40 protein-coding genes and 5 tRNA genes (2 of these 45 only partly in view) are annotated in these 57,671 nt (G+C 68.2%); 19 read left to right on the top strand and 26 right to left on the bottom strand.

Annotation, left to right across the window (positions count from 1 at the left end):
- From JI746_RS12795 to JI746_RS12785, 3 genes are all read right to left on the bottom strand, one after another.
- Positions 1-1,052 carry the 5' portion of a malonyl-CoA decarboxylase gene (locus tag JI746_RS12795; RefSeq protein ID WP_201689928.1) on the bottom strand. The gene continues 352 nt to the left of window position 1, outside the view, so only the first 1,052 of its 1,404 coding nucleotides appear in the window; it begins with the start codon at positions 1,050-1,052; the stop codon falls past the left edge of the window.
- Positions 1,053-1,277: 225 nt separating this feature from the next.
- A complete protein-coding gene (gene lgt, locus JI746_RS12790; protein ID WP_201689926.1) occupies positions 1,278-2,129 on the bottom strand; it encodes a prolipoprotein diacylglyceryl transferase in 852 nt (283 codons plus the stop codon).
- 183 nt (positions 2,130-2,312) lie between these two features.
- Positions 2,313-3,212, bottom strand: a complete 900-nt coding sequence (locus tag JI746_RS12785; RefSeq protein ID WP_201689925.1) for a LysR family transcriptional regulator — start codon at positions 3,210-3,212, stop codon at positions 2,313-2,315.
- Positions 3,213-3,310: 98 nt separating this feature from the next.
- Between JI746_RS12785 and ilvD the strand changes: the two genes are divergently transcribed.
- Positions 3,311-5,005 (top strand): dihydroxy-acid dehydratase, encoded by a 1,695-nt coding sequence (gene ilvD / locus JI746_RS12780; RefSeq protein ID WP_201689924.1) that lies wholly within the window; start codon positions 3,311-3,313, stop codon positions 5,003-5,005.
- Positions 5,006-5,131: 126 nt separating this feature from the next.
- On the opposite strand, the gene JI746_RS12775 is transcribed toward ilvD, so the two are convergent.
- Entirely contained in the window at positions 5,132-5,614 is a 483-nt protein-coding gene (locus JI746_RS12775) for a RidA family protein (protein ID WP_201689923.1), read from the bottom strand.
- Between the two features lie 115 nt (positions 5,615-5,729).
- Between JI746_RS12775 and JI746_RS12770 the strand changes: the two genes are divergently transcribed.
- On the top strand, positions 5,730-7,259 hold the full coding sequence (locus JI746_RS12770) for an FAD-dependent oxidoreductase (protein WP_201689922.1): 1,530 nt from the start codon (positions 5,730-5,732) through the stop codon (positions 7,257-7,259).
- Here the strand turns inward: JI746_RS12770 and JI746_RS12765 are convergent, their stop codons facing one another.
- A complete protein-coding gene (locus JI746_RS12765) occupies positions 7,260-7,508 on the bottom strand; it encodes a TIGR04438 family Trp-rich protein (protein WP_201689921.1) in 249 nt (82 codons plus the stop codon).
- Positions 7,509-7,608: 100 nt separating this feature from the next.
- Between JI746_RS12765 and JI746_RS12760 the strand changes: the two genes are divergently transcribed.
- Positions 7,609-7,914: a c-type cytochrome gene (locus JI746_RS12760; protein ID WP_201689920.1), complete on the top strand. Its 306-nt coding sequence runs from the start codon at positions 7,609-7,611 to the stop codon at positions 7,912-7,914.
- 154 nt (positions 7,915-8,068) lie between these two features.
- Here the strand turns inward: JI746_RS12760 and acs are convergent, their stop codons facing one another.
- A complete protein-coding gene (acs, locus tag JI746_RS12755; protein WP_201689918.1) occupies positions 8,069-10,054 on the bottom strand; it encodes an acetate--CoA ligase in 1,986 nt (661 codons plus the stop codon).
- A gap of 152 nt (positions 10,055-10,206) precedes the next feature.
- On the opposite strand from acs, the gene JI746_RS12750 reads away from it, so the two are divergent.
- Positions 10,207-10,821: a YqhA family protein gene (locus tag JI746_RS12750; RefSeq protein ID WP_201689916.1), complete on the top strand. Its 615-nt coding sequence runs from the start codon at positions 10,207-10,209 to the stop codon at positions 10,819-10,821.
- Positions 10,822-10,924: 103 nt separating this feature from the next.
- A complete protein-coding gene (locus tag JI746_RS12745) occupies positions 10,925-11,584 on the top strand; it encodes a GntR family transcriptional regulator (protein WP_201689915.1) in 660 nt (219 codons plus the stop codon).
- A 68-nt stretch (positions 11,585-11,652) separates the two neighbouring features.
- Here JI746_RS12745 and JI746_RS12740 read toward each other — a convergent pair whose 3' ends face one another.
- The 6 genes from JI746_RS12740 to fumC form a co-directional block, all read right to left on the bottom strand.
- A complete protein-coding gene (locus JI746_RS12740) occupies positions 11,653-12,660 on the bottom strand; it encodes a PdxA family dehydrogenase (protein ID WP_236599782.1) in 1,008 nt (335 codons plus the stop codon).
- Positions 12,661-12,683: 23 nt separating this feature from the next.
- Entirely contained in the window at positions 12,684-14,096 is a 1,413-nt protein-coding gene (locus JI746_RS12735) for an MmgE/PrpD family protein (protein WP_201689913.1), read from the bottom strand.
- 30 nt (positions 14,097-14,126) lie between these two features.
- Positions 14,127-15,191: an ABC transporter ATP-binding protein gene (locus JI746_RS12730; protein WP_201689912.1), complete on the bottom strand. Its 1,065-nt coding sequence runs from the start codon at positions 15,189-15,191 to the stop codon at positions 14,127-14,129.
- 9 nt (positions 15,192-15,200) lie between these two features.
- Positions 15,201-16,916, bottom strand: coding sequence for an ABC transporter permease (locus tag JI746_RS12725; RefSeq protein WP_201689911.1), 1,716 nt, complete (start codon positions 16,914-16,916; stop codon positions 15,201-15,203).
- A gap of 4 nt (positions 16,917-16,920) precedes the next feature.
- Positions 16,921-17,964 carry an ABC transporter substrate-binding protein gene (locus JI746_RS12720; RefSeq protein WP_201689909.1) on the bottom strand — a complete coding sequence of 348 codons (1,044 nt, stop codon included), beginning with the start codon at positions 17,962-17,964 and terminating at the stop codon, positions 16,921-16,923.
- A 259-nt stretch (positions 17,965-18,223) separates the two neighbouring features.
- The gene (gene fumC / locus JI746_RS12715) at positions 18,224-19,612 is read right to left on the bottom strand and encodes a class II fumarate hydratase (protein ID WP_201689907.1); all 1,389 of its coding nucleotides are present in this window, start codon (positions 19,610-19,612) and stop codon (positions 18,224-18,226) included.
- 167 nt (positions 19,613-19,779) lie between these two features.
- Here fumC and JI746_RS12710 point away from each other — a divergent pair, with 167 nt between their 5' ends.
- From JI746_RS12710 to JI746_RS12665, 10 genes are all read left to right on the top strand, one after another.
- A complete protein-coding gene (locus JI746_RS12710; RefSeq protein ID WP_201689905.1) occupies positions 19,780-20,160 on the top strand; it encodes a hypothetical protein in 381 nt (126 codons plus the stop codon).
- A gap of 242 nt (positions 20,161-20,402) precedes the next feature.
- The gene (locus JI746_RS28200) at positions 20,403-25,145 is read left to right on the top strand and encodes a cytochrome c peroxidase (protein WP_330892994.1); all 4,743 of its coding nucleotides are present in this window, start codon (positions 20,403-20,405) and stop codon (positions 25,143-25,145) included.
- 109 nt (positions 25,146-25,254) lie between these two features.
- Positions 25,255-25,899 carry a DM9 repeat-containing protein gene (locus tag JI746_RS12700; protein WP_201689903.1) on the top strand — a complete coding sequence of 215 codons (645 nt, stop codon included), beginning with the start codon at positions 25,255-25,257 and terminating at the stop codon, positions 25,897-25,899.
- A gap of 335 nt (positions 25,900-26,234) precedes the next feature.
- Positions 26,235-31,010, top strand: coding sequence for a cytochrome c peroxidase (locus JI746_RS12695; protein WP_201689902.1), 4,776 nt, complete (start codon positions 26,235-26,237; stop codon positions 31,008-31,010).
- Between the two features lie 93 nt (positions 31,011-31,103).
- The gene (locus tag JI746_RS12690) at positions 31,104-31,757 is read left to right on the top strand and encodes a DM9 repeat-containing protein (RefSeq protein ID WP_236599781.1); all 654 of its coding nucleotides are present in this window, start codon (positions 31,104-31,106) and stop codon (positions 31,755-31,757) included.
- 249 nt (positions 31,758-32,006) lie between these two features.
- The gene (locus JI746_RS12685; RefSeq protein WP_201689900.1) at positions 32,007-32,477 is read left to right on the top strand and encodes a DoxX family protein; all 471 of its coding nucleotides are present in this window, start codon (positions 32,007-32,009) and stop codon (positions 32,475-32,477) included.
- A gap of 177 nt (positions 32,478-32,654) precedes the next feature.
- Entirely contained in the window at positions 32,655-33,986 is a 1,332-nt protein-coding gene (locus tag JI746_RS12680; protein ID WP_201689899.1) for an exo-alpha-sialidase, read from the top strand.
- 109 nt (positions 33,987-34,095) lie between these two features.
- Complete coding sequence (locus JI746_RS12675) at positions 34,096-35,646, top strand: fumarate hydratase (RefSeq protein ID WP_201689898.1); 1,551 nt, start codon at positions 34,096-34,098, stop codon at positions 35,644-35,646.
- A gap of 47 nt (positions 35,647-35,693) precedes the next feature.
- Positions 35,694-36,521, top strand: coding sequence for a glutamate racemase (murI, locus tag JI746_RS12670; RefSeq protein WP_201689896.1), 828 nt, complete (start codon positions 35,694-35,696; stop codon positions 36,519-36,521).
- Between the two features lie 255 nt (positions 36,522-36,776).
- Positions 36,777-39,422, top strand: coding sequence for an Ig-like domain-containing protein (locus JI746_RS12665; protein ID WP_201689895.1), 2,646 nt, complete (start codon positions 36,777-36,779; stop codon positions 39,420-39,422).
- 104 nt (positions 39,423-39,526) lie between these two features.
- Here JI746_RS12665 and JI746_RS12660 read toward each other — a convergent pair whose 3' ends face one another.
- The 13 genes from JI746_RS12660 to JI746_RS12600 form a co-directional block, all read right to left on the bottom strand.
- The gene (locus tag JI746_RS12660; protein ID WP_201689894.1) at positions 39,527-40,828 is read right to left on the bottom strand and encodes an MFS transporter; all 1,302 of its coding nucleotides are present in this window, start codon (positions 40,826-40,828) and stop codon (positions 39,527-39,529) included.
- A gap of 139 nt (positions 40,829-40,967) precedes the next feature.
- Positions 40,968-41,594, bottom strand: coding sequence for a DUF6806 family protein (locus JI746_RS12655; RefSeq protein WP_201689893.1), 627 nt, complete (start codon positions 41,592-41,594; stop codon positions 40,968-40,970).
- Positions 41,595-41,668: 74 nt separating this feature from the next.
- A tRNA-Leu gene (locus JI746_RS12650) sits at positions 41,669-41,758 on the bottom strand.
- A gap of 55 nt (positions 41,759-41,813) precedes the next feature.
- Positions 41,814-41,889: transfer RNA gene (locus JI746_RS12645), tRNA-Gly, on the bottom strand.
- A gap of 11 nt (positions 41,890-41,900) precedes the next feature.
- Positions 41,901-41,974 (bottom strand) — tRNA-Cys (locus JI746_RS12640).
- A 58-nt stretch (positions 41,975-42,032) separates the two neighbouring features.
- Positions 42,033-42,108 (bottom strand) — tRNA-Gly (locus JI746_RS12635).
- A 178-nt stretch (positions 42,109-42,286) separates the two neighbouring features.
- Positions 42,287-44,701, bottom strand: coding sequence for an endopeptidase La (lon, locus tag JI746_RS12630; RefSeq protein ID WP_201690021.1), 2,415 nt, complete (start codon positions 44,699-44,701; stop codon positions 42,287-42,289).
- 231 nt (positions 44,702-44,932) lie between these two features.
- The gene (gene clpX, locus JI746_RS12625) at positions 44,933-46,198 is read right to left on the bottom strand and encodes an ATP-dependent Clp protease ATP-binding subunit ClpX (protein WP_201689892.1); all 1,266 of its coding nucleotides are present in this window, start codon (positions 46,196-46,198) and stop codon (positions 44,933-44,935) included.
- A 173-nt stretch (positions 46,199-46,371) separates the two neighbouring features.
- A complete protein-coding gene (clpP, locus tag JI746_RS12620) occupies positions 46,372-46,980 on the bottom strand; it encodes an ATP-dependent Clp endopeptidase proteolytic subunit ClpP (RefSeq protein ID WP_201677582.1) in 609 nt (202 codons plus the stop codon).
- Positions 46,981-47,252: 272 nt separating this feature from the next.
- A complete protein-coding gene (gene tig / locus JI746_RS12615; RefSeq protein WP_201689891.1) occupies positions 47,253-48,611 on the bottom strand; it encodes a trigger factor in 1,359 nt (452 codons plus the stop codon).
- 26 nt (positions 48,612-48,637) lie between these two features.
- Positions 48,638-48,724, bottom strand: a tRNA-Leu gene (locus tag JI746_RS12610).
- A gap of 168 nt (positions 48,725-48,892) precedes the next feature.
- Positions 48,893-52,057 carry an efflux RND transporter permease subunit gene (locus JI746_RS12605; protein WP_201689890.1) on the bottom strand — a complete coding sequence of 1,055 codons (3,165 nt, stop codon included), beginning with the start codon at positions 52,055-52,057 and terminating at the stop codon, positions 48,893-48,895.
- A gap of 7 nt (positions 52,058-52,064) precedes the next feature.
- Positions 52,065-53,234, bottom strand: a complete 1,170-nt coding sequence (locus JI746_RS12600) for an efflux RND transporter periplasmic adaptor subunit (RefSeq protein WP_201689889.1) — start codon at positions 53,232-53,234, stop codon at positions 52,065-52,067.
- Between the two features lie 96 nt (positions 53,235-53,330).
- Between JI746_RS12600 and hpnC the strand changes: the two genes are divergently transcribed.
- The 3 genes from hpnC to hpnE are packed head-to-tail and all read left to right on the top strand — an operon-like array spanning position 53,331 to position 56,322.
- Positions 53,331-54,188, top strand: coding sequence for a squalene synthase HpnC (hpnC, locus tag JI746_RS12595; protein WP_201689888.1), 858 nt, complete (start codon positions 53,331-53,333; stop codon positions 54,186-54,188).
- Between the two features lie 26 nt (positions 54,189-54,214).
- Positions 54,215-55,057 (top strand): presqualene diphosphate synthase HpnD, encoded by an 843-nt coding sequence (gene hpnD, locus JI746_RS12590; RefSeq protein ID WP_201689887.1) that lies wholly within the window; start codon positions 54,215-54,217, stop codon positions 55,055-55,057.
- A complete protein-coding gene (gene hpnE, locus JI746_RS12585; RefSeq protein WP_201689886.1) occupies positions 55,054-56,322 on the top strand; it encodes a hydroxysqualene dehydroxylase HpnE in 1,269 nt (422 codons plus the stop codon). The genes hpnD and hpnE overlap by 4 nt, the downstream gene beginning before the upstream one ends.
- A 101-nt stretch (positions 56,323-56,423) precedes the next feature.
- Here the strand turns inward: hpnE and JI746_RS12580 are convergent, their stop codons facing one another.
- A complete protein-coding gene (locus tag JI746_RS12580) occupies positions 56,424-57,116 on the bottom strand; it encodes an HAD family hydrolase (RefSeq protein ID WP_201689885.1) in 693 nt (230 codons plus the stop codon).
- 17 nt (positions 57,117-57,133) lie between these two features.
- Between JI746_RS12580 and hemH the strand changes: the two genes are divergently transcribed.
- On the top strand, positions 57,134-57,671 hold the beginning of the coding sequence (hemH, locus tag JI746_RS12575) for a ferrochelatase (protein WP_201689883.1). 566 nt of this gene lie beyond the right edge of the window; the window shows 538 of its 1,104 coding nt (coding positions 1-538); its start codon is at positions 57,134-57,136; its stop codon lies off the right edge, out of view.

The raw sequence follows: 57,671 nt of genomic DNA, 5'->3' as shown, positions 1-57,671 counted from the left end.
GCGCGCAGGCCCGGGATCGGCGACAGCGTGCAGAAGGTCTTGAGCCGGGGAAACTCCTCCTGCAGGGTCTCGACCACGCGCTTGATCAGCGAATCGCCGAAGCTCACCCCGCGCAGGCCGGTCTGGCAGTTGCTGATGGAGTAGAAGATCGCCGTGGTCGCCCTGGACAGGTCCGCCGCCGCCGCGGTCTCGTCCAGCAGCGGCGTGATGGAGTCGGAGATACTGTCGGTGAGCGCCACCTCGACGAAGATCAGCGGGTCGCCATCGAGCTTGGGGTGGAAGAAGCCGTAGCAGCGGCGGTCGCTGTCCAGGCGGTTCTTCAGGTCCGCCCAGCTGCGGATGTCGTGCACCGCCTCGTACTTGATCAGCTTCTCGAGCAGCGAGGCCGGCGAATCCCAGGACAGCCGGCGCAACTCGAGGAAGGCGACATCGAACCAGGTGGAGAACAGCGTTTCGAGCTCCGCGTCGAGCGGCAGCAGGCGCTTGTCGGACTTGAGTTGCGGCAGCAGTTCGGCCCGCAGGTCGACCAGGAAGCGCATGCCTTCCGGGAAGGCGGCGAAGCGCTGCATCAGGCGCGCACGCGGCGACAGCAGCGCGCGGCGCAGCCGGATTTCGGCCGCGCCCTCTTCGGGCGTGCCCTGCGCAGCCTCGTAGTGTCCGCGGGCGGCGGTGATCTTCTTCGGGTCGGGCCCGAAGTGCTCGCTCATGAGGAGCCAGGCGTCGCGCCGCTGCTCCACGCTCGCCGTGCGGTACCACAGCGCGAAGTCCCTGGCGCGCCGGCCCCCCTCGACCTCGCTGACGCGCGGATCGACGACGGCCTGCAGTTCCGCCAGCGTGCGGCGCAGCACGCGGGGCGAGAGCGCCTCCTGGCCACGCCGCAAGGTGGCCTGCAGGCGCTCGCGCGTGCTGCGGCCGGCGGGCGCGGCCGGGGTCGCCGGAGCCGGGGAAGAGGCCCCGACCTTGGGCTCGCGCGCCGCACCGCCGGCGGCCCTGAGCTCGAAGCCGGGCCGCCACAGGGCAATCCCGCGGGAGATCCAGTCGACAGGGCTCATGGGACCGCCTTTGCTGAGATGTTGGTGATCGAGCGATGCAACGCCCATGCCAGCCGCCTTCCGGGGCGTGCGCAGGACGGCACGGGTGAGTTCAATGTACCGAGAAACCCGAACGCGTGGCAGCGACGGCGGGCTGCGGACGGCGCCGCGAGCGTTCGTCCGACGCGGCCCGGCGCGCTACGCTGACGCCGAGGCGACACTCGCCGGTCGCCGGGCAGCGCGTTGCTAGCGCGCGGCGGGGCGGCCGCCGGCCGGCGGGTGGCCGGCCGGGTCGGTGCGCGTTTCCGCCCAGACCCAGAGCAGCACGCCGGCGAAGATCATCGGGATGCAAAGCCACTGCCCCATGCTCATCTTCATGGCCAGGATGCCGAGGTGCGCGTCCGGTTCGCGGAAGTACTCCGCGGTGAAGCGGGCGATGCCGTAGCCGACCAGGAACATGGCGGACACCTGGGCCTCCTTGTGCGGCTTGCGCGCATAGAGCCACAGCACGACGAACAGGATGACGCCTTCGAGCAGCAGTTCGTAGATCTGCGAGGGATGGCGCGGCAGGTTGGTGCCGCTTTGCGGGAAGATCATGGCCCAGGGCAGCTCCGGGTCGGCCGGGCGCCCCCACAGCTCGCCGTTGATGAAGTTGCCGATGCGCCCGCAGCCCAGGCCGGGCGGCACGCAGGGCGCGACCAGGTCCATCAGTTGCCAGAAGGGCTTGTGGCGGGTTCGCGCGTACCAGATCTGCGAGACGATCACGCCGATCAGGCCGCCGTGGAAGCTCATGCCGCCCTGCCACACGTAGAGGATCTGCAGCGGGTTGGCCAGGTAGAAGCCGGGCTTGTAGAACAGGCAGTATCCCAGCCGCCCGCCGATCACCACCCCCAGCACGCCGGCGAAGAGCATGTCCTCGATGTCCTTGCGCGACCAGGCGCCGGGGCCCTGGACGGAGCGGAAGGGCTCGTGCTTGAGCCGCTGGTTGGCCAGCAGCAGGAACAGCCCGAAGGCGAGCAGGTAGGTGAGCCCGTACCAGTGGATGGCCAGCGGGCCGATCTGCAGCGCGACCGGATCGATCTTCGGGTGAATGAGCATGGGCAGGTATTTTGGCGCACGTGGCGCTCTATCGGGCGACGAGGAAAGCCGGACAGCCGAACGCAGAAGCCGCAAAAGTGACGCAGAAACCGCAGAAGGACATCCTCTTGATCAGGTTTTTTCTGCGGCTTCTGCGTAGCTTTTGCGGCTTTTGCGTTCGGCTGTCCGCGTTTACCGGCGGCCTCACGCCCGCACGCACTCGACGAAGCGCTCCAGCACCGGCGACATCGTCGACCAGACCAGCGTCGTCTCGCACGAGGGCACGCTCGCACCCTGCTTGCCGGCGAGCTGGCGGTAGGTGACGCCGGTGCGCTGGAACTGGCGCACGCTCTCGGGCACCCAGGCCAGGCCCAGGCCGGCTGCGACCAGGTTGACGATCGTCTGCATCTGGATCGCCTCCTGCGCGATGCGCGGCTCGCGGCCGGCTGCGTGGTACATGCCGAAGATCGCATCGTGCAGCGAAGGCACGATGCGGCGCGGGAAGATCACCAGCGGCTCGTCGAGCACGCCGCCCAGCGACAGGCGCGCCGCACGCGCGAGCGCATGCGCGTCGGGCAGCGCCAGCACCAGCGGCTCGCTCGCCACGCGCAGGTGCGCGAGCCCCGCCGGCGCGAAGTCCGGCGAATGCAGCATGAAGCCGGCATCGATCTCGCCCCGCGCGAAGGCCTGCATCTGCACGTCGCCGGTGGCTTCGATCAGCTCCATCTGCACCTGCGGATGGCGGGCGCGGAAGGCGCGCAGCCACTGCGGCAGCAGCGCGAAGCCCACGGTCGACACGAACGCGATGCGCAGCCGCCCCAGCTCGCCACCGGCGGCCGCCCGCGCCTGCGCCGGCAGGCCCTGCGCCCGCGAAAGCAGCTCGCGCACCTGCGGCAGCAGCGCCTCGCCCGCCGGGGTGAGCCGCACGCTGCGCTTGGTACGCTCGAACAGGCGCGCGCCGAGCAGGCGCTCCAGTTGCGCGATCCCCTGCGTCAGCGGCGGCTGCGTCATATGCAGGCCGCGGGCGGCGCGGCCGAAGTGGAGCTCCTCGGCGACGGCCAGGAACTGGCGCCACAGGCGCAACTCGATCAGCGGCTCGCTCATATGCCGTGCATATTAGTCCGTACCCCGAAATGGATTGGAAGGAATCACGGCGGCGGCGCATACTCCGGGCCTTCCCCCCGTACGACGGACTCACAGCCATGGACCAGAAGACCATCCAGCTGCGCCTGCGCAGCGACAACATCACGCAGGGCAAATCGCGGGCGCCGAACCGCTCCATGTATTACGGCATGGGCTACAAGGAGACCGATTTCGGCAAGCCCATGGTGGGCGTCGCCAACGGCCACAGCACGATCACGCCCTGCAACAGCGGCCTGCAGAAGCTGGCCGATGCGGCGGTGGAAGGCATCGCGGAGGCCGGCGGCAATCCGCAGATCTTCGGCACCCCCACCATCTCCGACGGCATGGCGATGGGCACCGAGGGCATGAAGTACTCGCTGGTCTCGCGCGAGGTGATCGCCGACTGCATCGAGACCTGCGTGCAGGGCCAGTGGATGGACGGCGTGCTGGTCGTGGGCGGCTGCGACAAGAACATGCCGGGCGGCATGATGGGCATCCTGCGCGCCAACGTGCCGGCCATCTACGTCTACGGCGGCACCATCCTGCCGGGCAAGTGGAAGGGCCAGGACCTGAACATCGTCAGCGTGTTCGAGGCCGTGGGCCAGAACGCCGCCGGCAAGATCAGCGACCAGGAACTCAAGGACATCGAGCAGCACGCCATCCCCGGCACCGGCTCCTGCGGCGGCATGTACACCGCCAACACGATGTCGTCGGCGTTCGAGGCCATGGGCATGTCCCTGCCCTACTCCTCCACCATGGCCAATCCGCACGACGAGAAGCAGAATTCGGCGAAGGAATCGGCCCGGGTGCTGATGGAGGCGATCCGCAAGGACCTGAAGCCGCGCGACATCGTGACGCGCGAGTCGCTGGAGAACGCGGTGGCGGTGATCATGGCCACCGGCGGCTCGACCAACGCGGTGCTGCACTTCCTGGCCATCGCGCATGCGGCGGGCGTGGAGTGGACCATCGACGACTTCGAGCGCGTGCGCCGCAAGACGCCGGTGATCTGCGACCTCAAGCCCTCCGGCAAGTACCTCGCGGTGGACCTGCACCAGGCCGGCGGCATCCCGCAGGTGATGAAGCTGCTGCTGAATGCCGGCCTGCTGCACGGCGACTGCATGACGATCACCGGCAAGACCATCGCCGAGACGCTGAAGGACATCCCCGATGCGCCGCCCGCGGGCCAGGACGTGATCCGCACGATCGCCGACCCGATGTACGAGCAGGGGCACCTGGCGATCCTGAAGGGGAACCTGTCGCCGGAAGGCGCGGTCGCCAAGATCACGGGGCTGAAGAACCCCGTGATGACCGGCCCGGCGCGCGTCTTCGACGACGAGCAATCAGCACTGCACGCCATTCTCGACGGGAAGATCCGGGCCGGCGACGTCATGGTACTGCGGTATCTCGGTCCGAAGGGCGGCCCCGGCATGCCCGAGATGCTCGCGCCGACGGGCGCGCTCATCGGTGCGGGGCTGGGCGAGAGCGTCGGCCTGATCACGGACGGGCGCTTCAGCGGCGGCACCTGGGGCATGGTGGTCGGCCACGTCGCACCGGAAGCGGCGGCGGGGGGCACCATCGCCTTCGTGAACGAGGGCGATTCGATCACCATCGACGCGCACCAGCTCAAGCTGGAACTGAACGTGCCGGACGAGGAGATCGCCAGGCGCCGCGCCAACTGGACGCAGCCGGCGCCGCGCTACACGCGGGGCGTGCAGGCGAAGTTCGCGTTCAATGCGGCGAGCGCGAGTAGGGGGGCGGTGCTGGACGCGTTCTGAGGACGTGCAGGCTCACCTTGTAGGCTGGCGCGGCGCCAGCCGCGGAAGGTGAGCCGCGCGAACCCCAGCTTGGGGCCCCGCGCGCGCGCAACGCTGGGGTTCGCGCGCTGCGCGGCCCACCCCAGCCTACGTCCTGCCCTCCAGCGCGCAAGCCACCAGGTCGATCTCCACCGTCGCGTCCTTCGGCAACTGGTACACCCCGATCGAGGTGCGCGCATGCGCGCCGGCCTCGCCGAAGATGGCATGCAGCAGGGCCGAGGCGGCGTCGCCCACCTCGCTGTGCTGCGTGAAGTGCTCGCTGCACTGCACGTAGACGTTCATCTTCGGGATCGCGCGGACGGCGTCCAGCGAGCCCAGCGCACGGCGCAGCAGCGCCAGGCCGCGCAGCACGCAGATCTTCGCGGCCCGCTGCGCCTCGTCCAGCGGCACGTCCGCACCGGCGCGGCCGGTCACCGCCACGACCTCGCCCACGCGCGGCACCTGTCCGCTCACGTACAGCGTGTTGCCGTCGCGCACGACCGGCGCGTAGATGCCGCCCAGGCGGATCTCGCCATCGAAGGACAGGCCGAGGGCCGAAGCCGCAGCAGTGAAATCGGTGTCGCGTGACATGGGGTCGCAGTGTCGGGCTGTGCCCCTTGCGCGTCAACGTGCTGTGTCGTCCTTGTCCTACGACCTGCACGCAAGCCGCTGCCTACGATCGGGTTTTGCGCAGGGAGAACGCACCATGGACACCCTTTCCGTCTGGCGCGGCACGGCCGCACCCACCGGGTATGCGATGTTGAGTGGCGACGTCACCTGCGACGTGCTGATCATCGGCGGCGGCATCACCGGCGTGACGCTGGCGGACCTGCTGGCGGAGCAGAAGACGGCCAATCCGCCGCGCGTGGTGCTGCTCGAGGCCGACGAGATCGGCACCGGCACCACGGGCAATTCCACCGGCAACCTGTACGAGACGCTGTCCAGCGGCCTGCGCCAGGTCGCGGACAAGTGGGGCGCCGAGGTCGCGCGCCAGGTGGTCAGCGAGCGGCGCACCGCCGTGAACTTCATCGAGGAACGCTGCCGCCTGTTGCCGGACGTCGGCTTTCGCCGCTGCGACCTCGTCGAGTGGGCCGATGCCGCGCACAACGAGGCGATCCGCCAGGAATTCAATGCGCTGACCGCGGCCGGCTGCGCGGTGGAGCGGGGATCCAGCATTCCCGCTCCGCTGCCGCCCGCCGAAGGCGAGGTGCTCGTGCTGCGCAACCAGGCGCAGTTCCAGCCGCAGGCCTACGTCGTCGCCCTCGCGCGGCGCGCCGCCGAGGCGGGATGCACGATCCACGAGCACTCGCGCGTGCTGGAGATCGACCACAAGGCGAAGCGCGCCGTGACGGCCTCCGGCAGCGTGACGGCCAGGGACATCGTGATGGCGACGCATTCGCCCAAGGGCGTGCACCTGGTGCACACCGAGATGCCGGTGCACCGCGAATACGCCCTCGCCCTGGAGTGGACGCCCGATGCGCCGCCCGGCCCCGGCACCTTCTGGTGGAAGGCCACCGAGCACCTCTCGATCCGCAGGCTGCAGGCCGGCAACCGGCATTTCCTGATCTGTGCCGGGCAGGAGCACAAGGTGGGCGTTCACAACGCCACGGCCGGCATGATCGCGCTGGAGAACCTGGCGAAGAAGTACTTCGGCGAGCGGCCGGTCACGCATCGCTGGTCGGCGCAGAACTACCGCGGCGCCGACGCCCTGCCCTACATCGGCCGCAACCATTCCGGCTGCTTCATCGCCACCGGCTTCGGCACCGACGGCCTGACCTGGGGCACGGTGGCCGCGCGCCTGATCGCCGCGGAGCTACTCGGACACAAGTCCGCCTTCGCGGACCTGGTCAAGCCGGGGCGGCTGTCGCCCGTGAAGGGCGGCAAGAGCATCCTCGAAGAGAACGTGCTGGTGGTCAAGCAGCTCGTGAAGGACTACCTGACCAGGCCGCAGAACGAGAAGCTGGCCGCATTGAAGGCGGGCGACAGCGCCATCGTCGATGCCGAGGGCGAGACCTTCGCCGCCTACCGCGCACCGGACGGCGAGCTGTTCGCCGTGTCGCCGGTGTGCACGCACGTGGGCTGCAAGGTGCACTGGAACAGCGTGGAGACGAGCTGGGATTGCCCTTGCCACGGCAGCCGCTTCCGCCCGGACGGCACGGTGATCGAAGGCCCCGCGCTCAGCCCCCTCAAGCGCAAGCACACGCCCGACCTCGCGCAGGGCGATCCGGCGGCCTGATCAGCGCCGGCCGGACTTGCGGGTGCCCAGCCCGAGCTGCTCGCGCTGGCGGTCCAGGCGCGCCTGCTTGCGCACGTTCTCGCGCTCCATGGCCTTCTTCTTGGTGTAGCCGGACCAGTCGGCCCAGGTCCACCACACCACGGCCAGCGCAAAGGGCGACAGCACGATCCACCACGACCAGGCGGCCACCGGGCCCACCTCAAGGTACTTCAGTGCGAGCAGGACGATGCCCAACCCCAGGAACAGCATGCGACCCTCCTCCTCGTGCCAAATGGTCCACGGCCGGCGGGGTCAACGCCGGTCCGTACAATCCCGTTGAAGGAATGTAACTCAAGCGAGAGGACTCACTATGAATCGTGCCCTGATTGCGCTGGCTGCCCTGGCCGCCATGTCCGCGCCGGCGCTGGCGGACCAGGCGCTGGCAACCGCGAAGAACTGCATGGCCTGCCATGCCATCGACAAGAAGCTGGTGGGCCCCGCCTACAAGGAAGTGGCGGCCAAGTACGCCGGCCAGAAGGATGCCGTGGACAAGCTGGCCGCCAAGATCATGAAGGGCGGCGCAGGCGTGTGGGGCCCGGTGCCGATGCCGGCCAATGCGCAGGTGAACGAGGCCGAGGCGAAGAAGCTGGCCGCGTGGGTGCTGACGCAGAAGTAGGCCTTCGGCACTCAGCAAGAAGCCCGCCTTTCGGCGGGCTTTTTCGTTTTCCTCCCTCTCCCGCTTGCGGGAGAGGGTTGGGGTGAGGGGGATGTTCCGGCGCCGCAGCCCCCTCACCCCTGCCCTCTCCCCGGAGGGGAGAGGGAGAAAGACCTCAGTTCGTCTCCGACAGCTGATCCAGAATCGCCGGATTCTCCAGCGTCGACGTGTCCTGCGTCACCTTCTCGCCCTTGGCGATCGAGCGCAGCAGGCGGCGCATGATCTTGCCGCTGCGGGTCTTGGGCAGGTTGTCGCCGAAGCGGATGTCCTTGGGCTTGGCGATCGGGCCGATCTCGTGCGCGACCCAGTTGCGCAGCTCGTTGGCGATCTTCTTCGCTTCCTCGCCGGTCGGACGGGGGCGCTTCAGCACGACGAAGGCGCAGATCGCCTCGCCGGTCAGGTCGTCGGGACGGCCCACCACCGCGGCCTCGGCCACCAGGTCCGTCTTGCCCACCAGCGCCGACTCGATCTCCATCGTGCCCATGCGGTGGCCCGAGACGTTCAGCACGTCGTCGATGCGACCCGTGATACGGAAGTAGCCGGTCTTGGCGTCGCGCACCGCGCCGTCGCCGGCCAGGTAAAGCTTGCCCCCCATCTCCTCCGGGAAGTACGACTTCCTGAAGCGATCCGGGTCGTTCCAGATCGTGCGGATCATCGACGGCCAGGGGCGCTTGATCACCAGCATGCCGCCCGAGCCGTTCGGGATGTCATGGCCCGCCTCGTCGACGATCGCGGCCATGATGCCGGGCAGCGGCAGCGTGCAGGAACCGGGGATGGTGGGCGTGGCGCCGGGCAGCGGCGTGATCACGTGGCCGCCGGTTTCGGTCTGCCAGAAGGTGTCCACGATCGGGCAGCGCTCGCCGCCCACGTTCCGGTGGTACCACATCCAGGCTTCGGGGTTGATCGGCTCGCCCACCGTGCCGAGGATGCGCAGCGAGCTGAGGTTCCAGTTCTTCGGATGGACCTTCTCGTCGGTCTCGGCCGCCTTGATCAGCGAACGGATCGCGGTGGGCGCCGTGTAGAACACGCTCACCTGGTGCTTCTCGATCATCTGCCAGAAGCGGCCCGCGTGCGGGAAGGTGGGGATGCCTTCGAACATCAGCTGCGTGGCGCCGGCCGCCAGCGGGCCGTAGGCGACGTAGGTGTGGCCCGTGATCCAGCCGATGTCGGCGGTGCACCAGAACAGGTCCTGCGGCTTGATGTCGAAGGTCCAGTCCATCGTGAGCTTGGCCCACAGCAGGTAGCCGCCGGTGGAGTGCTGCACGCCCTTGGGCTTGCCGGTGGAGCCGGAGGTATAGAGGATGAACAGCGGATGCTCCGCGTTCACCGGCTCGGGCTTGCACTCGCTCGACTGGCCGGCGAGCACCTCGTCGAAGGTCTTGTCGCGGCCCGCGACCATGTTGCAGGCGGTGGCGGTGCGCTGGTAGACGATCACCGAGCGGATCGTCTCGCAGCCGCCCAGGGCCAGCGCTTCGTCGACGATGGACTTCAGGCCCAGCTCCTTGCCGCCGCGCATCTGGTAGTTGGCCGTGACCACCGCCACCGCGCCGGCGTCGATGATGCGTTCCTGCAGGGACTTGGCGGAGAAGCCGCCGAACACCACGCTGTGCGTCGCGCCGATGCGGGCGCAGGCCTGCATCGCGATCACGCCTTCGACCGTCATCGGCATGTAGATGACGACGCGGTCGCCCTTGGCGATGCCCTGCGCCTTGAGCGCGTTGGCGAACTGGCCGACGCGCGCCAGCAGTTCCTTGTAGGTGACCTGCGTGACCTTGCCGTCATCCGACTCGAAGATGATCGCGGTCTTGTTCTCCACCGCGGTGCCCATGTGCCGGTCCAGGCAGTTGGCGCTGGCGTTCAGTTCGCCGTCGGAGAACCACTTGTAGAAGGGCGCATCCGACTCGTCGAGCGTCTTCGTGAAGGGCTTGGTCCACTGCACGTTGCCGCGTGCCAGGCGCGCCCAGAAACCCTCGAAATCCCGCTCGGCTTCCTGGCACAGGGCTTCGTACGCGGCCATGCCGGAAATCCGGGCGGCCTTCACCGTGGCGTCGCTGGGGGGGAAAACGCGGTTTTCGACCAGGGTCGACTCGATGGCACTCATGCTTGTCTCCGGAAAGGGGGATGAATTCGGGGCGTAATGTCCGGTTCGGCACTTACGGCCCACTGACTGGCGCATAGCTTACAGAGGCAGTGGCGCGGAGCGCCAGAGTGCAGGTCCCTACAATCGCGCAGTCCCTGTTCGACCGACTCCGCATGCAACAACTTCCCGGCACCAGCCCCAGTTCCCCCCTGCGTCCGCTGCCCAACCTGATCTTCGCCAGCCGCTGGTTGCAACTTCCGCTGTACCTGGGGCTGATCGCGGCGCAGGCGGTGTACGTGGTGCACTTCCTGCTCGAACTGTGGCACCTGGTGGAGGCGGCCGCCGGCAGCCAGACGGCGCTGCAGCAGCTCATCTCCAGCATCGGCTACCGGTCCACCGTGCAGACCACGTCGCTCAACGAGACGATCATCATGCTCGTCGTGCTGGCGCTGATCGACGTGGTGATGATTTCCAACCTGCTGATCATGGTCATCGTCGGCGGCTACGAGACCTTCGTCAGTCGGATGAACCTGGAAGGCCACCCCGACCAGCCCGAGTGGTTGAGCCACGTGAATGCCTCCGTGCTGAAGGTGAAGCTGGCAACCGCCATCATCGGCATTTCCTCCATCCACCTGCTCAAGACCTTCATCAACGCGGACAACTACTCGGACAAGGTGCTGATCGCGCAGACCGTCATCCACATCACCTTCCTGCTGTCGGCGATGGCGATCGCCTTCACCGACCGCCTGATGGCGCCCCCGGGGCACCACAACACCGAGGAGCTCTGAAGCCGCGGCGGCAGTCGCAAAGTGTCGACACTCTGCGTGACAGCGTCGACAGCCTTGCTATGATCGCCGACAGCGCCGCGCCTTGCGGGCGGCGCTGCACCGCATGACCGCCGTCCCGCCCATCGCCACCGCCGAAAGCCTTTCGCGCAGCATCGCGGAGCAGCTCCAGCAGCTGATCTACGCGGGCGAGTTCAAGGCCGGCGACCGCCTGAACGAGGCCGCCCTGGCCGTGCGCATGGGCACCAGCCGCGGCCCGATCCGCGAGGCGATCCGCATCCTCACCGGCACGGGCCTGGTCACGCCGGTGGTCAACCGCGGCGTGTTCGTGCGCCAGGTCTCGATCCGCGAACTGCTTGAGATCTACGACCTGCGCGCGCTGGTGTTCGGCTTCGCGGCGGCGCGGGCGGCGGAGAACGTCGCCGACGAACACCGGGCGCAGTTCGAGGCGCTGCTCGAAGGCATGGAGCAGGCTTCGCAGGCCGGCGACGGCGGCGCGTACTACGAACGCAACGTGCAGTTCCATGCCCTGGTGCTGCAGCTCGCGCACAACGAGCGCGCGCACCGGCTCTATGACAGCTACGTGAAGGAACTGCACCTGTACCGGCGGCAGAACTTCAACACCGCCGGGAACATGCGGCGTTCGAATGCGGAGCACCGCAAGCTGTACGAGGCGATCGCGAAGGGCAATGCGGTCAAGGCGAAGCAGTACGCGGAGGAGCATATCCAGGCGGGCAAGCAGAGGTTGCTGGCTTCGGCTGCGTAGGCTGCTGCGTGCTTCGTAGCGATGCGCGAAGCGCTGGGGTTCCGGCGCTGCCGCGCGTCACCGCCAGCCTACGAATCCGCGCTGACCCGCCGCGCCGCCGCCATCCTTGCCGCGATCCGCACCGCCTGCTCCAGCGCTCCCGACTCCGCCTTGCCCTGCCCCACGATGTCGAACGCGGTGCCGTGCGCGGGCGTCGTGTAGATCGTGCGCAGGCCCGCCGTCACGGTGACGCCCTTGTGGAAGCCGAGCAGCTTGGTCGCGATCTGGCCCTGGTCGTGGTACATCATGACCACGCCGTCGTATTCGCCCTTGAGGGCTTTCAGGAAGATCGCATCCGAGGAGATCGGGCCGCTGACGGCGATCCCCTCCTCCTGCAGCCGCCGCACCGCCGGGGCGATCAGCCGGATCTCCTCGTCGCCGAACAGGCCGCCCTCGCCGCAATGCGGATTGAGCGCCGCAACGCCGATGCGCGGCGGCGCGAAGCCGCGCGCGCGCAAGGTGGTGTCGGCCAGCCGCACGGCGGCGGCGATGCGCTCGGGCGTGATCAGGTCCAGCGCGCGGCGCAGGGCCACGTGCGAGGTGACGCGGAAGGTGGAGAACTGCTCGATGACGTTCATCTCGCCGAAGAAGCCCTCGTGCGCGTTCCAGGCGGCGAACATCTGGTGCTCGTCCGGGTACTTCCAGCCGCCGGCATGCAGCGCCGCCTTCGACAGCGGCGCGAACGAGACCGCATCGAGCGAGCCTTGCTGCGCGAGCTGCGTCATGTGCAGCAGGGTCTCGCCCGCGAGGCGGCCCGACTCGGCGGAATTCTCGCGCCGCGGCAGCGTGGCGGGATCGACGTTGCCGAGATCCAGCACCGGGATCCCGGGGCGCGACCAGTGGATCGCGTCGACGCTCGCGTGCGTGCACCAGGCCGGCTGCACGCCGGCTTCGCGGCAGCCCAGCTCGAACACGCGCGCGTCGCCGATCACGACGACGCGCGCCACCTCGCGCAGGCGGCCGCTGGCCAGCAGCTTCGCCGTGATCTCCGGGCCGATGCCGGTCATGTCGCCGGGCATGAGGCCGATGACCGGCAAAGCGTCTCCTTCCACGAAGTGCCTCATGCCTGCAGCGCCGCCATCAGTGTCGCGATCTTCGGCAGCGACTCCAGTTCGCGCACCATGGCGACCACCTCCTGCGCCCGCGCCTGCGGGAAGCGCGCGAACTCCGCGTTCTCGCGGAACTTGTCGGCCACTTCGTCGTACGTCATCGGCATCGCCGGGCTGCCCTTGCCGAAGTCGGCCCGGCCGCGAACCTTGCGGCCGTTCGCCAGCTCGATGTCGATCAGCGTCGTCATCTTGTGATAGCCGGCATCCTCGGCCTCCTGGTCCACCACGAAGTCCACCTTCTCGATCATCGCGCGCACGTCGGGGCGCAGCACGACGGCGTCGGTGAATTCGTTGAGCCCCGCCCGCCCTTCGAGCAGCAGGATCGCCATGCAGAACTCCATCGAGAACTTCGCCTGCAGCTCGTTGGTCGGGCGGTGGTGGATCAGCGCATTGGGCATGTTGTGGTTGGTGCCGACCCGCACGCGCACGACGTCCTTCGCCTCGATCCGGTGCTCGCGGATCAGGCGCAGCATCTCGGTCATGCCCGGGTGCGTGAGCGAGCCGGAGGGATGCGGCTTGATCGACACGCCGGGCTCGGCGAAGGTCCAGGGCCGGCCGAGCCGGCCGGCGATCGCCTGGCTGTCGTAGCCGCCGCCGGCGGCGCTGAAGAAGCCGCGCGGCGCTTCGAGGATGCGGTCCGTCGCCGTCCAGCCGTAGGAGGCGAACTGCGCCGCCGCCACCCCGCTTTCGGAGGCGCGGCCGGCGTGGAACGGCTTGGTCATGGTGCCGAAGTTCTCGCGCAGGCCGGCCGACTGGCTGCCGGCGATCGACAGCGCCCGCGCCGTGGCCTCCTCTTCCAGTCCCATCAGGCGCGCCGCCGCCGCCGCACCGGCAAAGGTGCCGCAGGTCGCGGTGGAATGGAAGCCGGTCTGGTAGTGGCGCGGGTTGATCGCCTCGGAGATCTTGCACTCCACCTCCACCCCGAGGTGGTAGGCCAGCATGGCCTGCGCGCCGCTCGCATCGGTGGCCTCACCCATCGCCAATGCGGCGGGAAGCGCCGGCGCCGTGGGATGCGTGAGCAGGCCGTAGACGCGGTCGGTCGCCACGGCGAGTTGCGTGTCGTCGTAGTCGTCGGCGTGGATGCCGACCCCATTGGCGAAGGCAGCGAAACGCGGCGCGACCTTCAGCCGGGTGCCGATCACGGTCGCCGCGCCGGCCCCGAGCTGCAGGTCGCCCAGGTGGCGCCGCACCAGTTCGCCCAGGTGGCTGGCCCCCCCGGAGAGCGCCAGGCCGAGGCCGTCGAGGATCGACTTCTTGCCCAGGGCCACCACGTCCTGCGGCAGGTCGGAGACTTTCGTGTTGCAGATGAAATCCGACACGTAGCGGGTCAGGTGCTCCGTCGCCTGTTGCTCGATGATGCTCACGCGTGCTCCTCGGGGTGTGTTGAAACGGGTTCAGTGCGCCAGCGCGCGGCAGTGCTCCGGCGGCAGGTGCAGCCACACGCTTTCGCCCGGCGGGATGCTCAGTCCGGCGGGCGTGACGGCGCGCACCGTCTCTCCGTCGGGCAGGCTGACCAGGTAGTCGCGGTGCGAGCCGAGGTAGATCTGGCGCGCCACGCTGCCCTGCACGATGTTCGTTTCGGCCTCGGGCCGCCCGCGGCTCAGGCGCACGTCGTGGTGCCGCACGGAAACGGCGGCGGCGTCGCCGGTCTCGAACTCGCCGGAGCCGCAGCGCAGCACCAGGCCGTTGGCGCAGGCCACGGCGTCGGCGCCGTCCCAGCGGCCGCGCAGCAGGTTGGTGCCGCCTATGAAGCGCGCCACGAACTCCGTGCGCGGGCGCTGGTAGATCTCCTCCGGCGAGCCGGTCTGCTCGATCACGCCCTCGTTCATCACCACGATCAGGTCGGCGGTGGTCATGGCCTCGGCCTGGTCGTGCGTGACGTACACCGTGGTGTAGCGGTACTTGTCGTGCAGGCGGCGGATTTCGAAGCGCATCTCCTCGCGCAGGTTGGCGTCGAGGTTGGACAGCGGCTCGTCGAGCAGCAGCGTCTCCGGCTCCACGACCAGGGCGCGCGCCAGGGAAACACGCTGCTGCTGGCCGCCGGACAGTTCGCCCGGGTAGCGCTGCGCCAGCTGCGCGAGCTTGGTCGCTGCCAGGATGGTGTCGGCGCGCTGCTGCGCCTCGCTGCGCGACAGGCCGCGCAGCTTCAGGCCGTAGGCGACGTTGTCGAACACGGTCATGTGCGGCCAGAGCGCGTAGCTCTGGAAGATCATCGACATGTTGCGCCGCTCGGGCGCCTCGCTCGCACCCGGCGCCGAGATGCGCCGGCCGCCGACGCGGATCTCGCCCGCATCGGGCTCGATGAAGCCGGCGATCAGCCGCAGCGTGGTCGTCTTGCCGCAGCCGGAGGGCCCGAGCAGGCAGACCAGCTGGCCCTTTTCCACCGCGAGCGACAGGTCCTTGACGACCGCGGCACCGGCATAGCGCTTGGAAAGTCCGTTGAGTTCGAGGAAGGCCATCGGTGGTGTTCAGCGCAGGGCGGGCAGGCGGGGGCCGCCCAGCAGGGGCATGCGGTTGGCGAGGACGACCACCGCGAAGGAGACGACCAGCAGCATGATCCCGAGGACCGAGATCGCGCCCATGTCGCCGCTTTCGTTGAGGTCGTAGATGATCACGGACACCAGCTTGGTGTTGGCCGTGGTGAGCAGGATGGTGGCCGAGAGCTCGCGGATGGTGCCGATGAAGACGAAGCACCAGGTGGCGATGACGCTCGTGCGCAGCAGCGGCGCCGTCACCAGGCGCAGCGTCTTCAGGCGGCTGGCGCCGAGGATGCGGCTGGCCTCCTCCAGCTCCGGGTGGATGCCGTGGAAGGCGGCGGACAGCTGCTGGTAGCCGGCCGGCATCTCGATGGTGAGGAAGGCGATCAGCAGGATCCACAGCGTGCCGTACAGCATCAGCTGCGGGTGCGAATAGGTCAGGAACAGGCCGACGCCCAGCACGATGCCGGGGATGGCCACCGGCGCCGTCGCGAGCATGCCGATCCAGGCCGTGCCGGCCACCGGCCGGCGGGAGACCAGGTAGGCCGCCAGCAGCGCCAGCCCGGTGCCGATGGTAGCGGTGGAAATACCGAGCAGGAACGTGTTCCACATCGCCAGCCGCGTGGCCGAGAACTCGAAGAACACGAAGCGGAAGTGGTGCAGCGTGAGCCCGTCGACTCCGTTCCTCGTGAGCGCCGCCTTGGCGAGCGCGGCATACGGCAGCAGCACCGTGAGCGAAAGCACCAGCAGCGCGAACGCGATGCCCACGGGTGTCCATCGGCCCAGGCGCGTCACGCGCGGCTCGCCGCTCTTGCCGCCCAGCACCGTGTAGCCCTTGCGCCCGAGGACCCAGGACTTGCCCTGCAGCAGCAGCACGGTGATCAGCAGCAGCGGCAGCGAGGCCGCCGCCGCCAGCCCCGGTTTCGGCGGGTACTGGAACAGGCTCCAGATCTTGGTCGTGATCACGTGGAAGCCGGCGGGCAGCGCCAGGATCGCCGGCGAGCCGAACATGGTCAGCGCCTGCAGCACCGCGATCATGGCGCCGGCCAGCAGCGCGGGCAGCACCAGCGGCAGCGTCACGCGGCGCAGCGTGGTCCAGCCGCGCGCGCCCAGGATGGACGAGGCGTCCTCCAGGTCGGAAGGCACGCGGTCCAGGCCGTTGGCCACCAGCGTGAAGACGTAGGGGAAGGTGTAGCAGGCGATCGCGAACACCAGCCCGCCGAAGCTGTAGATGTTGACGAGCGCGTCGTAGGGCTGCGCCCCGGTGAGCTGGCGCCAGAACACATTGAGCAGGCCGCTGTTGGGGGCCGCCAGGATCTCCCACGCGATCGCCCCCAGGAAGGGCGGCGTGACGAAGGAGGCGGTGACCAGCGCCCGCACGAGGCGCCGGCCGGGCAGGTCGGTGCGCGCGACGAGCCAGGCGAGCGGCGCCGCGATCGCGCAGGACAGCGCGCCGACGCCCAGCGCCATCGCCACCGCGATGCCGAAGGACTTGCGCAGGGGCTTGTCGGTCAGCAGCGTCGCGAAGTTGGCCAGCGTGAACTGGCCGTCCTTGTCGACGATGCTGTAGTACGCCAGCCAGGCGAGCGGCAGGACGACCAGGACGACCAGCACCGCGGCCAGCACATAGGCCGCGGGCCTGAGCAGGTCGATGCGGAAGTGGGGCCTGGCGAGAGCGACCGGTGCGTCCGGCAGGGCGACCGACATCCGCTCAGGTCCCGAAATACTCTTCGTATTTCTTCTTGATCGTTTCGGCTTCCAGCTTGGACGGGTCCGAGTTCAGCAGCTTGATCTGCGACAGCGGCACGCGCCCGGCCTTCTCCTTCACCTCCGGATGGAAGGAGCGCAGGCCGCCGACGTCGCTATTGAGCTGCTGCGCCTCCTTCGTGAACATGAAGTGGTAGAACAGCCTGGCCGCCTCGGGATGGGCGGCGTTCTTCAGGATCGCCGCATTGCCGATCACGAGGGGCGTGCCCTCCGGGGCGTAGACCGGCTCGATCGGCACCCCGCTTTCGCGCAGCAGGAACACGTTGTATTCGTTGCCGTCGGCCATCACCGGCCGCTCGCCCGCGGCGAGCTTCTTCGGCGGCTCGGTGGAGGACTGGACCTGCATGATCTTCTGCTTGCCCAGCTGCTCGAAGTACTTCCAGCCCAGGGGCGATTGCGACAGGGCCTGCGTGCCGGTCATGATCGTGCCGCTGTAGCCCGGGTGCGCCTTGACCATCTTGCCCGCCCACTTCGGGTCCAGCAGGTCGGCATGCGACTTCGGCGCCTGCTCCTTCGGCACGAGCTTGGTGTTGTAGGCGATCACCGAGAGGTGGGCGCGGTAGGCGGCGAACTGCCCGTCCGGATCCTTGTAGTCCTTGCCCCAGAACTTCGCCACGTCGCTGGGCACCGCGGGCTGCAGCCAGCCCTGCTTCTTGAAGTGCAGGAAGTGCACGGCGTCGGAGGTCTCGACGACGTCGGCGTTGTAGATCTTGCTGCCGTATTCCTGGTTGACGCGCTGGAAGATGCGTTCGGCACCCGAGCGCTCGACCTGCACCTTGATGCCCGGGTATTTCGCCTCGAAGGCGCGCGCGAGCTTCTCCGCGACCTGGACGTCGGTGGCCGAATACCACACGACCTTGCCCTCCTTCTGCGCGGCGGCCACGAGCTGCGGCGTGGCGTCATAGGGGGCGGGAGCTTGGGCCGAGGCCACACCCGGAGCGAGTGCGGCCGCGATCGCCAGCGCGGCGACGGCGGACTTGACGGACATGCAGGTCTCCTTGCTGCGGCTTCACGCTGGCCGCTGGGAGCCGATAGTGGAGACCGTTTTTCCAAGTGTCAACAGTTCAGACCATAACGTCGACAGCTCCTGCATACGGAAGGCGCAAGAGGAAACCCGAACAACCGAACAACCGAACGCAAAGGGCGCAAAGGTCTCGCAAAGGACGCAAAGAAGCCCTCGTCCCATTGGTTTTCCTTTTGCGCCTTTTGCGGAACCTTTGCGTCCTTTGCGTTCGGTTGTCCTGTCTTCAATCCCTCCCCACCATGTCCTCCGCGCGCACCCACTGGTCGAACTGTTCCGCCGTCACGTGGCCCGAGGCGATGGCGGCTTCGCGCAGGCTGGTGCCTTCCTTGTGCGCCTTCTTGGCGATCTGGGCGGCCTTGTCGTAGCCGATGTGGGGATTGAGCGCCGTCACCAGCATCAGCGAACGGTCCACCAGTTCCCGGATGCGTTCGCGGTTCGGCTCGATGCCGGCCGCGCAATGGTCGTTGAAGCTGCGCATGCCGTCGGCCAGCAGGCGCACGCTCTGCAGGAAGTTGTGCGCGATCATCGGCCGGAACACGTTCAGCTCGAAGTTGCCCGAGGCGCCGCCGAAATTGATCGCCACGTCGTTGCCGAACACCTGGCAGCACAGCATCGTCATCGCCTCGCTCTGCGTGGGATTGACCTTGCCGGGCATGATCGAGGAGCCGGGCTCGTTCTCCGGGATCGCGATCTCCCCGATGCCGCTGCGCGGGCCGCTCGCCAGCCAGCGGATGTCGTTGGCGATCTTCATCAGGCTCGCCGCCAGCGTCTTGAGCGCCCCGTGCGCGTGCACCAGCGCATCGGCCGCCGCCATCACCTCGAACTTGTTGGCGGCCGTCACCAGCGGCAGGCCGGTGAGCCGCGCCAGTTCCTCCGCCACCTTCTCGGCATAGCCCTGCGGCGCGTTCAGGCCGGTGCCCACCGCGGTGCCCCCCAGCGCCAGCTCGCACAGGTGCGGCAGCGTGCCGTGCAGGTGCCGGTCGGCCTGTTCGAGTTGGGCCACGTAGCCGGAGAACTCCTGGCCCAGCGTGAGCGGCGTGGCGTCCTGCAGGTGCGTGCGGCCGATCTTCACGATGTCCCGGAAGGCCTCGGCCTTCGTCGCCAGCGTGGCCCGCAGCTGCGCCAGCGCCGGCAGCAGCCGGTTGCGGATCGCGTCCACGGCGGCCAGGTGCATCGCCGTGGGGTACACGTCGTTGGACGACTGGCTCTTGTTCACATCGTCGTTCGGGTGGACCTTGCGCCCCTCCCCGCGGCTGCCCCCCAGCAGCTCGCTGGCGCGATTGGCCAGCACCTCGTTGACGTTCATGTTGGTCTGGGTGCCGGAGCCGGTCTGCCAGACCACCAGGGGAAACTCCTCCTGGTGGCCGCCCTGCAGCACTTCGTCGGCGGCGGCGACGATGGCGGCCGCCTTCTGCTGGTCCAGCAGGCCCAGCAGGTGGTTGACGACGGCCGACGAGCGCTTGATCTGCGCCAGCGCCCGGATGATCTCGCGCGGCTGGCGCTCGCCGGAGATGTCGAAGTTCTGCAGCGACCGCTGCGTCTGCGCGCCCCACAGGCGCTCGGCCGGGACCGCGATGGGCCCGAAGGTGTCGTGTTCGATGCGGGTGGCCATCCAGTCACCGTAGCAGCTTTGGCGCTACGCGTGGCCACCAGCCCTCGGGCCGCAGGCTGACGGCGATCAAACTGGAGACCCAGCTCATCCGTTTGAGGGTGGCTGGGCCCCGTGCCCGCGCCTACCGTGCTTCAATCGAGGCTCAGGGTGGAACCGTGGAAGAAGGCATGCGATCGTTGGGCCTATGTCCGTCCGGCGAGGCGGCGGTGCGCGCTGCGGCGGCGCTCACCCTGCTGCTGGCCCTGGCGGCCTGCGCCCAGGGCGAGATCCACCGCATTCCGCGCCAGCCGCATCCCACCTTCAGTCACGTCTCGAACCTCCCGCGCTCCCAGCGCGAGGCCGAGATGAACCGGCAGTGGCAGAACCAGCCGCTGGCGGCCCTGATGGACGCCTACGGCCGCCCGAAACTGGTCATAAACATCCCGGGCGGCGGCATGCCTCCCAGCTTCGCCGTGGTCTACGGCACGGACCCGACCACCGGCTGCATCGACGCGTTCGCAGTCAGCGCCGGCAGCCAGCCGGTGGTGCGCATCTATCACTGCCGCTGAGCCGATCGCGGGGAAACCCGTGCTCCTGGCTGAACCAGCCCGGCCGTGGGGCATTTTCCCCGCCCCTGGGGCCTCGCCTACCCAACCTCGGGCTGGATCGGAAACTATTCGGCACATAAGTGCCGTCGGGGAGGCACTTTGGCACCTCTCCTTACGTCTTACGGTTGGCACGCCCTATGCACGTTTGGTTGCAAATAGGAGCGAGGACCATGAAGAGGAGCCGATTTCCCGGAGTCTTGACCGTGTTCAAGGCCACCGCGTTGTTCATTGGGGTTGCCGGGGCACTCGCCACGCAGGCGGGTGCCCTGGATTATTTCGGAGCGCCCCCAGCCGATGATCCTTCCGCTTACCGCGACCCGCCGCCGGATGCCGACGCCGCGCTGAAGTCGCTGTATTCGTTGCCGGAGACCAACCTCGGGGCCTACGCGCTGCCGGGAGGCAAGTTCAGCGACCGGGTCGAACAGCGCGCCGACAACGTGCTGCCGCCCTCGCTCCAGAGCTCGATCATGTACCCGACCAACGGCTACGCCAGCCCCTTGTTCGGGGCCCAGCCCTGGACGCAGAAACTCCTGATGTTCGAGGAGTTCGGGCCCGAGAAGCTGGATTCGAACGCCGAGGCCGGCACGATGCCGCTGCCCCTGCCCACCACCGGCGCGGCACCGGAACAGGACCCAGGCGACGTGTTCAGCAGCAGCCCTGCGAGCACGTCGCTCGACGGCTTCCTGAAGCAGCCGGGCCTCTTCCCCTTCCCCACGCGGCAGGCCAACGCCACGGCCCTGAACCCGTGGAAGTCGCTCGTCGAGACCTTCCTCGAGCGCGCCCTGGACAAGCCGCCGGCCGAAGGCCGCCCGCCGGGTGAAGGCTGGGCCCACCAGCGCTGGAACGAGTTCTACCCGCAGAACTTCTTCAAGACCGTGCAGGCCGGTGCGCGCACCAACGGCGGCACCCGCGACAGCAAGCAGCTGCACCAGTACAAGTACGGCGAGTTCGGTCCCGGCGGCCTGTACTACAACACCACCGGCCTGCCCGGTTTCGACGGCACGACCAAGGGGATCCCGATCAAGATCCACCCGAACATGCCGGTGCAGAACCACAACTCGGTGTGGACCTTCGACGGCACCCTGCCGCCCAAGCTGCTCATGGCCCGCTACGGCCAGCCGATCCTGATGCGGCACTACAACGCGCTGCCGGTCGATCCGGGCGCCAACCGCGGGTTCGGCCTGCACACCATCACCACCCACGAACACAACGGCCACAACCCGGCGGAAAGCGACGGCTTCGCCAACGCCTTCTTCTTCCCCGGCCAGTTCTACGACTACCGCTGGCCGCTGCAGCTCGCGGGCTACGACACCATCAACACCTCCGCCACCGATCCGCGCGCGGGCTTCCCGTGCTCGCCCGGCGAGACGCTGTGGGTGAACGACGCCACCCCGGGCGTCAAGACGTGCCAGAACGGCAAGATCGCGATCCGCGGGGACTGGCGCGAGACCATGTCGACCCACTGGTTCCATGACCACATGGTCGATTTCACGGCGCAGAACGTCTACAAGGGCAACGCCGTGATGATGAACTACTACTCGGCGCTCGATCGCGGCAACGAGGCCATCGACGACGGCGTGAACCTGCGCATGCCCTCCGGCTCCGCGATGCCCTGGGGCAACCGCGACTACGACGTCAACCTGGTGCTGGCCGACAAGGCCTGGGACCAGGAGGGCCAGCTGTGGTTCAACCCCTTCAACACCGACGGCTTCCTGGGCGACCGGGTGACCGTGAACTGGCAGTGGGCGCCGACGCTCGACGTGCGGGCGCGCCGCTACCGTTTCCGGATGCTGAACGGCTCCGTCTCGCGCTACTTCACGTGGGCCCTGGTGCGCGAGTGCGCCGGTGAGACCGCCTGCCCGATGCCTGGCGCCGCCGGCTCCGGCGTGTCCTACGCCCGCGTGCCCTTCCACATGGTCGCCAACGACGGCAACATCCTGGAGCATGCGGTTCCGTTCGACGGCTCCATGGACCTCGATCGCGACGGCGAGCTGAACGACCACAACGCGATCCTGCCGACGCAGGCGATCGCCGAGCGCTACGACATCGTGGTGGACTTCGCCAGGCACGGCATCCAGCCGGGCGACAAGGTCTTCCTGGTCAACATCAAGGAACACGCCGACGGCAAGGGCAGCAAGCGCGACGTGCCCCTGGCCGAAGTGCTCTCCGGCGCCTACCAGGCCGTGACCAAGACGGACTCCAACGGCAAGCAGGTCTGGGACAAGGGCGACCCGGCCGTCGGCAAGGCGCTCGAGATCCGCGTGCAGGCCTACACCGGCACCGACCTGAGCATGGACCCGTCCGAATACGAGCCGGCCAAGGCCACCAAGCCCGCCGGCAAGAAGATGATCCCGCTGTGGCTCGATCGCGCCAACCCGGCCGACCGGCAGAAGCTGATGGACGCGCGTCGCCGCGACTTCCACTTCGGCCGCTCCAACGGCACCGACCTGGCACCGTGGACGATCAAGACCGACGGCGGCGCCGGCTTCGGCGCCGACACGCGCCGCATCTCCGCCGCCCCGCAACTGGCCAACGGCCCCACGGACGCGGGCTACAGCGGCGACGGCACGCTCGAAGTGTGGACGCTCAGCACCGGCGGCGGCTGGGGCCACCCCGTGCACGTGCACTTCGAGGAAGGCATCATCCTCAAGCGCGGCGGCAAGGAACCGCCGGAATGGGAGAAGTGGGCGCGCAAGGACGTCTACCGCATCGGCTCCGAGGAGGACAGCACCTCCAGCGTCGAACTGGCCATCCATTTCCGCGAGTTCGCCGGCACCTACGTGGAGCACTGCCACAACACGCAGCACGAAGACAGCTCCATGCTGCTGCGCTGGGACATCGAGCACCCGGGCCAGCACCAGCTGATGCCCACGCCGCTGCCCACCTGGGATGGCGTGACCTATGCGCCGTCCGTGGGACTGCCCACCTACCACACCGGCCTGGGCTCCATGAACGCCCCGCGCCTGCCGCCCGCCAACATCGAGACCTTCGGCGCCATCATCCGCCCCGAGGTCCGCGAGCCGGCGATTCCGCTGCCCCAGATGTCGCTCAAGACCGTGCCGGTGCCGCAGCCGTCGGACATCGAGCTGGGTGAGTTCGTCATCAACAGGGAAGCCGCCATCGCCCTGGGCAAGGCGCTGTTCTGGGACACCCGCGTCGGCAGCGACAACAAGACCGCCTGCGCCTCCTGCCACTTCAGCGCCGGCGCCGACAAGCGCGTGAAGAACCAGGTCAACCCGGGCACCCAGCGCATGACGAAGGACCTGCAACTGCCCGACCCGGACTTCACCTTCCAGCTGATGCCCGGCCCCAACTACCAGCTGCAGCCGACCGACTTCCCGCTGACGAAGTTCCGTGCGGGCACCGCGGGCAACAACCCGTCCAACCGCATCGACATCAACGACGTGACCTCCTCGCAAGGTTCGTTCAACGGCGACTTCGTGGACGTGGCGCCGGACAACAAGAAGGGCACCGAGATGACCGAGACGTGCACCTACACGCTGGACCCCGACGCCTTCCACTACGGCGCGGTCAACACGCGCCAGGTGCAGGCCCGCAACGCGCCCACGGTGATCAATGCGGCCTTCAACTTCCGCAACTTCTGGGATGGCCGGGCCAAGAACATCTACAACGGCGGCGATCCCTTCGGCCCGCACAACCCGAACGCCCTGGTGTGGAAGATCCAGGACGGCCGCATGCAACAGGTGAAGGTGACCTTGCCGACCTCCGCACTGGCATCGCAGGCCTCCGGCCCGGCGCTGTCGGAAACGGAAATGAGCTGCGCCAGCCGCACCTTCGCCCAACTCGGGCAGAAGATGCTCGGCATGCGCATCCTGGCCAACCAGGTGATCTCGCCCACCGACAGCGTGCTGAGCAAGTTCGTGACCGACCGGAACAACCCGCCCAAGTACCGCGACCTGGTGGAGAAGGCCTTCAATCCGGCCTACTGGATGTGGCCCACGGTGGACATCACCGAGAAGGACGCCAAGAAGATCGCTTCCATGGACCTGAAGAAGAAGGCGAAGAAGGCCAAGAAGTTCAAGTTCACCACCGGCCAGATGGAAGCCAACTTCTCCCTGTTCTTCGCGCTGTCCATCCAGCTGTACGAGCAGACGCTGATCTCCGATGATTCGCGCTTCGACCAGTGGGCCTCGGGCAACACGGGCGTGATGACGGAGAGCGAGAAGCGCGGCTTCGACATCTTCAACAACAAGGGCCTGTGCCAGTTCTGCCACGTCGGCGCCGAGTTCACGGCCGCGTCCTTCCGCAACGTGACGGAGGTGCGCCTGGAGCGGATGGACATGCGCAACGGGTCGACCCGCACCTATGACAGCGGCTTCTACAACATCGGGGTGCGTCCCACCCACGAGGACCTGGGCCTCGGCGCCCGCGGCCCCTGGGGCAACCCGTTCTCCGAGAGCCTGTTCATGACGGAAGCCCTGGACAAGGACGCCGCCGCCGAGCAGCTGGGTAACGGCTTCAAGGCCTGGCAGTACCTGATCCCGGAGCGCTCGAGCGAGGTGAACGTGGCGGGTGCCTTCAAGGCGCCGACCCTGCGCAACGTGGAACTGACCGGCCCGTACTTCCACAACGGCGGCAAGGCCACGCTGATGCAGGTGATCGACCACTACGACCGGGGCGGCGACTTCGGGCAGGACAACGTGGCGAACCTCTCGCCGGCGATCATCCCCCTGGGCCTCACGGAGCAGGAGAAGGTCGACCTCGTGAGCTTCCTGCTGTCGCTGACCGATGACCGCGTGCGGATGGAACGCGCTCCCTTCGACCACCCGTCGATCTGCGTGCCCAACGGCCACGTGCAGTCCTCGCTGACTTCGCCCACGGGCCTGAATGCGGCGGACGACATGATGTGCCTGGACGCCGTGGGCTCCGGTGGACGCACCGCGCCGATCACGCCCTTCATGGACCTGTCGCCGTACCAGCACTGACGGCATGCGGCCGCCGGCGCGCGCCATGCGCAGCCGGCCGCCGCCGACCTCCCGGCCTGGTGGCCGGACTCATTTGTCTAGATTCGATTTGGAGACAGTCATGCGCTTGATGGAACGGACTCTCGCAGGGGTTCTCGTCTTCCTGGCTTCCGGCCTGGCGTGCGCCGACGGCCTGCAGTGGGTGGCCAAGGACACCCCCGCGACCCTGGTGGCGGGCGGCGGCAGCGATGCCCTTTCCTTCCACGTCTGCCGCGCCGACCTGGGCAACGGCGTCGTGGTGCCCGGCAAGTTCTGGACGAGCGGCGCCAGCGGCGGCGAGTGCCGCATCGCCCTCGACGGCCAGGAACGCGGCCTCGCCGCCTTCGAGGTGCTGGCGCAGCGCAGCATCGCCGAGGCCAGCTACGCCTGGGTACCGGGCCACGCCATGAGCTACCCGCAGCGTTCGCTGATCGGCGGCAAGGCGGCCGATGGCGAGCCGCTGCTCGTGTGCGCCGCGGTGCATGCAGCCGACGGCAGCGTGCATCCCGGCTACATCCACGACGAGAACTGCGTGTATGGCAAGGATGGCGGCCAGTTCACGTCCGCCAACTACGTGGTCCTCGCGACCAACGACGCCGGCGTGCCGACCACCGAGAGCGCGCAGCCGGCCACCGAAGGCTTCGATCCGGGCAGCATCCTCGCCTCGGCCGGAGTGGCAGCCCTGTGCGCGAGCAAGGAAGGCAGCTGCATGCGCTCGCTGCCGGACGACTATTGACCAGGCGCAGGGGCATGTCCCCAGGCTGGCGGCAATGCACGGGGGCTTCGGCCTCCGTTTTTCTTGGTTCCTCGTTTGATTGGCAAGGTCTGGAAACTCTGTGCCCAGGCAGCGCCTAAAGACAATCGACGCTCATTCTTTCGCCTGACAGCCCGCCGCCAGCCCGTTCGTGGGTGTTTGTCCCCACTGCTGGGGAGCGGCACCCCATCCTTGGGGAAAACTTTCCGGCTCGCTCGGCACTTTGGTGCCGTTTTTCCGGAACCTTTGTACCAGTCCTTCCGGCACCCCGATCGGCACGTCCCGTGCACGTTTGCTTGCAATTAGGAGGGCAGACGATGAAGAGGAGACTTGGCCGGACCTTGGCCGTGTTCAAGGCCAGCGCGCTGTGTCTGGGGGTTGTCGGGGCGCTCGCCACGCAGGCGGGCGCCCTCGACTATTTCGGGCCGCCCCCGGCCACCGACCCATCCGCGTACCGCGATCCGCCACCGGACGGCGATGCGGCGCTGAAGTCGCTGTACTCGCTGCCCGAAACGAACCTGGGCTCCTACGAACTCCCCAACCGCAAGTACAGCGGCCGCGAGCAACAGCGCGAGGGGAACATGCTGCCGCCCGACGTCCAGTCCTCGGTCATGTACCCGACCAATGGCTACGCCAGCCCCCTGTTCGGCGCGCAGCCCTGGACGCAGAAGCTCCTGATGTTCGAGGAGTTCGGTTCCGAGAAGCTCGATCCGGGCGTGCAGGCAGGCACGCTGCCCTTCCCCCTTCCCAGCACCGGCGCCGCCCCGGAACAGGACCCTGCCAACCTGTATCGCAGCGGTCCCTCGGGCACTTCGCTCGACGGCTTCCTGAAGCAGCCCGGCATCTTTCCGTTCCCCACGCGCCTGGCCAACACCAGTTCGCCGAACCCGTGGCAGTCGAAGGTCGAGGAATTCCTGCAGCGCGCGCTGGACAACCCGCCGGCCGAAGGCCGTCCGCCCGGTGAAGGCTGGGCCCACCAGCGCTGGAACGAGTTCTACCCGCAGTCCTTCTTCAAGACGGTGCAGGCGGGCGCGCGCGTCAACGGCGGCCTGCGTGACGCCAGCCAGCTGCACCAGTACAAGTACGGCGAGTTCGGACCCGGCGGGCTGTACCACAACACCACCGGCCTGCCCGGCTTCGACGGCACGACCAGGGGCATCACGGTCCAGATCCACCCGAACATGCCGGTGCAGGACCACAACGCCGTCTGGACCTTCGACGGCACCTTCCCGCCCAAGCTGCTGATGGCGCGCTACGGCCAGCCGATCCTCATGCGCCACTACAACGCACTGCCGATCGACCCTGCCGCCAACCGCGGGTTCGGCCTGCACACCATCACCACGCACGAACACAACGGCCACAACCCCGGCGAAAGCGACGGCTTCGCCAACGCCTTCTTCTTCCCCGGCCAGTTCTACGACTATCGCTGGCCGCTGCAACTGGCCGGCTACGACTCGATCAATACCACGGCCAGCGAGCCGAAGGCCGGCTTCCCCTGCTCGCCCGGCGAGACCCTGTGGGTCAACGACGCGAACCCCGGCGTGAAGACCTGCCAGAACGGCCGCATCAACATCCGCGGCGACTGGCGCGAGACGATGTCCACGCACTGGTTCCACGACCACATGGTCGATTTCACGGCGCAGAACGTCTACAAGGGCAATGCGACGATGATGAACTACTACTCGGCGCTGGACCGCGGCAACGAGGTGCTGAACGACGGCGTCAACCTGCGCCTGCCCTCCGGCTCCGCCATGCCCTGGGGCAACCGCGATTACGACGTCAACCTCGATGTCGGGGACAAGGCCTGGGACAAGGACGGCCAGCTCTGGTTCAACCCCTTCAACACCGACGGCTTCCTGGGTGACCGCGTCACGGTGAACTGGCAATACGCGCCCTATCTCGACGTGCGGGCGCGGCGCTACCGCTTCCGGATCCTGAACGGCTCCGTTTCGCGCTACTTCACCTTCGCGCTGGTGCGCCAGGTGCAGGGCACGGGCGGTGAAATGCCCGGCCCGGCCGGCTCCGGCGTCTCGTACGCCCGCGTGCCCTTCCACATGGTCGCCAACGACGGCAACATCCTGGAGCACGCCGTTCCCTTCGACGGCTCCATGGACCTGGACCAGGACGGCTACCTCAACGACCACAAGGGGCAGCTGCCCACGATGGCCGTCGCCGAGCGCTACGACATCGTGGTCGATTTCGCCAGGCACGGCATCCAGCCCGGCGACAAGCTGTACCTGGTGAACGTGAAGGAGCACAACGACGGCAAGGGCAGCAAGCGCGACGTGCCGCTGGCCGAAGTGCTCTCCGGCGAGTACCAGGCCGTGATCAAGACGGACTCCGACGGCCAGCAGAAATGGGACAACGGCGATCCCGCCGTCGGCATGCTGATGGAACTGCGCGTGCAAACCTACGCCGGCACCGACCAGAGCATGGACCCGCGCGAGTACGAGCCCGCCAAGCCGAACCAGGCCGCCGGCAAGAAGATGATCCCGCTGTGGCTCGATCGCGCGAACCCGGCCGATCGGCAGAAGCTGATGAACGCGCGCCGCCGCGACTTCCACTTCGGTCGCTCCAACGGCACCGACCTGGCACCCTGGACGATCAAGACCGACGGCGGCGCCGGCTTCGCCACGGACCTGCGCCGCATCTCCGCCGCCCCGCAACTGGCCAGCGGCCCGAGCGATGCCGGCTTCAGCGGCGACGGCACCCTGGAAGTGTGGACCATCAACACGGGCGGCGGCTGGGGCCACCCCATCCACGTGCACTTCGAGGAAGGCATCATCCTCAAGCGCGGCGGCAAGGAGCCGCCGGAGTGGGAGAAGTGGGCGCGCAAGGACGTCTACCGCATCGGCAACGAGGATGACAGCACCTCCAGCGTCGAACTGGCCATCCAGTTCCGCGAGTTCGCCGGCACCTACGTGGAGCACTGCCACAACACGCAGCACGAGGACACCTCCATGCTGCTGCGCTGGGACGTGGAGCACCCGGGCCAGCACCAGCTGATGCCCACCCCGCTGCCCACCTGGGACGGCGTGACCTATGCGGCCTCCGCGGCGCTGCCGACGGCGCGCAGCGGCCTGGGTTCGATGCTGGCGCCGCGCCTGCCGCCGGCCAACATCGAGACCTACGGCGCCATCATCCGCCCCGAGGTCCGCGAGCCGGCCATCCCGCTGCCCCTGATGTCCCTGAAGACCGTGCCCGTGCCGGGACCGACGGACGCAGAACTCGGCGACCTGATCGTCGACAAGGAAGCGGTCATCGCGCTGGGCAAGGCGCTGTTCTGGGACACCCGCGTGGGCAGCGACAACAAGACCGCCTGCGCCTCCTGCCACTTCAGCGCCGGCGCCGATCGCCGCGTGAAGAACCAGGTGAACCCCGGCACCCAGCGCATGACGAAGGACCTGCAACTGCCCGACCCGGACTTCACCTTCCAGCTGATGCCCGGCCCCAACTACCAGCTGCAGCCGACCGACTTCCCGCTGACGAAGTTCCGTGCCGGGACCACGGGCAACAGCCCGTCCAACCGCATCGACATCAACGATGTGGCCTCCTCGCAAGGGTCGTTCAACGGCGACTTCGTGGACGTGGCGCCCGCGGACAAGAAGAGCACGGAGATGATCGAGACGTGTACCTACACGCTGGATGGCGACGCCTTCCACTACGGCGCGGTCAACACGCGCCAGGTGCAGCCGCGCAACGCCCTGTCCGTGATCAACGCCGCGTTCAACTTCCGCAACTTCTGGGACGGCCGCGCGACCAACACGTTCAACGGCGGCGACCCGTTCGGCCCGCACAACCCGAACGCGCTGGTCTGGAAGATCCAGGACGGCCTCATGCAGCAGGTCAAGGTGGCCCTGCCGTCCTCCGCGCTGGCATCGCAGGCGGTCGGCCCGGCGCTGTCGGAAACGGAAATGAGCTGCGCCAGCCGCACCTTCGCCCAACTCGGGCAGAAGATCCTCGGCACCCCCATCCTGGCCAACCAGGTGATCTCGCCCACCGACAGCGTGCTGGGCAAGTTCGTGGCCGACGGGAAGAACAACCCGCCCAAGTACCGCGACCTGGTGCAGAAGGCCTTCAACCCGGCCTACTGGATGTGGCCCACGGTGGACATCAGCGAGAAGGACGCCAAGAAGATCGCTTCCATGGACCTGAAGAAGAAGAAGGCCAAGAAGCCCAAGAAGTTCAAGTTCACCACCGGCCAGATGGAAGCGAACTTCTCCCTGTTCTTTGCCCTGGCCATCCAGGCCTACGAGCAGACGCTGATCTCGGACGACGCGCGCTTCGACCAGTGGGCCGCCGGCGACAAGACGATCATGACCGACAGCGAGAAGCGCGGCTTCGATGTCTTCAACAACAAGGGCCTCTGCCAGTTCTGCCACATCGGTGCGGAGTTCACCGCGGCCTCCTTCCGCAACGTCACGGAAGTGCGGCTGGAGCGGATGGACATGCGCAACGGCGGGACGCGCACCTATGACAGCGGCTTCTACAACATCGGCGTGCGTCCCACGCACGAGGACCTGGGCCTCGGCGCCCGCGGCCCCTGGGGCAACCCGTTCTCCGAGAGCCTCTTCATGACGGAAGCCCTCGACAAGGATGCGGCGGCGGCCAAGCTGGGCAACGACTTCTTCGCCTGGCAGTACATGATCCCGGAGCGGGCGAACCAGGTGAACGTCGCCGGCGCATTCAAGGCGCCCAGCCTGCGCAACGTGGAACTGACCGGCCCGTACTTCCACAACGGCGGCAAGGCCACGCTGATGCAGGTGATCGACCACTACGACCGGGGCGGCGACTTCGGCCAGGACAACGCGGCCAACCTCTCGCCGGCGATCATCCCCCTGGGCCTGACGGAGCAGGAGAAGGTCGACCTCGTGAGCTTCCTGCTGTCGCTGACCGACGACCGCGTGCGGATGGAGCGGGCCCCGTTCGACCACCCGTCGATCTGCGTGCCCAACGGCCACGTGCAGTCCTCGCTGACCTCGCCCACGGGCCTGAATGCGGCGGACGACATGATGTGCCTGGATGCCGTGGGCTCCGGTGGACGCACCGCGCCGATCACGCCCTTCATGGACCTGTCGCCGTACCAGCACTGACGCAATGCGGCGGCCGGCTTCCCCCGACGAGGGAACCGGCCGCCGCGGACTGCGGCCCAACGTTATTTGTCTAGATTGGATTTGGAGACAGTCATGCGCTTGATGCAACGGACTCTCGCAGGGGTTCTCGTCTTCCTGGCTTCCGGCCTGGCCTGCGCCGACGGCCTGCAGTGGGTGGCCAAGGACACCCCCGCGACCCTGGTGGCGGGCGGCGGCAGCGATGCCCTTTCCTTCCACGTCTGCCGCGCCGACGTGGGCAACGGCGTCGTGGTGCCCGGCAAGTTCTGGACGAGCGGCGCCAGCGGCGGCGAGTGCCGCATCGCCCTCGACGGCCAGGAACGCGGCCTCGCCGCCTTCGAGGTGCTGGCGCAGCGCAGCATCGCCGAGGCCAGCTACGCCTGGGTGCCGGGCCACGCCATGAGCTACCCGCAGCGTTCGCTGATCGGAGGCAAGGCCGCCGATGGCGAGCCGCTGCTCGTGTGCGCCGCAGTGCACGCGGCCGACGGCAGCGTGCACCCGGGCTACATCCACGACGAGAACTGCGTGTATGGCAAGGATGGCGGCCAGTTCACGTCCGCCAACTACGTGGTCCTCGCGACCAACGACGCCGGCGTGCCGACCACGGAGAGCGCGCAACCGGCCACGGAAGGCTTCGATCCGGGCAGCATCCTCGCCTCGGCCGGAGTGGCGGCCCTGTGCGCGAGCAAGGAAGGCAGTTGCCTGCGCTCGCTGCCCGACAACTATTGACGAGGGGGTGGGACGCCGGCACCCGCAGGACTGCCGGCACTGAAACGGGGGCGAAGTCAGCCCCCGTTTTCTTTGCCGCAACGTCGCCCGCTGGGGAGCGCAAGTCAGAAGCAGCGCGTGAGAAATTGACGGTCGAAGTGTCGCCGGCGAGCCCAGCCCATTCCAATTGACTCGCATCAACCGGAACGCCACGCGGCCGACTAGATTGAATGCATAGCAAACGGCAACAACACTGAAAGGACCCCCATCATGTTGACGCTTACCAGGGACGACTTCCGCATCCGCGCTGCCAGCTTCGACCTCTCCAAGACGCACAACCTGCTGCGCATCATGGTCGGCGCGCTGATGTTCCCGCATGCTGCTTCGAAGTTCGCGGCCGGCGGCCTGAGCGCCGGGACCGTGGGCTTCTTCGCGAAGGCCGGTATCCAGCCCGCCGAATTCATGGTGGGTTTCGCCGCCTTCTCCGAGATCCTGATCGGCGTCCTGCTGGTCCTCGGCCTGTGCACGCGCTTTTCCGGCATCGCCGCCGCCGCGGTCCTCGCGATCGCCAGCTACGCGGTCGTGACGGTCAAGGGCCTGGGCTGGACGTGGAACACCGGCGGCATCGAATACAACGTGTTCTGGGCGGCTTGCGGCCTGCTGGTCGCGATCGACGCCTGGAAGGAATACGCGAAGACCACGCGTCCCCCGCTGCGCGCGTATCGCCCCGCGCACGCCTGAGCCTCCTTCCTCCTTGCAGGGCGCCTTCGGGCGCCCTTTCGCATGTAGCGCCTGTCGCGGATCACCAACGACAACACGCGCTATTGCGCTTGCCGGCGGTGATCCTCTCGTCGCTTGATATAGGTGAAAACCCGACCCTCCTGAGAAACCTAACCTCGAGGCTTCACAGGAGGATGCATGCTAACGACCCGGCGCAAACTGACCGCGCTTTTCCTCGCGGCCACCATCGCCGGCTGTGGCGGGGGAAGCGAGAGCTCGTCGCCGGCGGGAACGACTTCCACCGCGGCGCCCGCGGCGCTTTCCGTGCCGCCACAGACAGTTGCACCGGCGGCACTTTCCGTGCCGCCGCAGTCGATCCCGCCGGCGGTGGTTTCCGTGCCGCAGCAGACCGTTTCGACGGTGCCGGCGGAGACAGACCCCTCACCCCCGCCGGACGGCTCGCATGTCTTGCTGGACCTGCCCCTCAGCGGCAAGGATCCCGCGCGGATCGACTACCAGGCGCTGCCCGCACTGGGTGGCACGCACGCCCTTGTCAGTCCGATCGATAGCGCTCGCACGTTCCAGCTTCACAGCTATCTGACCCACCATGACGGCATGTTCTGGGCAATGTGGAGCCACGGCGTGCCTGGAGATACCCCAGGTCCGCTGGAGGACGAGCCCGGTCAGGAGGTACTTTATTCCACAAGCAAGGACGGCGTGAACTGGGGCCCCGCGCGCACCTTGTCGGGCGCGCCGCGAGACGGTTATGCATTCATTGCACGAGGATTCTGGATTCGCAACGGCGAGTTGCTGGCGTTGGCCGCGAACTTCAAGGGCAAGGGTGCGTTCGGCGTCAACAAGGATCTGCAGTTGCAGGCGTTCGCGTGGGATCGCGACACTCGGGAATGGCGCTTGCGCGAGACCCTTTACCGCGACGCCATCAACAACTTTTCACCGGAACGCCTGGCCTCCGGCGAGTGGCTGATGTCAAGGCGGGATACGCGCTACAACGTCTACATGCTGGCGGGCGGCGACGCGTCGATCGGCGACTGGCTTTCGATACCGGTCGTGAAGCGGCTGGAAGTCCCCGGTTTCGTCCCCGACGAGCCGATCTGGTGGGAACAGGGCGACAGCAGCCTCGTATCGCTCTTTCGGGACAACGCCGAATCCAAGCGAATCTTCTTCAGCACCTCCAATGATTCGGCACGGACCTGGACGATGCCCGTCAAGACGAACTTCCCAAACGCAACGAGCAAGTTGTTTGCTCTGAAGACAGGCACCGGGTGCCGGGTCCTGATCTTGAACGCGAACCCGGGCGTTGGCCGGCGAGACCTGCACCTTGCAACCTCCCAGGATGGACTGGTGTTCCGTCAGCTGTATTCGCTGTCGATTCCATCGCCCATTTCAACGCTCCAGTACCCTCACGCCATCGAGTACGACAACGCGCTGTACATCACGTTCTCGCGTGGCAAGTCGTCGATCGAACTCCTGCGGGTGCCATTGACCGGCGAACTGGCCCAATGTCGATGAGAAGATCCCTCCGAGCGTGCCGCGGCGTCCGCAAGCGCGCTGGCGAGAAGCCTTGCCGGATAGCGTCTGAGATAATCATCCGAGGCCCCTCTTTACCCTTCCCCGAGACATGACGACCATCCAGGCAGCCGATCTGATCGAATCCGTCGCCGCGGCGCTGCAGTACATCTCGTACTACCACCCCGCCGACTACATCGCCCACCTCGCCCGCGCCTACGAGCGCGAACAGAGTCCGGCGGCGAAGGACGCGATCGCGCAGATCCTCACCAACAGCAAGATGAGCGCGACGGGCCACCGGCCGATCTGCCAGGACACCGGCATCGTCAACGTGTTCCTCAAGATCGGGATGGATTGCCGGCTGGAAGGCTTCAGCGGCAGCCTGGAGGACGCCGTCAACGAAGGCGTGCGCCAGGGCTACCTGCACCCGGAGAACACGCTGCGCGCCTCGGTGGTCGCCGACCCGCAGTTCGAGCGCAAGAACACGAAGGACAACACGCCCGCCGTCGTCAACGTCGAACTCGTGCCGGGCAACAAGGTGGAAGTGACGGTCGCCGCCAAGGGCGGCGGCAGCGAGAACAAGAGCAAGATGGTCATGCTCAACCCGAGCGACTCGATCGTCGACTGGGTGCTCAAGACGGTGCCGACCATGGGCGCCGGCTGGTGCCCGCCCGGCATGCTGGGCATCGGCATCGGCGGCACCGCGGAAAAGGCGGTGCTGCTGGCCAAGGAAGCGCTGATGGAAGACGTGGACATGTACGAGCTGCAGGCGAAGTCCGCCCGCGGCGAGAAGCTGTCGAAGGTCGAGGAAATGCGCCTGGAGCTGCACGAGAAGGTCAACGCACTGGGCATAGGCGCGCAGGGCCTCGGCGGCCTGACCACCGTCCTCGACGTGAAGATCAAGATGTTCCCCTGCCATGCAGCAGGCAAGCCGGTGGCGATGATCCCGAACTGCGCCGCCACGCGCCACGCGCATTTCGAGCTCGATGGTTCGGGCCCGGCCTACATCGATCCGCCCAGCCTGGACCTGTGGCCGAAGATCGACTGGGCACCGGACACCCAGAAGAGCAAGCGCGTCGACCTGAACACGCTGACGAAGGAAGAGATCGCCACCTGGAAGGCCGGCCAGACCCTGCTCCTGAACGGCAAGATGCTGACGGGCCGCGACGCCGCGCACAAGCGCATCCAGGACATGCTGGCGAAGGGCGAGCCACTGCCGGTGGACTTCACCAACCGCGTCATCTACTATGTCGGCCCGGTCGACCCGGTGGGCGACGAGGTGGTGGGCCCGGCCGGCCCGACGACCTCCACCCGCATGGACAAGTTCACCGACATGATGCTGGCGCAGACCGGCCTGATCGGCATGATCGGCAAGTCCGAGCGCGGGCCGGAGGCGATCGAGGCGATCCGGCAGCACAAGGCGGCCTACCTGATGGCCGTCGGCGGCGCGGCCTACCTCGTCTCCAAGGCGATCAAGAAGTCGAAAGTGCTGGGCTTCGCCGACCTGGGCATGGAAGCGATCTACGAGTTCGACGTGGTCGACATGCCGGTGACGGTGGCGGTGGACGCCCACGGCACCAGCGTCCACACCACCGGGCCGACCGAGTGGTCCAAGCGGATCGCGACCGGCGAATTCAGGAAGATTCCTGTCGCTGCCGCCTGAAACTGTCTCACAAGAACCGCCGGGTTCCCCGCCGTAGAGTTGCCTGAATGGACCGCGATCGACCCATCGGCGTATTTGACAGCGGGGTAGGAGGGCTCAGCATCCTGCGGGCCCTCCGGGCCGAGCTCCCCCGGGAGGATTTCGTCTATTTCTCCGACGCGGGGCACGCACCTTACGGGGAGAAGGGCGAGGCCTTCGTCTCCAACCGCTCGCTGGAGATCGCGGTCGACCTGCTGGAGCAGCACCGCATCAAGGGCCTGGTGGTCGCCTGCAACACCGCCACGGCGGCCGCGGTGCACCTGCTGCGCGCGCGCCACACGCGGCTGCCGGTGGTGGGCGTCGAGCCGGCGCTCAAGCCCGCCGCGGCCCTGTCCAAGACCGGCCGCGTGTGCGTCCTCGCCACCCGCGGCACCCTGTCGTCCGCCAAGTTCCACGGCCTGCTCACCTCCCTGCGTGACCAGGCCGATTTCGTCCTGGTGCCTTGCGACGGCCTCGCTGCCGCCATCGAGTCCGGCGACGAGGTCGCGATCCGCGAACTGTGCCGCCGCTACACGGTGGAAGTCTGCTGCTTCGGCACCGGCCCCGGCGAGATCGACACCCTGGTCCTGGGTTGCACCCACTATCCCTTTGCCGCGGAGATCTTCCGCGAGCTGCTCGGGCCCTCCATCGGGCTGGTGGAAACCGGCCAGCCCGTCGCCCGCCACACGCGGCGCCTGCTGGAAGCCCAGGGCCTGCTGAACCCGCAGGGCAGCGGCCAGGTGCACTGGCGCACCACCGGCTCCACGGAGGCGTTGCGGACGGCGGTGCGCCGCTGGCTGGAGCCCGGCACGCCCGCGCCGGCCGAAACTCCCCCGCCCCTGCGGCTGGCGGCCTGAAGCAAGGCCTTTTCGGGCCCTCCCCGCCCCCCTTCTCCCCAACCTTGGTGGGGGAGCGCCGTGCGCTTCCCCAGCATTGGGGGAATTCTACCCGCGCCCAGGCACCAAAGTGCCGGCCACACGGCACCTGCGGATGGTCCGCTATTTGCGTAACGTTTGATACACACCGGCACACATGTCCCGATCAGGTCGCGGGACGGAGGCACGAAAGGGCCGCGCCGGATCGAATATCCGCATCAGAGGAGAGAGGGACTCATGGTTTCCAGCAAGCGCAGCCTCGTGGCCGCGGCGGTACTGCTCGCACTCGCCGCCGCTCCCGCCCATGCCGTTCTCGAACGCGTGGGCCCCATCAACAAGGCGCCCACCGTGGGCGGCTTCCCCGCGTGGTTCCAGGACAAGACGGGCATCACGCTCGAGTTCTGCGACTACCTGACCACCATCGAGCGCGATGGCGGCTGGTGCACGGCACTCGAAGGCCCGGTGCCGGAGCAGTTCCCGATCGACTTCGGCCCCGAGCACTTCTACTTCGCCGCCGACAACGTCCTGCAGGACCCGGCGCTCAACTTCAAGGCGCGCCTGGTCCTGTCGATCGAAGCCGGCTTCTCCAACGAGATCCTGCCCATCGACGGCGACCAGATGACCTTCGGCCGCCTGCGCGTGGTGATCCCGAACCTGCCCTTCGACGGCGACTACCGCGTCATCACGCCGTATTCGGACATGACCTTCCGCGACCAGAAGGTCGGCGGCAAGATCGCCTATACCAGCGACGTCGGCCTGGCCTGCGTCGCGACCTTCGAGTGCACGCTGAAGGCGGCCGTGGGCCCCTTCCTGCTGCCTTCCGCCGTGCCTGGCGGCAGCGAAGTGCCGCCCATGCCCGACCTGAGGTCCGCCCCTCCCGGCACCGACCCCTACTATGACGCCCTGGTCGCGCGCGGCGGCGTCTCCATCGACCCGCAGACCGGCAAGAAGTACATCGCCGACCCGGCCCGCATCGGCGCGGTCACCGGCAGCCCGCTGCCGGACTTCACGGCCTACGAGGTCAACGGCACGAGCGGCCCGCGCAACCACAACACCTTCCGCATCGAGGTGCGCACGCCGGGCGACGGCCTGGTCATCTACACCGTCGAGGGCCAGAGCAACTTCATCCTCGCCGGGCGCCTGATGACCGGCACCCTGCCCGGCAAGGTGACGCCGACGCGCGCGGCGTACAAGGCCGACGGCGTGGGCAACATCACCGATCTCGACGTGTTCGCCACCGCCTCCGCCACCACGCAGGCGCGCCTTCCGGCGCAGCCGCAGCAGCCGCCCGTGGTCCCGGTGCTGTCCTACTTCGGCGAGCCCTGCGTCGGCTCGCTCGGCGTCAATCCCGACACCGGCATGACCGTCATCAATTCGCCGCCGTACGCCGCGCCCGCCGGCACGCCGACGCCGATGGCGCAGAACGGCACGATCTTCTGGGGCCAGAGCCAGCCGACCGGCGTGCCGCCTTCGCACGTCTGCATCATGGACTCCGCCGCGCGCGATGCGCAGGGCCAGACCATCCCGGCGTACTACGTGCAGAAGGTCACCGACACCGTGACCGTCAGCGCCGCCAGCTACGACGGCCCGAACGGTGGCAAGCTGAACGTGAACGCGACGTCGAGCGATCCGACGGCGGTCCTCACCCTGCTGGCCTATGGCCCGAACAACCCGGAAACGCCCGGCGTCGCGACGGCGTCGGCACCCGGCACCGGCCTCGACCTGGCCGGCAACATGGCGACGGTGACCGGCCTGATGGCCGTGCCGGGCAACGTGCAGGTGCTGTCGTCCAAGGGCGGCATCGGCACCCGTGATACGGACACCGCGCGCGGCATGGCCACGGGCGGCGGCACCGGCGGCTCCGGCGGTGGTTCGGGTGGCGGCGAGATCGTGATCGGCGTGCCGGTGGCCGTCAACGAGACGGGCACCATCTTCGAGGACTGCTCGCCCACGACGGCGTCGATGTGCATGTCCGGCCAAGACCTGGCCGTCGACCTGATCGGCAACGACACCGTGGTGGTGAACGGTTCCGTCATGACCCTGCGCAACTTCGTCCGCCAGGGGCTCGGAACGGTCATCGTGGAGGCGCAGGCTCCGCGCCTGGGCCTGGCCAACATGACGGCCGACGGCATCGTCTCGTACATGCCGAACCCGAACGCCAGCGGCACGGACTCGATCCCGTACACCGTCAGCATCAACGGCAAGGTCTCCAACCAGGGCATGCTGACCATCAACATCACGCCGGTGAACGACGTGCCGTTCGCATCGAACACGACCAGCTCCGGCGTGCTGGGCCGCGCGAACACGATGAACCTGATCGCGAACTCCACCGATCCGGACGGCGCCGCCGACCTCAAGGATGCCGTGATCCTAAGCTGGCCCACCCAGCTCGGTGCGCGGCCGACGCCGGTCAACGGCGTGATCAGCTTCACCCCCACCACCGCGGGCACGTACAACATCGTGTACCAGGTCAAGGATGCGGCCGGCGCGCTGTCGCCCAACACGGCGAGCGGCAGCGTCAGCGTGCTGACGGCGGAGACGATCACCTTCACGAAGTCGCAGTTCACCCCGGGCCAGTTGCGCTGGGTGGTGAGCGGCACCGACACGGCGCGGCAGCAGCAGACGCTCACCATCGTCTACGGCAACGGCAAGACGCGCAGCGGCGTCACCTGCGACGGCACCGCCAACAAGGCGGAGTGCGTGATCGGCACCACCCTCGTGGATGGAGCGGGCGGCTGGCTGTTCGACCGGATCGTCCCGGCAGCCACCCCGCAGGACCCGACCAGCGGCACGGTGTGGCGGACGGCGCCCACGCGCGTGATCGTGTTCTCCAGCCAGCCCGTGCTGGGTGGTTCGCAGAGCGCGACCATCCTGCTGAAGTGATACGCCTGTAGGCGTCCAGTGCCATGACGCCGTCATGGCAGCGCTGCCCGAAAGGGCTGCGATGCGGGGGAGCACCGGCCGGGAGGCCGGTGCTCTTTCCCTTTTCAGGAGCGGTCGATGGCGGCGGCGCGGCCGCGCGCGACATCCACCCTGGCCAGCAGCACCAGTCCGACCACGAACATGCCCGCCGTCGACAGGATCGCCAGCCGCTGGTTGCCGCGCGTGGCCCAGGTGATCGCGCCGTAGCCGAGGGGCCCGACGATGCTGGCAAGGCGGATCGCGAAAGTCCACAGGCCGTAGAACTCGGCGACCTGCCGCGGCGGCGCGAACATGCCCGCCAGCGCCCGGCCGGCCGACTGGCTGGAACCCATGCACAAGCCGGCGATCGTGGCGGCCCACCAGAACTGGCCCTTGGTCTGCGACAGCGCCGCGATGACGCAGGTGAGCACCCAGCCCACCAGCGTGCTGGCCAGCGCGATCTTGTGGCCGATGCGGTCCTGCAGGTAGCCCCACGCGAAGGCACCGCCGGCCGCCGCGAGGTTCAGCACGAAGATCAGCACCATCGTTTCCTGCTGGGCGAAGCCGATCACGCTTTCCGCATAGATCGCCGCCAGCGTGACCGCCACTGCCACGCCACCCTGGTAGAACACGGCACAGGCCAGCAGCCACATGAAGTCGCCGTAGCGGCGCGCCTGCCCGAAGGTGCGCCGCAACTGGCGCAGCGAAGCGGCGAAGCCCCCGTCGTGCAGCGCCTCGGGCCGCGGTTGCGCCCGTTCGGTGAGCAGGCGGAAGGTGGCGATCGAGGCCAGGCCGTAGATCGCCGCGGTGATCAGCATGGTGACCGGCACGAACTGCGCTGCCGGGATGCCGCGCCCCTGCGCCCACAGCACGTAGGCCAGGCAGATGCCCAGGGCCAGCATGCCGCCGAAGTAGCCGAAGCCCCAGCCCCAGCCGCTCACCTTGCCGAGCGAAGCGGGGCGCGCGAGCTCCGGCAGGAAGGCGGCCGTGAGCGATTCGCCGTAGCTGTAGAAGACGTTGGAGACGATGATCAGGAGCATGGCCATGCCCACTGCGCCCGGCCGGGCGAGGGCCAGCGCCGCGGTGCTCACCACGCAGCCGAGCGTGACGACGGCCAGGATGCGCTTCTTGGCCGCCCGCAGGTCGGCATAGGCGCCGAGGCTGGGCATCGTGAGCATCACGATGAAGTAGGAGATGCTGAGCGCCAGCGTCCAGGCGAAGGTGGCCCATTCCGCCTTCTGCGCGATGCCACCGACGAAGTAGGCGGCGAAGACGGCCGTGATGACGACGGTGGTGTAGCCGGAGTTGGCGAAGTCGTACATCGCCCAGCCGAACACCTCGCGCTTGCGCACGCCGGGGTTCAGGGCGTCCTGGGAGAACAATGACACGCTCGCTGCGCTCCGCTGATGACTGCGGCGCTTCGCGCCTGCAATGATGAATGACGGGATCAGCCGGTCATTCTGTCATCGAGGCGCCAGCGAGGTCATGCTCCGCGCGAAGCGCGGGGCGTCGTTCGTCATCGGACGATCAATGCAGGTGCCGCGGCCGGCGGCCACCGCCATGGCCCGAAGGCCCGCCCCCGCTGCCGCGCGGCGGCTTGCCGAGTTCCAGCGAGCTCACCAGCGCATCGAAGCGCTTCGAGAACAGCTTGTCGATCTCGCCGACCACGCCATCGAGCTCCGGCGGCTCGAAGTGGCGCTCCATCAGGTTCACCACGTCCTGCACCAGCAGGTCGCGCTGCACCTGCATGATCGCGGCCGGCGTCGGGCCCACGAACAGCATGAGGAAGTCGTCGCGCGACTCGTCTTCCGGGTCGGCCTCTTCCTCGTCGAACTCGGCGTCGTAGAAGGTCACCTCGAGGGCGGCGCCCTCCTCGGCGAGCTCGTTGAGGCTCATGCACATCTCGTCGAGCTGCTGGCGGAAGTCGAGGTCGCCGGCGACCGTCCAGCACATGGTGAGCAGGCGTTCCTGGGCGTCGAACTTGATGCCCGGCTCTTCTTCATAGGCGCTTTCGGCGCCGTCGGCCAGCGACTTGGCGCCGGCATAGGTCCACAGGGGTTTCAGCGCCTCCTGCAACTGGGCGTACGTCACGCCCGTGCGCAGCGGCACGTCGCCGTGCACGTGGATTTCGAAGGGGGCATCGTATTGGGACATGGTGCTCTCCGGCCCTATTGTGGACCTTCCCGGCCGAGGTTTAGTTCTGCGGTCGCGGACCGGCCGGCCGCGTCTGGTGCCTCGAGCCGGAATCGAACCGGCACGCCTTGTTCAAGGGCGGCGGATTTTAAGTCCGCTGTGTCTACCGATTTCACCATCGAGGCACATGGGGCCACTGTACAGAAGCAAAAAGGGAAGCCCGTAGGCTTCCCTTGAATATGGAGCGGGAGACGAGGCTCGAACTCGCGACCTCAACCTTGGCAAGGTTGCGCTCTACCAACTGAGCTACTCCCGCATCGACTTTCTTGGAGGCGCGTACCGGAGTCGAACCGATCTAAACGGATTTGCAATCCGCTGCATAACCGCTTTGCTAACGCGCCCCATGTCACGAGGACATCAGATGCAAAGGGACGCCGGCTGGCGTCCCTTTGACGGATCTGGAGCGGGAAACGAGGCTCGAACTCGCGACCTCAACCTTGGCAAGGTTGCGCTCTACCAACTGAGCTATTCCCGCGTCGAAGCCGAAATTATAGCGGAGATTTTCGGGGGCTCTGACGGCAGGCTGAAAAGAGCGGTGGGCGCAACGCTGGGGTTGCGCTTCGCTCCACCGCCAGCCTACATGAGCGCGCGAAGCGCAGGGCGTAGGCTGGCGGTGAGCGCGCGAAAGCGCCGAACCCCAGCGCTCCCGCACCTCAGTGCTTCACCGCCACCGGCGTCGTCTTCTCCGCCACCGGCGCGGCGGCCTGCACTTCTTCCTCGGTCAGCGGCGTGGGCTGGCGCTCCAGCGCGATCTCCAGCACCTTGTCGATCCACTTCACCGGCACGATCTCGAGATCGTTCTTCACGTTCTCGGGGATGTCCTGCAGGTCCTTCGCGTTCTCCTCCGGGATCAGCACCGTCTTGATGCCGCCACGCAGGGCCGCCAGCAGCTTTTCCTTCAGGCCGCCGATGGCGGTGACCTCGCCGCGCAGCGTGATCTCGCCGGTCATCGCGACGTCCGCCCGCACCGGGATGCCGGTGAGCGCGGACACCAGCGCCGTCGTCATCGCCGCACCGGCGGACGGACCGTCCTTCGGCGTGGCGCCATCGGGCACGTGGATGTGGACGTCCTTCTTCTCGAACACTTCGTCCTTGATGCCCAGGGCACGGGAGCGGCTGCGCACCACGGTGCGGGCGGCCTCCACCGATTCCTTCATCACGTCGCCCAGCGAGCCGGTGCGCAGGACCTGGCCCTTGCCTGGCATCAGCGCCGCCTCGATCGTCAGCAGGTCGCCGCCCACTTCCGTCCACGCGAGGCCGACCACCTGGCCGACCTGGTTCTGCGCCTCGGCGCGTCCGTAGGTGTGCTTGCGCACGCCCAGGAAGTCGTTGAGGTTGTCCGCCGTGACGACCACCTTGGGGGTCATCTTCTTCAGCTGCAGGCCCTTGACGACCTTGCGGCAGATCTTGGACAGCTCGCGTTCGAGCGAACGCACGCCCGCTTCCCGCGTGTAGTAGCGCACGATGTCGCGCACCGCGTCCTCGCGGACCTCGAGCTCGTCGGGCTTCACGCCGTTGTTCTTCATCTGCTTGGGCAGCAGATAGCGCATGGCGATGTTGGTCTTCTCGTCCTCGGTGTAGCCCGAGAGGCGGATGACTTCCATCCGGTCCAGCAGCGCCGGGGGGATGTTCATCGAGTTCGAGGTCGCCACGAACATCACGTCCGACAGGTCGAAGTCGACCTCGACGTAGTGGTCGCTGAAGGTGTGGTTCTGCTCGGGGTCGAGCACTTCCAGCAGGGCCGACGCCGGGTCGCCGCGGAAGTCCTGCCCCAGCTTGTCGATCTCGTCGAGCAGGAACAGCGGGTTGCGCGTGCCGACCTTGGACAGCGACTGCAGCACCTTGCCCGGCATGGCGCCGATGTAGGTGCGGCGGTGGCCGCGGATCTCCGCCTCGTCGCGCATGCCGCCCAGGGCCTGGCGCACGTACTTGCGGCCGGTCGCCTTGGCGATCGACTGCCCCAGCGAGGTCTTGCCGACGCCCGGAGGGCCGACCAGGCACAGGATGGGCGCCTTGACCTTGTCGACGCGCTGCTGCACCGCGAGGTATTCGAGGATGCGGTCCTTGACCTTCTCGAGGCCCCAGTGGTCCTCGTTGAGCACGTGCTCGGCGTACGCGAGGTCGTGCTTGATCTTGGTCCGCTTGGCCCAGGGCAGCGCCGTCAGCACGTCGATGTAGTTGCGCACGACGGTCGCCTCGGCCGACATCGGCGACATCAGCTTCAGCTTCTTGAGCTCCGCGTCGGCCTTCTTCTTGGCCTCCTTGGGCATCTTGGCGGCCTTGATCTTCTTCTCGATCTCCTCGATGTCGGCACCTTCCTCGCCTTCACCGAGTTCCTTCTGGATGGCCTTGACCTGCTCGTTCAGGTAGAAGTCGCGCTGGTTCTTCTCCATCTGCCGCTTCACGCGGCCGCGGATGCGCTTGTCGACGTTGAGGATCTCGACCTCGCGCTCGATCTGCTCGAACAGGTTCTCGAGGCGTTCCTTGACATCGGCCAGGTCGAGCACGACCTGCTTGTTGTCCAGTTTCAGCGGCAGATGGGCCGCGATCGTGTCGGCCAGCCGGCCCGGATCGTCGATCGAGGCGATCGACGTCAGGATCTCCGGCGGGATCTTCTTGTTCAACTTCACGTACTGGTCGAACTGCTGCAGCACCGCACGGCGCAGCGCTTCGATCTCGGCTGACTTGGCATCGGTGTCGCCGGACTCGACGGGGATCACGGTCGCCGTGAAGTGGGCGTTGCCGTCCGTGATCTTGGCGACGCGGGCGCGCTGCTGGCCCTCGACCAGCACCTTCACGGTGCCGTCAGGCAGCTTGAGCATCTGCAGGATGGTCGAGACGCAGCCGACTTCGAACATGTCGGAGACGGAGGGCTCGTCCTTGGCGGCGGCCTTCTGCGCCACCAGCATGATGCGGCGCTCGGCTTCCATCGCGGCTTCCAGCGCCTTGATGCTCTTGGGCCGGCCGACGAACAGCGGGATGACCATGTGGGGGAACACCACCACGTCCCGCAGGGGCAGGAGGGGCAGGTCCATCGGGTCAGAAGGCAGAGGGGTATGTCCTGACATGGTGATCCTCAATAGTGACCAGCCATAGATGGCCGGCATGGGGACATTTTCAACCCGGCAGCGCCGCCATGGGGGCCGCAGGGTCGCATCGTAGGCAAAAAAACAATGACGGAATGACCTCGCTGCGCTTCCACGACGAAATGGCGTGGAACGCGCAGGGTCATTCCGTCATGCCGGCGCCGCCGGCGTCATGCGGTGCGCAGCGAGCGTCATGCGCAGCAACGCTGCGCGTCAGGCCTTCTTGGCCGCCTCGCGGTACACCAGCAGCGGAGGCTTGTTTTCCTCGATGGTGCTCTCGTCGACCACCACTTTCTCGACGTTGCTGATGTTCGGCAGTTCGAACATCGTGTCGATCAGCGACTGCTCGAGGATGGAGCGCAGGCCACGGGCGCCGGTCTTGCGGTTCAGCGCCTTGCGGGCGATCGCCTTGAGCGCGTTGGGCCGCACTTCGAGCTCGACGCCCTCCATGGACAGCAGCTTGGCGTACTGCTTGACCATCGCGTTCTTCGGCTCGGTCAGGATCTGCACCAGCGTGTCCTCGCTCAGCTCGGACAGGGTGGCGACCACCGGCAGGCGGCCCACCAGTTCGGGGATGAGGCCGAACTTGATCAGGTCTTCCGGCTCGACCTCACGGAACATGTCCGACAGGCTGCGTTCCTTCTTGCTGCGCACCTTGGCGGAAAAGCCCATGCCGGAGGCTTCCGTGCGCTGCTCGATCACCTTCTCCAGGCCGGCAAAGGCGCCGCCGCAGATGAACAGGATGTTCGTCGTGTCGATCTGCAGGAAGTCCTGGTTGGGGTGCTTGCGCCCGCCCTGCGGCGGCACGCTGGCCATCGTGCCTTCGATCAGCTTGAGCAGCGCCTGCTGCACGCCCTCGCCCGAGACATCGCGGGTGATCGAGGGGTTGTCGGACTTGCGCGAGATCTTGTCGATCTCGTCGATGTACACGATGCCGCGCTGCGCCCGCTCGACTTCGTAGTTGCAGTTCTGCAGCAGCTTCTGGATGATGTTCTCGACGTCTTCGCCGACGTAGCCGGCTTCCGTCAGCGTGGTGGCGTCGGCCATTACGAAAGGCACGTCCAGCATGCGGGCGAGCGTCTGCGCCAGCAGCGTCTTGCCCGAGCCGGTGGGGCCGATCAGGAGGATGTTGCTCTTGGTGAGCTCGACTTCGTCCTTCTTGGCCTTGTCCTTGTGGCGCAGGCGCTTGTAGTGGTTGTAGACCGCCACCGAGAGCGCGCGCTTGGCGGGCTCCTGGCCGATCACGTAGTTGTCGAGGTTGGCCTTGATCTCCGCGGGCGTGGGCAGGTCGCCGCGCGCCTCGCGCTGTTCGTCACCCGCCGGCAGTTCGTCGCGGATGATCTCGTTGCACAGGTCGATGCACTCGTCGCAGATGAAGACCGAGGGGCCCGCGATCAGTTTCTTGACCTCGTGCTGGCTCTTCCCGCAGAACGAGCAGTAAAGCGTTTTCTCGCTGGAGGAGCCTTTTCGGTCGGCCATGAGGTTTCAGTCCGGTAACAGTTGACGAGATGATAGCGAGAAAGGGACCAGGGGCCAGGGATCCTGGGCCTGGGGTGTTGTAAGACCCCAGCTCACCGGCTCTCCGGTGTTTCCCTGATCCCTGGCCCCTGGGCCGTGGCCGGCCGCCCTTGCGGGCGCCGGCCGTCCGGAGCCTACGGCCGCTTGGCGATCACCTGGTCGACCAGGCCGTAGTTCTTCGCCTCGTCCGCTTCGAGGAAATAGTCACGGTCGGTGTCGCGCTCGATCTTCTCCAGCGGCTGGCCGGTGCGCTCGGCCAGGATCTTGTTCAGGGTGGCCTTGGTCTTGAGGATGTCGCGGGCGTGGATCTCGATGTCCGTCGCCTGGCCCTGCATGCCGCCCAGCGGCTGGTGGATCATGATCTTCGAATTGGGCAGCGCGAAGCGCTTGCCCTTCTCGCCGGCCGCCAGCAGGAAGGCGCCCATGGAGGCGGCCATGCCGGTGCACAGGGTCGACACCGCCGGCTTGATGAAGTTCATCGTGTCGTAGATCGCCATGCCGGCACTCACGCTGCCGCCGGGCGAGTTGATGTACAGCGAGATGTCCTTGTCCGGGTTCTCGGATTCCAGGAACAGCAGCTGGGCGACCACGAGGTTGGCAGTCTGGTCGTTGACCGGCCCCACCAGGAACACCACGCGCTCGCGCAGCAGGCGCGAATAGATGTCGTACGACCGCTCGCCGCGGCCGGACTGCTCGATGACCATGGGGATCAGGCCCAGGCCCTGGGTGTCAAGTGCGCTCATGGGGGAAATTGGCTCCGTTGGTTGGCTGTACTTTAGCCTGAATGGAGTTGGGGCCTGGCAGGCCTTTGACAAGCCCCCGAGGCCCCATCCGGTGCCCCTCGACATTCCCGCCGCGCCCCCCGTCATTCCCGCGGAGGCGGGAACCGAGGGCTCCCGGCTGTTTCGCGCTGCGCGCGCTCTGGGCCCCCGCCTGCGCGGGGGTGACGAAAACGCGCGGGGGCGACGGAAAACGCGAAAACGCGCCCGAGAGAGAAAACGCGCGCGCGCGCCCCTTACGCCGCTTCCTGCACCTGCGGCGCTTCCGGCGCTTCCATCGCCGGCGTCTGCTGGCCCATCAGCTCGTCGAAGTCGACCTTCTTCTCGTTGACCCTGGCCTTCGAGAGGATGAAATCCGTGACGTTGTTCTCGATCACGATCGCCTCGACTTCCGCCAGCCGGCGGTTGTCGCCGTAGTACCAGCGCACCACATCCGCCGGGCGCTCGTAGCTGGCCGACAGCTCCTCGATGTGCTGCTTGATCTGCTCCGGCTTGGCTTCCAGGCCGTTGGCGCGCACCAGTTCGGCCACCACCAGGCCCAGGCGCACGCGGCGCTCGGCCTGCGGGCGCACGATGTCCTCGGGGATCGGCAGCTTGTCCGCGTCCTTCAGGCCGCGCTGCTTGAGTTCGTTGCGCTGCGACTCGATCAGGCGGTCGATCTCGTTCTTGACGATCGAATTCGGCAGGTCCAGCTCGGAGCGGGCGATCAGCGCGTCCATCGCGGCCTGCTTGTTGCGGGCCAGCAGGCGGAACTTCACCTCGCGCTCGAGGTTGCGGCGGATGTCGGCGCGCAGCGCCTCCACGGTGCCCTCGGCGATGCCCAGCGTCTTGGCGAAGGCTTCGTCGACTTCCGGCAGGTTGGCCGCTTCGATCTTCTTGACCGTGACCATGAAGTCGGCCGTCTTGCCCGCCACGTCCTTGCCGTGATAGTCCGCCGGGAAGGCGAGCGGGAAGGTCTTGCTCTCGCCGGCCTTCATGCCGCGCACGGCATCGTCGAACTCCTTGAGCATCTGGCCTTCGCCGACCATGAACTGGAAGGCCTCGGCCTTGCCGCCCTCGAACGGCTCGCCGTCGATCTTGCCTTCGAAGTCCACGGTCACGCGGTCACCGGCCTCGGCGCCGGAATCCTGCGGGCGCAGCGCGAAGGTGCGGCGCTGCTTGCGCAGGATGTCCAGGGTGCGGTCGATGGCCGCGTCGGTCACGTCGGAGCTGATGCGCTCGATGTCCGCGTCGGCCAGGTCGCCGATCTTGACTTCGGGGTAGACCTCGAACACGGCGTCGAAGGCCAGTTCGCCCTCGGGCGCGCCTTCCTTCTCGGTGATCTTCGGCTGGCCGGCCACGCGCAGCTTGGCCTCGTTGGCGGCGGCGGCGAAGGCCTCGCCCACCTTGTCGTTCATGACCTCGTAGTGCACCGAGTAGCCATAACGCTGCGCCACCACGGACAGCGGCACCTTGCCGGGCCGGAAGCCGTCCATCTTCACGGTGCGCGCCAGCTTCTTCAGGCGCTGGTCGACTTCCGACTGGATCGCGTTGACGGGCAGCGTCAGCGTCATCTTGCGTTCCAGCTTGTCCAGGGTTTCTACGGTCACGGCCATGATGTGTCTCGGTTGGAAAAAACGCGTGGTGCGCGGGGTCGGACTCGAACCGACACGCCCGTGAAGGCGTCAGGACCTAAACCTGGTGCGTCTACCAATTTCGCCACCCGCGCAGGATCACTGAAAGGAAAGCGGACGGCCAGGAAACACCCGACCGCCCGCTCGAATCCGGTCAACAGGAGATTTTATGACAAATGACTGCCCGGCTCTCGCCGGGCATGACCGGCGGGGCGATGCCCCAGCCGATGACAAAATGAAGTCTCGTCATCGGCGATCAGCGGTCATCGAGCGGCGACAGCCGCGAGGTCATCAGGCGCAGCCGTGTCATCGCGGCGCACGCGGAACCAGGCCGCGTACATCGCCGGCAGCGCCAGCAGCGTCAGCAGCGTTGCCACGACCAGCCCGCCCATGATCGCCACCGCCATCGGGCCCCAGAACACCGAGCGCGAAAGCGGGATCATCGCCAGCACCGCGGCCGCGGCAGTCAGCACGATGGGCCGCAGGCGCCGCACCGCGGCTTCCACGATCGCGTCCCAGGCCGGCACGCCGCGCCGCCGGTCCTGCTCGATCTGGTCGATCAGGATCACGGAATTGCGCTGGATCATGCCCATGAGCGCGATCACGCCCAGCAGCGCCACGAAGCCGAACGGCCGGTTCGACAGCAGCAGGGCCGCCGCCACGCCGGCGATGCCCAGGGGGCCGGTCAGGAACACCAGCAGCGCGCGGCTGAAGCTCTGCAACTGGATCATCAGCAGCGTGAAGGTGAGGAACAGCATGACCGGCACGCCGGTGGCGATCGAGGAAGAGCCCTTGCCGCTTTCCTCCACCGCGCCGGCCACCTGGATCGCGTAGCCCTGCGGCCAGCCCGCCTCCAGCTTGCGCAGCTTCGGCAGCAGCTCGTTGGTGATCGTAGCGCCCTGCTGCCCCTCGATGACGTCGGACTGCACCGTGATGGCGTAATCCCGCCCTTCGCGCCACATCACCCCGGGCTCCCAGGCGAACACCGGCCTCGCGATCTGCGTCAGCGGGATCGACTTGCCCGAGGCGGTCGGCAGGTAGGCATTGGCTATGTCGCTGATCGCGTTGCGTTCCTCCTGCGGCTGGCGCAGCACGATGTCGATCAGCTTGTCGCCCTCGCGGAACTGGCCGATCGTGGTGCCGCTCAGGACGGTGTGGCTCGCCTGCGCGATCGACTGGCTGCTCACGCCCAGGGCGCGGGCCTTGGCCTGGTCCACGTCCAGCCGCATCACCTTGACGGCCTCGTTCCAGTTGTCGTTCACGCCACGTGTGTTGGGGCTCTCGCGCAGCACCGCCTTGACCTGGTCGGCGCGTTCGCGCAGCGCCAGCGGCTCGGGGCCGACCACGCGGAACTGCACGGGATAAGGCACCGGCGGCCCGTTCGGCAGCAGCTTCACGCGCGCCCGCACCTCCGGGAATTCCTGCGCCAGCAGCGCCGGCAGCCGCACCCGCAGCGACTCGCGCGTGGCCAGGTCCTTCGGCTGGATGATCAGCTGCGAGACGTTGCTTTGCGGGAAGACCTGGTCCAGCGGCAGGTAGAAGCGCGGCACGCCCGAGCCGACCCAGGTGGCCACGTCCACGACGTCGGGCATCGCCAGCAGCCGCTGCTCGAAGCGGCGCGCCACTTCCTCGCTCGCGGCGAAGGCCGTGCCCTCGGGCGACCACAGGTCGACCAGGATCTCCGGCCGGCTCGAATCGGGAAAGAACTGCTGCTGCACCTTGCCCATGCCGGCCACGCCCAGCGCGAAGGTGAGCAGCGTGGCGCCCAGCGTCATCCAGCGGTGTTCCACGCACCAGTCCACCGTGGCGCGGAAGCGGCGGTAGAACGCCGTGTCGAAGTGCTCCTGGTGCTGCGCCGACACCGGCTTGGCCTTGAGCAGCAGCGTGCCGAGATAGGGCACGAAGTACACCGACACGAGCCAGCTCAGGACCAGCGCGATCACCGTCACGGCGAAGATCGCGAAGGTGTACTCGCCGACGGTGGACTTCGCCATGCCGATCGGCAGGAAGCCGGTGGCGGTGATCAGCGTGCCGGTGAGCATCGGCATCGCCGTCACCTCGTAGGCGAAGGTGGCGGCGCGGACCTTGTCGTAGCCCTCCTCGATCTTGCGCACCATCATCTCCACCGCGATGATCGCGTCGTCCACCAGCAGCCCCAGCGCGATGATCAGCGAGCCGAGCGAGATCTTGTGCAGCCCGATGCCCCAGTAGTGCATCGCCAGGAAGGTCACCGCCATCACCAGCGGGATCGTGATCGCCACCACCAGGCCGGGCCGCATGTCGACATACCAGCGTTTCCACAGCGGCAGCCCGCTGCCGGGGCGGCGGTGCAGGCCGAGGCTGATGAAGCTCACCCCGAGCACGATCACCACCGCCTCCACCAGCGTGCGCACGAACTCGTTGACCGAGGTCGACACCGCCTTCGGCTGGTCCTGCACCTGCACCAGGCGGATGCCCGCCGGCAGCTGGTCGTCGATCCGGCCCACGGCCGTGTGCAAGGAGTGGCCCAGGCGGATGATGTCGCCGCCGCGGGCCATGGAGACGCCCAGCGCGATCACCTCCTTGCCGCCGTGGCGCACCTTCACCTGCGGCGGGTCGACGTAGCCCCGCTTCACTTCGGCGATGTCCGCCAGGGCCAGCTGGTTGCCCGAGGCGCCGCGGATCGGCATCGCACCGAGCTGCGCCACGCCCTGGAACTGGCCGCCCACGCGCACCTGCACCACGTCCTGCGGCGTCTGCACGGCGCCGGCCGACTCCACTGCGTTCTGCTGCCCCAGCTGCGCCAGCACCTGGTTGAAGTCCAGGCCCAGCTGCGCGAGGCGCTTCTGCGAGATCTCGACGTAGACCTTCTCGTCCTGCACGCCGAACAGTTCGACCTTGGCCACGTCGGGCACGCGCAGCAGCTGCTGGCGGGCGTCGTCGGCGAAGGCCTTCACTTCGGCGTAGCTGTAGCCGCTGTCCGCCTCCAGGGCGTAGATCACGCCGAAGACGTCGCCGAATTCGTCGTTGAAGAAGGGGCCGACCACGCCCGCCGGCAGCGTGCCGCGCATGTCGCCGATCTTCTTGCGCGCCGCATACCAGACCTGCGGCACGTCGCCGGGCGGCGACGAGTCCTTGATCTGCAGGATGACGAGCGCCTCGCCGGGCTTGGAGTAGCTGCGGATGATGTCGGCGTACGGCACCTCCTGCAGCGTACGCTCGAGCTTGTCGGTGACCTGCTCGGCGACCTGCTGCGCGGTGGCGCCGGGCCAGAACACGCGCAGCACCATGGCACGGAAGGTGAAGGGCGGATCCTCGTCCTGTCCGAGCTGGAAGTACGCGGCAAAGCCCAGCACCATCAGCACGATCATCAGGTAGCGCGTGAGCGCCGGGCGCTGCAGGGCCCAGCGCGAGAGGTTGAAGCGCTCGCCGGTCGGTGTCTCGCTCATGCAGGCCTCAACGGGTGGCGGAGGTCAGCGTCGGCGCCGCAGCGGGCGCGTCGACGGCGGGATGCCCAATCCGGGTGGCCGCGCCCTTGTCGCGCCAGATGGTGACCTTCTGCCCCGGCGCCAGGACGTGCACGCCGGCGGAGACGACCAGCATGCCCGGCGCGAGCCCGGAGGCGATCACCGCCTCGTTGCCGTCGGCGCTCGCAACCTGCACGGCCTGCGACTTCACGGTCATGGTCGGCTGATCGAGGACCCAGACCGCGCTACCCTGGCCTTCCTGGCGCAGGGCGCTGGTCGGGATGCGGATCACCGAGACGCCGTCGCGGTCCGGCGACTGCGGCAGCACGGCCACGGTGGCGCCCAGGGGCGGCTGCTGCGCGCCTTCGAGCAGGACCTTGACGGCGTACGTGCGCGTCACCGGATCGGCGCTGGCGGCGACTTCCCGCACGCGGCCCTGCAGCGTCTCGCTACCCGCCCACACGCGCACCACCACGGCGGTCCCGGCACGGACGGCGGCGAGCTTGTCCTCCGGCACCGCGAAGACCACGTCGCGCGGGCCGTCCACCGCGATGCGGACCACGGGCGTGCCGGCGGCGACCACCTGGCCGGGCTCGGCTTCGACGGCCGTGACGACGCCGGACACGTCCGCCACCAGGGTGGTGTAGCGCGCCTGGTTGCCCTGCGCCGCGAGCTGCGCCTGGGCCTGTTCGAACTGCGCCTGCGCGGCCTTGAGCGCCGTCTCGCGCCGCTCCAGTTCGGCGCCGCTGATGAAGTTCTGCTCGCGCAGCGTGACGTAGCGCTTGTAGTCGGCCGCGGCCAGGTCGCGGTTGGTGGCGGCGGCGGCCACCTGGGCCCGCGCGGCGTCCGCGGCCAGGCGGTAATCCTGCGGATCGAGCTGCGCCAGCAGCGCGCCGGCGTTCACGTGCTGGCCGACTTCGGCCTGCCGCTGCACGATCTTGCCGGCCACGCGGAACCCCAGCCGCGCCTCCACGCGGGGCCGCACCTCGCCCGCGAACTCCTGCTGCAGCGTGAGGCCGGAGGCGCCGACCGTCATGACCTTGACCGAGCGCACCGGCTCGGGCGCCGCCGGCGGGGGCGAGCAGCCGGCCAGCGCCAGGGTGACGAGGACGGCCGTGGCCCAGCGGGCCGCTTGGGAGGAGGTGGAAAGTGGGGGCATGGGCGGAGGGGGCAGCGAGCGAAAGCGCGATATTACTGACTGACCGGTTAGTAATCTAGAAAAAAGGCTGAGGCACGTCAAGCGACAATCGGCCCCGTGACTCCAGCTTCCGACGGCCGGCTCCGCCCGGTCGAGCACTACGAAAACTTCCCCGTCGCCTCCTGGCTGTGCCCTCCCCGGCTACGCCGCCCCGTGGCCGCGATCTACTGGTTCGCTCGCACGGCTGACGACATCGCCGATGAGGGAGATGCCCCGGCAGCGCAACGCCTGGCCGACCTGGAAAGCTACCGCAGCGACCTGCAGGCCTGCCTTGGCGGCCGGTCCGACTCCGGGCGCTGGCCGGCCGTGTTCCCGGCCCTGCGGTCCGCGGTCGACGCGTTCGCCCTGCCCGCCCAGCCCCTCACGCGCCTGCTCGACGCCTTCGAACAGGACGTGCACAAGACGGCGGCCGGGGCCGGCTACGCCGACCGCAACGAACTGCTCGCGTACTGCAGCCGCTCCGCCGACCCGGTGGGCCGCCTGCTGCTGCACCTTTACGGCGTGGACGACGCCGCCGCGCTGGCGCAAAGCGACGCGATCTGCAGCGCGCTGCAACTGGTCAACTTCTGGCAGGACCTGGGCGTGGACGTACCGCGAGGGCGCTACTACCTGCCGGCGGAGGACTGCCGCCGCTTCGGCATCGACCCGGACGCGCCGCAGACCTGGGCCGCGCACCCGCGGGCGCCGGAGCTGGTCCAGGCGCTGTGCGCCTGGACGCGCGACCTGATGCTCGCCGGTGCGCCGCTGGTGCACCGCGTGCCGGGGCGCGCGGGCTGGGAGCTGCGCCTGGTGGTGCAAGGCGGCCTGCGCGTGCTGCGCCGCATCGAGCGCCTGCACTTCCGCACCTTCCAGCAACGGCCCAGGCTCGGGCCTTCCGATGGGCCGGCCATGCTGTGGCGCGCGGCGCGGATGTGAGAATCACGCCCCCAACCCCGATTGCCATGACGCCGGAACAGTACGTCCAGCAGAAGGCCGCCGCCTCCGGCAGCAGCTTCTATTACGCCTTCCTCTTCCTGCCGCCGCCGCGCCGCGCCGCGATCACGGCGTTCTACGCCTTCTGCCGCGAGGTCGACGACGTCGTCGACGAGGTGAGCGAGCCGGCCGTCGCGAGCGCCAAGCTCGCCTGGTGGCACACCGAGGTGGCGCGCGCCTTCGCCGGCGAACCTTCGCATCCCGTGATGCGGGCGCTCATGCCCAGCGTGCCGGCCTACGGGCTGCAGCAGGAGCAGCTGCAGGCGGTGATCCGCGGCTGCGAGATGGACCTGGAGCAGACCCGCTACCTCGATTTCCACGGCCTGCAGCGCTACTGCCACCTGGTGGCGGGCGTGGTGGGCGAGGTCTCGGCGCGCATCTTCGGCCAGTCGCGGCCGGAGACCACCGAGTACGCGCACAAGCTGGGGCTCGCCTTCCAGCTCACGAACATCATCCGCGACGTCGGCGAGGACGCGATGCGCGGGCGCATCTACCTGCCGGTCAACGAGCTGCAGCAGTTCGACGTCAAGGCGCACGAGATCCTGCAGCGCAAGTACTCCGACCGGTTCGCGGCCCTCATGCGCTTCCAGGCGCAGCGCGCCCACGCGCTCTACGACGAAGCGCTGGCGCTGCTGCCGGCGCAGGACCGGCGGGCGCAGAAACCGGGGCTGATGATGGCGAGCATCTACCGCACGCTGCTGCGCGAGATCGAAGGCGAGGACTTCCGCGTGCTGCACCAGCGCATCAGCCTCACGCCCCTGCGCAAGCTGTGGCTCGCGTGGAGGGTGCAGGCCCTGGGGCGGATGGCGTGAGGGTCGCCGTGGTCGGTGCCGGCTGGGCGGGGCTCGCCGCGGCCGTCGCCGCCACGCGGCGCGGGCACGCCGTGACCCTGTACGAGGCGGCCCGCACCCTGGGCGGCCGAGCGCGCTCGCTCGCCGTGCCCCTGCCCGGCGGCGGCACGGCCCTCCTGGACAACGGTCAGCACATCCTCGTGGGCGCCTACGTCGAAACCCTGGGGCTGATGGAGCAGGTGGGCGTGCTGCTGGAGGAAGTGCTGTGGCGCATGCCGCTGGTGCTGCGCCACCCGGACGGCACCGGCCTGGCGCTGCCGGCGTGGCCCGCCCCCTGGGACGCGGCCGCCGGGATCCTTTGCGCGCGCGGCTGGCGCTGGAGCGACAAGCTGTCCCTGCTGCGCGCCTCGCAGGCCTGGCAGCGGGCGCGCTTCGCCTGCGAGCCGTCGCTGACGGTGGCGCAGCTCACGGCGCAGGTCACGCCGCGCGTGCGCGAGGATCTGATCGAGCCGCTGTGCGTCGCCGCGCTCAACACGCCGGGCGAGCGGTCCAGCGCGCAGGTGTTCCTGCGCGTGATCGGCGACGCGCTGTTCGGCCGCGGCCATCGCGGCTGGGGCGGCTCCAACCTGCTGCTGCCGCGGCAGGACCTCGGGCGCGTGTTTCCCGACCGGGCCCAGGCATGGCTGCTCGCCCACGGCGCGCAGATGCGCATCGGCTGCCGGGTGGAAGCGCTGCGCCGGCGCGCAGGCGGGTGGCAGCTCGATGACGACGCGTTCGACGCCGTGGTGCTGGCCTGCCCGCCGACGGACGCCGCGCGCCTGGTCGCCGCGAGCGGCGTCGAGGCGGGCCCCTGGCTGGCAACGACGCAGGCCCTTGCCTTCGAGGCGATCGCGACGGTCTACGTCACCGGCGGGCCGCGCCTGCCACTGCCGCTGCTGGCCTTGCGCAGCGGCCCGGGTGCGCCGGCGCAGTTCGTGTTCGACCGCGCCCAGCTGGGCGGCCTGCAGGGCGTGCTCGCCTTCGTGGTGAGTGCGAGCACCACGGACAAGGACGCACTGGAACGCGAGGTGCTGGGGCAGGCGGCCGCGCTGGGCTGGCCCGTGCAGCCGCTCAAGACGGTGGTGGAAAAACGCGCGACCTTCGCCTGCACGCCAGGGCTGCAGCGGCCGCCGGCGGCGATCGCGCCGGCGTTGTGGGCTTGCGGGGATTACGTCGAGGGGCCGTATCCGGCGACGCTGGAGGGGGCGGTGCGGTCGGGGTTGGGGGTCGGGCAGCGGCTGGGGTGAAAAGCGCTGGGGTTCGCGCTGGCGCGGCTCACCGCCAGCCTACCTCGGCGCGGCTTTTCGTAGGCTGGTGGTGAGCCCCGAAGGGCGAACCCCAGCACTCCCTACACGAACAACTCCTGCAACTCCGACAGGTGCGCCAGCGTCACATGCGGCTCCTGCTCGTGCGGCCACGGCGCATCGCCGCGATTCAGCCAGGCCGCCTGCATCCCGGCATTGATCGCCCCCAGCGCATCGAGCGTGGCGTCGTCGCCGATGTGCAGCAGGCGCTCCGGCCACAGGTCCACCGCCCCCGCCGCGGCGTGGAAGATCCGCGGGTCCGGCTTGCCGACGCCGAACTCGCGCGCGCAGATGCAGGCGCGAAAGAACGGCGCCAGGCCGATGCGCTGCAGGTCCGCATTGCCGTTGGTCACGGCCACCAGCGGGTAGCGCGCCGCGAGGAACTGCAGCGCCGGCAGCGCATCGTCGAACAGGATCACGCGCTGGCGCTCGGCGAAGAACACCTCGAAGGCCGCGTCCGCGAGCAGCGGATCCTCGCCGGCGCGGAACAGGGCGAGCCGGATCGATTCGCGCCGCAGCGCGCTCATGTCGTGCTTCAGGTCGGGACGCGAGCGGCCCATCTCCTCGCGGATTTCGCGCAGCGCCGGCGGGCTGGAGAACAGCGCGGCGGTCATCGGCGCGTGGACGGTGAGCCAGTCGTGCAATGCCTTCTCGGCCCGCTCGATCGTGGGCCAGATCGGCCACAGCGTGTCGTCGAGGTCGATACTCACCGCGCTGATTTTCCCGGCGTCCAGCATGGCGGCGAGAATAACGCATGCCCGCGAAAGATCGTCCCGCGTCCCCGCCCGCCCACCAGCACGGGCAGGCCCCCTGCACCGCCGTCCTCCTGTGCAACCTCGGCACGCCGGATGCGCCCACGCCGGAGGCGGTGCGCCGCTACCTCGCCGAATTCCTGGCCGATCCGCGGGTGGTGGAGATCCCGCGCGCGGCCTGGCTGCCGATCCTGTACGGCGCGATCCTGCCGCTGCGCTCGCGCCAGTCGGCGCACAAGTACCAGGCCATCTGGACGCCCGAAGGTTCGCCGCTGAAGGTGTGGACGGAGCGGCAGGCGAAACGCCTGCAAGGCTGGCTGGGCGAACACGGGCACCGCGTGCGCGTCGCCTATGCCATGCGCTATGGCACTCCCGCGATCGGCAGGGAGCTCGACGCGCTCGCCGACGCCGGCGCCAGCCGCATCCTGGTGCTCACGGCCTATCCGCAGTATTCCGGCACCACGACGGCCAGCGTGATCGACGCGGTGGCGGACTGGACGCGCACGCGCCGCAGCATCCCCGAGCTGCGCTTCGTGAACC

The organism is Ramlibacter alkalitolerans, from assembly GCF_016722765.1.
Lineage (GTDB): Bacteria > Pseudomonadota > Gammaproteobacteria > Burkholderiales > Burkholderiaceae_C > Ramlibacter > Ramlibacter alkalitolerans.
This window is presented reverse-complemented; position numbering and strand designations above follow the sequence as displayed.

Excerpts from the sequence above, each read along its gene's own strand:
- lgt (WP_201689926.1), bottom strand. The coding sequence starts at position 2,129 with ATGCTCATTCACCCGAAGATCGATCCGGTCGCGCTGCAGATCGGCCCG.
- JI746_RS12785 (WP_201689925.1), bottom strand. The coding sequence starts at position 3,212 with ATGAGCGAGCCGCTGATCGAGTTGCGCCTGTGGCGCCAGTTCCTGGCC.
- ilvD (WP_201689924.1), top strand. The coding sequence starts at position 3,311 with ATGGACCAGAAGACCATCCAGCTGCGCCTGCGCAGCGACAACATCACG.
- JI746_RS12775 (WP_201689923.1), bottom strand. The coding sequence starts at position 5,614 with ATGTCACGCGACACCGATTTCACTGCTGCGGCTTCGGCCCTCGGCCTG.
- JI746_RS12770 (WP_201689922.1), top strand. The coding sequence starts at position 5,730 with ATGGACACCCTTTCCGTCTGGCGCGGCACGGCCGCACCCACCGGGTAT.
- JI746_RS12765 (WP_201689921.1), bottom strand. The coding sequence starts at position 7,508 with ATGCTGTTCCTGGGGTTGGGCATCGTCCTGCTCGCACTGAAGTACCTT.
- JI746_RS12760 (WP_201689920.1), top strand. The coding sequence starts at position 7,609 with ATGAATCGTGCCCTGATTGCGCTGGCTGCCCTGGCCGCCATGTCCGCG.
- acs (WP_201689918.1), bottom strand. The coding sequence starts at position 10,054 with ATGAGTGCCATCGAGTCGACCCTGGTCGAAAACCGCGTTTTCCCCCCC.
- JI746_RS12750 (WP_201689916.1), top strand. The coding sequence starts at position 10,207 with ATGCAACAACTTCCCGGCACCAGCCCCAGTTCCCCCCTGCGTCCGCTG.
- JI746_RS12745 (WP_201689915.1), top strand. The coding sequence starts at position 10,925 with ATGACCGCCGTCCCGCCCATCGCCACCGCCGAAAGCCTTTCGCGCAGC.
- JI746_RS12730 (WP_201689912.1), bottom strand. The coding sequence starts at position 15,191 with ATGGCCTTCCTCGAACTCAACGGACTTTCCAAGCGCTATGCCGGTGCC.
- JI746_RS12725 (WP_201689911.1), bottom strand. The coding sequence starts at position 16,916 with ATGTCGGTCGCCCTGCCGGACGCACCGGTCGCTCTCGCCAGGCCCCAC.
- JI746_RS12720 (WP_201689909.1), bottom strand. The coding sequence starts at position 17,964 with ATGTCCGTCAAGTCCGCCGTCGCCGCGCTGGCGATCGCGGCCGCACTC.
- fumC (WP_201689907.1), bottom strand. The coding sequence starts at position 19,612 with ATGGCCACCCGCATCGAACACGACACCTTCGGGCCCATCGCGGTCCCG.
- JI746_RS12710 (WP_201689905.1), top strand. The coding sequence starts at position 19,780 with ATGCGATCGTTGGGCCTATGTCCGTCCGGCGAGGCGGCGGTGCGCGCT.
- JI746_RS12700 (WP_201689903.1), top strand. The coding sequence starts at position 25,255 with ATGGAACGGACTCTCGCAGGGGTTCTCGTCTTCCTGGCTTCCGGCCTG.
- JI746_RS12695 (WP_201689902.1), top strand. The coding sequence starts at position 26,235 with ATGAAGAGGAGACTTGGCCGGACCTTGGCCGTGTTCAAGGCCAGCGCG.
- JI746_RS12690 (WP_236599781.1), top strand. The coding sequence starts at position 31,104 with ATGCGCTTGATGCAACGGACTCTCGCAGGGGTTCTCGTCTTCCTGGCT.
- JI746_RS12685 (WP_201689900.1), top strand. The coding sequence starts at position 32,007 with ATGTTGACGCTTACCAGGGACGACTTCCGCATCCGCGCTGCCAGCTTC.
- JI746_RS12680 (WP_201689899.1), top strand. The coding sequence starts at position 32,655 with ATGCTAACGACCCGGCGCAAACTGACCGCGCTTTTCCTCGCGGCCACC.
- JI746_RS12675 (WP_201689898.1), top strand. The coding sequence starts at position 34,096 with ATGACGACCATCCAGGCAGCCGATCTGATCGAATCCGTCGCCGCGGCG.
- murI (WP_201689896.1), top strand. The coding sequence starts at position 35,694 with ATGGACCGCGATCGACCCATCGGCGTATTTGACAGCGGGGTAGGAGGG.
- JI746_RS12665 (WP_201689895.1), top strand. The coding sequence starts at position 36,777 with ATGGTTTCCAGCAAGCGCAGCCTCGTGGCCGCGGCGGTACTGCTCGCA.
- JI746_RS12655 (WP_201689893.1), bottom strand. The coding sequence starts at position 41,594 with ATGTCCCAATACGATGCCCCCTTCGAAATCCACGTGCACGGCGACGTG.
- lon (WP_201690021.1), bottom strand. The coding sequence starts at position 44,701 with ATGTCAGGACATACCCCTCTGCCTTCTGACCCGATGGACCTGCCCCTC.
- clpX (WP_201689892.1), bottom strand. The coding sequence starts at position 46,198 with ATGGCCGACCGAAAAGGCTCCTCCAGCGAGAAAACGCTTTACTGCTCG.
- clpP (WP_201677582.1), bottom strand. The coding sequence starts at position 46,980 with ATGAGCGCACTTGACACCCAGGGCCTGGGCCTGATCCCCATGGTCATC.
- tig (WP_201689891.1), bottom strand. The coding sequence starts at position 48,611 with ATGGCCGTGACCGTAGAAACCCTGGACAAGCTGGAACGCAAGATGACG.
- JI746_RS12605 (WP_201689890.1), bottom strand. The coding sequence starts at position 52,057 with ATGAGCGAGACACCGACCGGCGAGCGCTTCAACCTCTCGCGCTGGGCC.
- JI746_RS12600 (WP_201689889.1), bottom strand. The coding sequence starts at position 53,234 with ATGCCCCCACTTTCCACCTCCTCCCAAGCGGCCCGCTGGGCCACGGCC.
- hpnD (WP_201689887.1), top strand. The coding sequence starts at position 54,215 with ATGACGCCGGAACAGTACGTCCAGCAGAAGGCCGCCGCCTCCGGCAGC.
- JI746_RS12580 (WP_201689885.1), bottom strand. The coding sequence starts at position 57,116 with ATGCTGGACGCCGGGAAAATCAGCGCGGTGAGTATCGACCTCGACGAC.